This is a genomic window from Amycolatopsis sp. NPDC098790 (assembly GCF_044759945.1).
GTDB lineage: Bacteria > Actinomycetota > Actinomycetes > Mycobacteriales > Pseudonocardiaceae > Amycolatopsis.
In genome coordinates, this window is the sequence record NZ_JBIWAI010000001.1 from 2,193,979 (window position 1) to 2,248,647 (window position 54,669).

Annotated in this window: 58 protein-coding genes and 2 tRNA genes (2 of these 60 cut by a window edge); 41 read left to right on the forward strand and 19 right to left on the reverse strand. The window is 71.6% G+C overall.

The genetic code is table 11. The annotated features are described in order from the left end of the window. The 5 genes in view from ACIQWX_RS11030 to ribA are tightly spaced (at most 13 nt apart) and all read left to right on the forward strand, a layout consistent with a single transcriptional unit that may run on beyond the window. Window positions 1-286 carry the 3' portion of a 6-carboxytetrahydropterin synthase gene (locus ACIQWX_RS11030; RefSeq protein WP_257920749.1) on the forward strand. It extends 113 nt beyond the left edge of the window, so only the last 286 of its 399 coding nucleotides appear in the window; its start codon lies beyond the left edge, outside the window; the stop codon is at window positions 284-286. Further along, window positions 283-1,350, forward strand: a complete 1,068-nt coding sequence (locus tag ACIQWX_RS11035) for a glycosyltransferase family 4 protein (protein WP_400868196.1) — start codon at window positions 283-285, stop codon at window positions 1,348-1,350. Before ACIQWX_RS11030 ends, ACIQWX_RS11035 begins: the two co-directional genes overlap by 4 nt. After that, entirely contained in the window at window positions 1,347-2,171 is an 825-nt protein-coding gene (locus ACIQWX_RS11040; protein WP_400868198.1) for a methyltransferase domain-containing protein, read from the forward strand. The genes ACIQWX_RS11035 and ACIQWX_RS11040 overlap by 4 nt, the downstream gene beginning before the upstream one ends. Beyond that, window positions 2,168-3,166 (forward strand): YbhN family protein, encoded by a 999-nt coding sequence (locus ACIQWX_RS11045; protein ID WP_400868200.1) that lies wholly within the window; start codon window positions 2,168-2,170, stop codon window positions 3,164-3,166. Before ACIQWX_RS11040 ends, ACIQWX_RS11045 begins: the two co-directional genes overlap by 4 nt. 13 nt (window positions 3,167-3,179) lie before the next feature. Beyond that, window positions 3,180-3,821 (forward strand): GTP cyclohydrolase II, encoded by a 642-nt coding sequence (gene ribA / locus ACIQWX_RS11050; protein WP_400868202.1) that lies wholly within the window; start codon window positions 3,180-3,182, stop codon window positions 3,819-3,821. On the opposite strand, the gene ACIQWX_RS11055 is transcribed toward ribA, so the two are convergent. Beyond that, a complete protein-coding gene (locus ACIQWX_RS11055) occupies window positions 3,807-4,508 on the reverse strand; it encodes a creatininase family protein (protein ID WP_400868204.1) in 702 nt (233 codons plus the stop codon). The two genes, ribA and ACIQWX_RS11055, sit on opposite strands and share 15 nt — an antisense overlap. Before the next feature lie 29 nt (window positions 4,509-4,537). Here ACIQWX_RS11055 and ACIQWX_RS11060 point away from each other — a divergent pair, with 29 nt between their 5' ends. From ACIQWX_RS11060 to ACIQWX_RS11080, 5 genes are all read left to right on the forward strand, one after another. Beyond that, complete coding sequence (locus ACIQWX_RS11060; RefSeq protein WP_400868206.1) at window positions 4,538-5,338, forward strand: inositol monophosphatase family protein; 801 nt, start codon at window positions 4,538-4,540, stop codon at window positions 5,336-5,338. A 140-nt stretch (window positions 5,339-5,478) separates the two neighbouring features. Next, complete coding sequence (locus ACIQWX_RS11065; protein ID WP_400868208.1) at window positions 5,479-6,960, forward strand: protein kinase; 1,482 nt, start codon at window positions 5,479-5,481, stop codon at window positions 6,958-6,960. 87 nt (window positions 6,961-7,047) lie between these two features. Beyond that, window positions 7,048-8,106 (forward strand): glycosyltransferase, encoded by a 1,059-nt coding sequence (locus tag ACIQWX_RS11070; protein ID WP_400869527.1) that lies wholly within the window; start codon window positions 7,048-7,050, stop codon window positions 8,104-8,106. 35 nt (window positions 8,107-8,141) lie between these two features. Beyond that, entirely contained in the window at window positions 8,142-8,363 is a 222-nt protein-coding gene (locus ACIQWX_RS11075; protein ID WP_400868210.1) for a hypothetical protein, read from the forward strand. 37 nt (window positions 8,364-8,400) lie between these two features. Further along, on the forward strand, window positions 8,401-9,339 hold the full coding sequence (locus ACIQWX_RS11080) for an RNA polymerase subunit sigma-70 (RefSeq protein WP_400868212.1): 939 nt from the start codon (window positions 8,401-8,403) through the stop codon (window positions 9,337-9,339). On the opposite strand, the gene ACIQWX_RS11085 is transcribed toward ACIQWX_RS11080, so the two are convergent. Together ACIQWX_RS11085 and ACIQWX_RS11090 are read right to left on the reverse strand one after the other, a co-directional pair. After that, entirely contained in the window at window positions 9,326-12,562 is a 3,237-nt protein-coding gene (locus ACIQWX_RS11085) for a GH92 family glycosyl hydrolase (RefSeq protein ID WP_400868214.1), read from the reverse strand. The genes ACIQWX_RS11080 and ACIQWX_RS11085 overlap by 14 nt on opposite strands. Before the next feature lie 103 nt (window positions 12,563-12,665). Continuing rightward, window positions 12,666-13,982 (reverse strand): PLP-dependent aminotransferase family protein, encoded by a 1,317-nt coding sequence (locus ACIQWX_RS11090; RefSeq protein ID WP_400868216.1) that lies wholly within the window; start codon window positions 13,980-13,982, stop codon window positions 12,666-12,668. Between the two features lie 46 nt (window positions 13,983-14,028). On the opposite strand from ACIQWX_RS11090, the gene ACIQWX_RS11095 reads away from it, so the two are divergent. Further along, window positions 14,029-15,024: an aldo/keto reductase gene (locus ACIQWX_RS11095; protein ID WP_400868218.1), complete on the forward strand. Its 996-nt coding sequence runs from the start codon at window positions 14,029-14,031 to the stop codon at window positions 15,022-15,024. Here ACIQWX_RS11095 and ACIQWX_RS11100 read toward each other — a convergent pair whose 3' ends face one another. Together ACIQWX_RS11100 and ACIQWX_RS11105 are read right to left on the reverse strand one after the other, a co-directional pair. Further along, on the reverse strand, window positions 15,025-15,648 hold the full coding sequence (locus tag ACIQWX_RS11100) for a response regulator (RefSeq protein WP_400868220.1): 624 nt from the start codon (window positions 15,646-15,648) through the stop codon (window positions 15,025-15,027). After that, window positions 15,645-16,730, reverse strand: coding sequence for a sensor histidine kinase (locus tag ACIQWX_RS11105; RefSeq protein ID WP_400868222.1), 1,086 nt, complete (start codon window positions 16,728-16,730; stop codon window positions 15,645-15,647). Before ACIQWX_RS11105 ends, ACIQWX_RS11100 begins: the two co-directional genes overlap by 4 nt. 157 nt (window positions 16,731-16,887) lie before the next feature. Between ACIQWX_RS11105 and ACIQWX_RS11110 the strand changes: the two genes are divergently transcribed. Next, window positions 16,888-17,403 (forward strand): heme-binding protein, encoded by a 516-nt coding sequence (locus ACIQWX_RS11110; protein WP_400868224.1) that lies wholly within the window; start codon window positions 16,888-16,890, stop codon window positions 17,401-17,403. Between the two features lie 10 nt (window positions 17,404-17,413). Next, window positions 17,414-18,616 carry an amidohydrolase family protein gene (locus ACIQWX_RS11115; RefSeq protein WP_400868226.1) on the forward strand — a complete coding sequence of 401 codons (1,203 nt, stop codon included), beginning with the start codon at window positions 17,414-17,416 and terminating at the stop codon, window positions 18,614-18,616. Here the strand turns inward: ACIQWX_RS11115 and ACIQWX_RS11120 are convergent. Further along, entirely contained in the window at window positions 18,606-19,436 is an 831-nt protein-coding gene (locus tag ACIQWX_RS11120) for a LysR family transcriptional regulator (RefSeq protein ID WP_400868228.1), read from the reverse strand. The genes ACIQWX_RS11115 and ACIQWX_RS11120 overlap by 11 nt on opposite strands. 83 nt (window positions 19,437-19,519) lie before the next feature. Between ACIQWX_RS11120 and ACIQWX_RS11125 the strand changes: the two genes are divergently transcribed. Both ACIQWX_RS11125 and ACIQWX_RS11130 read left to right on the forward strand, forming a co-directional pair. Next, window positions 19,520-20,749: an MFS transporter gene (locus ACIQWX_RS11125; protein WP_400868230.1), complete on the forward strand. Its 1,230-nt coding sequence runs from the start codon at window positions 19,520-19,522 to the stop codon at window positions 20,747-20,749. Between the two features lie 112 nt (window positions 20,750-20,861). Further along, complete coding sequence (locus tag ACIQWX_RS11130; protein ID WP_400868232.1) at window positions 20,862-21,041, forward strand: hypothetical protein; 180 nt, start codon at window positions 20,862-20,864, stop codon at window positions 21,039-21,041. 40 nt (window positions 21,042-21,081) lie between these two features. Here ACIQWX_RS11130 and ACIQWX_RS11135 read toward each other — a convergent pair whose 3' ends face one another. Continuing rightward, entirely contained in the window at window positions 21,082-23,967 is a 2,886-nt protein-coding gene (locus ACIQWX_RS11135; RefSeq protein WP_400868234.1) for a tetratricopeptide repeat protein, read from the reverse strand. 147 nt (window positions 23,968-24,114) lie between these two features. Between ACIQWX_RS11135 and ACIQWX_RS11140 the strand changes: the two genes are divergently transcribed. The 5 genes from ACIQWX_RS11140 to ACIQWX_RS11160 are packed head-to-tail and all read left to right on the forward strand — an operon-like array spanning window position 24,115 to window position 27,441. Next, window positions 24,115-24,726 carry a hypothetical protein gene (locus ACIQWX_RS11140; protein ID WP_400868236.1) on the forward strand — a complete coding sequence of 204 codons (612 nt, stop codon included), beginning with the start codon at window positions 24,115-24,117 and terminating at the stop codon, window positions 24,724-24,726. A gap of 29 nt (window positions 24,727-24,755) precedes the next feature. Beyond that, window positions 24,756-25,655 (forward strand): hypothetical protein, encoded by a 900-nt coding sequence (locus ACIQWX_RS11145; protein WP_400868238.1) that lies wholly within the window; start codon window positions 24,756-24,758, stop codon window positions 25,653-25,655. A gap of 46 nt (window positions 25,656-25,701) precedes the next feature. Next, complete coding sequence (locus ACIQWX_RS11150; protein ID WP_400868240.1) at window positions 25,702-26,784, forward strand: hypothetical protein; 1,083 nt, start codon at window positions 25,702-25,704, stop codon at window positions 26,782-26,784. 2 nt (window positions 26,785-26,786) lie between these two features. Further along, entirely contained in the window at window positions 26,787-27,146 is a 360-nt protein-coding gene (locus ACIQWX_RS11155; RefSeq protein WP_400868242.1) for a hypothetical protein, read from the forward strand. Then, window positions 27,139-27,441: a hypothetical protein gene (locus ACIQWX_RS11160; protein ID WP_400868244.1), complete on the forward strand. Its 303-nt coding sequence runs from the start codon at window positions 27,139-27,141 to the stop codon at window positions 27,439-27,441. Before ACIQWX_RS11155 ends, ACIQWX_RS11160 begins: the two co-directional genes overlap by 8 nt. 3 nt (window positions 27,442-27,444) lie before the next feature. Here the strand turns inward: ACIQWX_RS11160 and ACIQWX_RS11165 are convergent. Further along, window positions 27,445-27,517: transfer RNA gene (locus tag ACIQWX_RS11165), tRNA-Arg, on the reverse strand. Window positions 27,518-27,732: 215 nt separating this feature from the next. Here ACIQWX_RS11165 and ACIQWX_RS11170 point away from each other — a divergent pair. From ACIQWX_RS11170 to ACIQWX_RS11210, 9 genes are all read left to right on the forward strand, one after another. After that, on the forward strand, window positions 27,733-28,785 hold the full coding sequence (locus tag ACIQWX_RS11170) for a hypothetical protein (RefSeq protein ID WP_400868245.1): 1,053 nt from the start codon (window positions 27,733-27,735) through the stop codon (window positions 28,783-28,785). A 5-nt stretch (window positions 28,786-28,790) separates the two neighbouring features. Further along, on the forward strand, window positions 28,791-29,669 hold the full coding sequence (locus ACIQWX_RS11175) for a hypothetical protein (RefSeq protein WP_400868246.1): 879 nt from the start codon (window positions 28,791-28,793) through the stop codon (window positions 29,667-29,669). 207 nt (window positions 29,670-29,876) lie between these two features. Continuing rightward, window positions 29,877-30,530, forward strand: a complete 654-nt coding sequence (locus ACIQWX_RS11180; protein WP_003087851.1) for a response regulator transcription factor — start codon at window positions 29,877-29,879, stop codon at window positions 30,528-30,530. Continuing rightward, window positions 30,531-31,139 carry a trimeric intracellular cation channel family protein gene (locus tag ACIQWX_RS11185; protein WP_400868248.1) on the forward strand — a complete coding sequence of 203 codons (609 nt, stop codon included), beginning with the start codon at window positions 30,531-30,533 and terminating at the stop codon, window positions 31,137-31,139. It abuts the gene before it with no gap. A 67-nt stretch (window positions 31,140-31,206) separates the two neighbouring features. Then, window positions 31,207-31,899 carry a response regulator transcription factor gene (locus ACIQWX_RS11190; protein WP_400868249.1) on the forward strand — a complete coding sequence of 231 codons (693 nt, stop codon included), beginning with the start codon at window positions 31,207-31,209 and terminating at the stop codon, window positions 31,897-31,899. After that, a complete protein-coding gene (locus ACIQWX_RS11195) occupies window positions 31,896-33,314 on the forward strand; it encodes an ATP-binding protein (RefSeq protein ID WP_400868251.1) in 1,419 nt (472 codons plus the stop codon). The genes ACIQWX_RS11190 and ACIQWX_RS11195 overlap by 4 nt, the downstream gene beginning before the upstream one ends. A gap of 207 nt (window positions 33,315-33,521) precedes the next feature. Next, window positions 33,522-34,322 (forward strand): DeoR/GlpR family DNA-binding transcription regulator, encoded by an 801-nt coding sequence (locus ACIQWX_RS11200; RefSeq protein ID WP_400868253.1) that lies wholly within the window; start codon window positions 33,522-33,524, stop codon window positions 34,320-34,322. Then, window positions 34,319-35,401 carry a galactose-1-phosphate uridylyltransferase gene (gene galT / locus ACIQWX_RS11205; RefSeq protein ID WP_400868255.1) on the forward strand — a complete coding sequence of 361 codons (1,083 nt, stop codon included), beginning with the start codon at window positions 34,319-34,321 and terminating at the stop codon, window positions 35,399-35,401. The genes ACIQWX_RS11200 and galT overlap by 4 nt, the downstream gene beginning before the upstream one ends. A gap of 72 nt (window positions 35,402-35,473) precedes the next feature. Then, window positions 35,474-36,895, forward strand: coding sequence for a trypsin-like peptidase domain-containing protein (locus ACIQWX_RS11210; protein ID WP_400868257.1), 1,422 nt, complete (start codon window positions 35,474-35,476; stop codon window positions 36,893-36,895). A gap of 214 nt (window positions 36,896-37,109) precedes the next feature. Here the strand turns inward: ACIQWX_RS11210 and ACIQWX_RS11215 are convergent, their stop codons facing one another. Genes ACIQWX_RS11215 through ACIQWX_RS11235 form a run of 5 tightly spaced genes read right to left on the reverse strand, consistent with a single transcriptional unit; the run spans window position 37,110 to window position 40,993 of the window. Continuing rightward, window positions 37,110-37,931, reverse strand: coding sequence for a hypothetical protein (locus ACIQWX_RS11215; protein ID WP_400868259.1), 822 nt, complete (start codon window positions 37,929-37,931; stop codon window positions 37,110-37,112). Further along, window positions 37,928-39,046: a molybdopterin-dependent oxidoreductase gene (locus tag ACIQWX_RS11220; protein ID WP_400868261.1), complete on the reverse strand. Its 1,119-nt coding sequence runs from the start codon at window positions 39,044-39,046 to the stop codon at window positions 37,928-37,930. The genes ACIQWX_RS11215 and ACIQWX_RS11220 overlap by 4 nt, the downstream gene beginning before the upstream one ends. After that, window positions 39,043-39,672, reverse strand: a complete 630-nt coding sequence (locus tag ACIQWX_RS11225; RefSeq protein WP_400868263.1) for a methyltransferase domain-containing protein — start codon at window positions 39,670-39,672, stop codon at window positions 39,043-39,045. Before ACIQWX_RS11225 ends, ACIQWX_RS11220 begins: the two co-directional genes overlap by 4 nt. Continuing rightward, on the reverse strand, window positions 39,669-40,352 hold the full coding sequence (locus tag ACIQWX_RS11230; RefSeq protein WP_400868265.1) for a DUF2064 domain-containing protein: 684 nt from the start codon (window positions 40,350-40,352) through the stop codon (window positions 39,669-39,671). The genes ACIQWX_RS11225 and ACIQWX_RS11230 overlap by 4 nt, the downstream gene beginning before the upstream one ends. Beyond that, entirely contained in the window at window positions 40,349-40,993 is a 645-nt protein-coding gene (locus tag ACIQWX_RS11235; RefSeq protein WP_400869530.1) for a glycosyltransferase family 2 protein, read from the reverse strand. Before ACIQWX_RS11235 ends, ACIQWX_RS11230 begins: the two co-directional genes overlap by 4 nt. A gap of 158 nt (window positions 40,994-41,151) precedes the next feature. Between ACIQWX_RS11235 and ACIQWX_RS11240 the strand changes: the two genes are divergently transcribed. The 3 genes from ACIQWX_RS11240 to ACIQWX_RS11250 are packed head-to-tail and all read left to right on the forward strand — an operon-like array spanning window position 41,152 to window position 44,337. Further along, entirely contained in the window at window positions 41,152-42,579 is a 1,428-nt protein-coding gene (locus ACIQWX_RS11240; RefSeq protein WP_400868267.1) for a hypothetical protein, read from the forward strand. 10 nt (window positions 42,580-42,589) lie between these two features. Beyond that, the gene (locus ACIQWX_RS11245; RefSeq protein WP_400868269.1) at window positions 42,590-43,291 is read left to right on the forward strand and encodes a response regulator transcription factor; all 702 of its coding nucleotides are present in this window, start codon (window positions 42,590-42,592) and stop codon (window positions 43,289-43,291) included. Next, entirely contained in the window at window positions 43,288-44,337 is a 1,050-nt protein-coding gene (locus tag ACIQWX_RS11250; protein ID WP_400868271.1) for a sensor histidine kinase, read from the forward strand. Before ACIQWX_RS11245 ends, ACIQWX_RS11250 begins: the two co-directional genes overlap by 4 nt. Here ACIQWX_RS11250 and ACIQWX_RS11255 read toward each other — a convergent pair. Next, window positions 44,334-45,164, reverse strand: coding sequence for an MBL fold metallo-hydrolase (locus tag ACIQWX_RS11255; RefSeq protein ID WP_400868273.1), 831 nt, complete (start codon window positions 45,162-45,164; stop codon window positions 44,334-44,336). The two genes, ACIQWX_RS11250 and ACIQWX_RS11255, sit on opposite strands and share 4 nt — an antisense overlap. Before the next feature lie 40 nt (window positions 45,165-45,204). After that, window positions 45,205-46,260, reverse strand: a complete 1,056-nt coding sequence (locus ACIQWX_RS11260; RefSeq protein WP_400868275.1) for an NAD-dependent epimerase/dehydratase family protein — start codon at window positions 46,258-46,260, stop codon at window positions 45,205-45,207. Window positions 46,261-46,382: 122 nt separating this feature from the next. On the opposite strand from ACIQWX_RS11260, the gene ACIQWX_RS11265 reads away from it, so the two are divergent. Together ACIQWX_RS11265 and ACIQWX_RS11270 are read left to right on the forward strand one after the other, a co-directional pair. After that, window positions 46,383-46,883: a molybdenum cofactor biosynthesis protein B gene (locus ACIQWX_RS11265; protein WP_086678714.1), complete on the forward strand. Its 501-nt coding sequence runs from the start codon at window positions 46,383-46,385 to the stop codon at window positions 46,881-46,883. 114 nt (window positions 46,884-46,997) lie between these two features. Beyond that, a complete protein-coding gene (locus tag ACIQWX_RS11270; RefSeq protein WP_400868277.1) occupies window positions 46,998-47,171 on the forward strand; it encodes a hypothetical protein in 174 nt (57 codons plus the stop codon). Window positions 47,172-47,176: 5 nt separating this feature from the next. Here the strand turns inward: ACIQWX_RS11270 and mscL are convergent, their stop codons facing one another. The 4 genes from mscL to ACIQWX_RS11290 all read right to left on the reverse strand — a co-directional run bounded on the left by mscL (window position 47,177) and on the right by ACIQWX_RS11290 (window position 49,359). After that, window positions 47,177-47,590 carry a large-conductance mechanosensitive channel protein MscL gene (gene mscL / locus ACIQWX_RS11275; protein ID WP_400868279.1) on the reverse strand — a complete coding sequence of 138 codons (414 nt, stop codon included), beginning with the start codon at window positions 47,588-47,590 and terminating at the stop codon, window positions 47,177-47,179. 31 nt (window positions 47,591-47,621) lie between these two features. After that, the gene (locus tag ACIQWX_RS11280; protein ID WP_400868281.1) at window positions 47,622-48,251 is read right to left on the reverse strand and encodes an SAF domain-containing protein; all 630 of its coding nucleotides are present in this window, start codon (window positions 48,249-48,251) and stop codon (window positions 47,622-47,624) included. 131 nt (window positions 48,252-48,382) lie between these two features. Further along, a complete protein-coding gene (locus ACIQWX_RS11285) occupies window positions 48,383-48,682 on the reverse strand; it encodes an FmdB family zinc ribbon protein (RefSeq protein WP_400868283.1) in 300 nt (99 codons plus the stop codon). A gap of 86 nt (window positions 48,683-48,768) precedes the next feature. After that, the gene (locus tag ACIQWX_RS11290; RefSeq protein WP_400868285.1) at window positions 48,769-49,359 is read right to left on the reverse strand and encodes a 5-formyltetrahydrofolate cyclo-ligase; all 591 of its coding nucleotides are present in this window, start codon (window positions 49,357-49,359) and stop codon (window positions 48,769-48,771) included. A gap of 24 nt (window positions 49,360-49,383) precedes the next feature. On the opposite strand from ACIQWX_RS11290, the gene ACIQWX_RS11295 reads away from it, so the two are divergent. The 7 genes from ACIQWX_RS11295 to ACIQWX_RS11325 form a co-directional block, all read left to right on the forward strand. Then, window positions 49,384-50,289: a UTP--glucose-1-phosphate uridylyltransferase gene (locus ACIQWX_RS11295; RefSeq protein ID WP_400868287.1), complete on the forward strand. Its 906-nt coding sequence runs from the start codon at window positions 49,384-49,386 to the stop codon at window positions 50,287-50,289. Continuing rightward, window positions 50,286-51,563, forward strand: a complete 1,278-nt coding sequence (glp, locus tag ACIQWX_RS11300; RefSeq protein ID WP_400868289.1) for a gephyrin-like molybdotransferase Glp — start codon at window positions 50,286-50,288, stop codon at window positions 51,561-51,563. Before ACIQWX_RS11295 ends, glp begins: the two co-directional genes overlap by 4 nt. Then, window positions 51,563-52,231 (forward strand): GNAT family N-acetyltransferase, encoded by a 669-nt coding sequence (locus tag ACIQWX_RS11305; protein ID WP_400868291.1) that lies wholly within the window; start codon window positions 51,563-51,565, stop codon window positions 52,229-52,231. Before glp ends, ACIQWX_RS11305 begins: the two co-directional genes overlap by 1 nt. A gap of 163 nt (window positions 52,232-52,394) precedes the next feature. Continuing rightward, window positions 52,395-53,225, forward strand: coding sequence for a gephyrin-like molybdotransferase receptor GlpR (glpR, locus tag ACIQWX_RS11310; RefSeq protein WP_400868293.1), 831 nt, complete (start codon window positions 52,395-52,397; stop codon window positions 53,223-53,225). A 53-nt stretch (window positions 53,226-53,278) separates the two neighbouring features. Further along, window positions 53,279-53,351, forward strand: a tRNA-Ala gene (locus ACIQWX_RS11315). 118 nt (window positions 53,352-53,469) lie between these two features. Beyond that, window positions 53,470-54,405, forward strand: a complete 936-nt coding sequence (locus ACIQWX_RS11320) for an ATP-binding cassette domain-containing protein (protein WP_400868295.1) — start codon at window positions 53,470-53,472, stop codon at window positions 54,403-54,405. Next, on the forward strand, window positions 54,402-54,669 hold the start of the coding sequence (locus ACIQWX_RS11325) for an ABC transporter permease (RefSeq protein ID WP_400868297.1). Its footprint extends 473 nt past the window's final position; 268 of the gene's 741 nt are visible here — the first part of the coding sequence; it begins with the start codon at window positions 54,402-54,404; its stop codon lies beyond the right edge, outside the window. Before ACIQWX_RS11320 ends, ACIQWX_RS11325 begins: the two co-directional genes overlap by 4 nt.

Sequence of the window (54,669 nt, forward strand, 5' to 3'; positions counted from 1 at the left end):
CCGCCGCGCCGAGCTCGACGAGGACAACATCGTCGTCGACATCGGCAAGGCCACGGAAGAGCTCGGGGCGGTGCTGAGCGACCTGAACTACCGCAACCTCGACGACGAGCCGGTGTTCAAGGGCATCAACACCTCCACCGAGTACCTCGCGAAGGTCATCGCCGACCGCCTCGCCGACGCCGTCCACGCCGGTCGCCTCGGCGAAGGCGCGCGCGGCCTCGAAGGCATCGCCGTCTCGCTGAAGGAATCGCACGTCGCCTGGGCGAGTTACGAGCGTGCGCTGTGAACTCCCTGTACGTAGTGCTCCCGGGGGACGTCGACGACGTGTCCGTCCCGTCCGGCGGCAACACCTACGACCGGCGGATGTGCGACCGGCTCGCCGAGGCCGGCTTCGACGTTCACGAGATCGCCGTCTCGGGCAGTTGGCCGCGCCCGGACACCGAGGCCCGCGCGGTCCTCGGCCACCTGCTGTCCGCGCTGCCCACCGGGTCCGCGGTCCTGCTCGACGGCCTGGTCGCCTGCGGGGTGCCCGAGGTGATCGTCCCGCAGGCGCGCCGGCTCTCGCTGTCGGTGCTGGTGCACCTGCCGCTGGCCGACGAGACCGGCCTGCCGCCCGCGCTCGCCGCCGAGCTCGACGCGCTCGAGCGCGAGACGCTGCGGGCCGCGAGCTCGGTCGTCGCGACCAGCGAGTGGGCCGCGCGCCGGCTCGTCGAGCACCACGGGCTCGCCCCGCACCGCGTGCACGCCGTGCCGCCGGGCGTCGACCCCGCGCCGCCCGCCGTCGGCACCGACGGGATGTCCCGGCTGGTCTGCGTGGCCACCGTGACCCCGCGCAAGGGCCAGGGCCTGCTCGCCCAGGCCCTGGAAACCGTCGCCGACCTGCGCTGGACCTGCGAGTGCGTCGGCGGGATCCGCCGCGAGACGAAGTACGTCGAGCGGCTGCGCGAGCACCGGCTCGGCGCCCGCTTCACGCTCACCGGCCCGCGCACGGGCGCCGCGCTGGCCGCGACCTACCACACCGCCGACCTGCTCGTTCTCCCTTCGCGCGCCGAGACCTTCGGCATGGTCGTCACCGAGGCCCTCGCCCGCGGCGTGCCGGTGCTGACCACCGACGTCGACGCGCTGCCCGACACCGTCGGCGTCGCGCCGGACGGCTCGGTGCCCGGGATGCTGGTGCCCGGCGACGACGTCGAGGCGCTCGGCGCCGCCCTGCGCCGCTGGCTCACCGAACCCGATCTGCGGACGCGCCTGCGCGCCTCGGCGAAGCTGCGCCGCGCGACCCTCACCGGCTGGGACGACACGGCCCGCCGGATCGCCGACGTCCTGCAGCGGCAGGAGGCGGCGGCATGAGTGAGTTCGCCCCGGACTGGCTCTACCTGCGGGAACCCGCTGACGCGGCGGCCCGCGCGGGTCAGCTCCTCGAACCCCTGCGCGAGTTCCTGCCCGCCGACTTCACCGTCCGCGACCTCGGCTGCGGCACCGGCTCGCTCGGCCGCTGGCTGGCCGCCCGGCTGCCCGGCACGCAGCACTGGATCCTGCACGACCGCGACACGGCGCTGCTCGACCACGCCCGCGCCGCCCTGCCGGGTGCGGCCCTCGACGGCAGCCCGGTCGACGTCGTCGCCGAGCAGCGCGACGTCACCGCGTTGCGGGCCGCCGACCTCGCCGGGACGTCGCTGGTCACCGCGTCCGCCCTGCTCGACCTGCTGACCCGCGACGAGGTCACGGCGCTGGCCAAGGCGGTCGTCGAAGCCGGCTGCGCGGCGCTGCTGATGCTGTCGGTGACCGGCCGGGTGGAACTGTCGCCCGCCGACCCACTCGACCCCGCGATCGCCGCCGCGTTCAACGCCCACCAGCGCCGGATCACCGGCGGCCGCCGGCTGCTCGGCCCGAACGCCGTGGACGTCGCCGCGACCGCATTCGGCCGGCTCGGCGCCACGGTGGTGCGGGCCGAAAGCGCCTGGCGGCTCGGCCCCGACCAGGCGGAACTGCAGCGGCAGTGGCTCGAAGGCTGGGTCGGCGCCGCCGTCGAGCAGCTGCCGGAGCTGCGTCCGGTCGCCGACGTCTACCTGCAGCGCCGCCTCGAGATGGCCACGGCCGGCGAGCTGCGCGCGGTGATCCACCACGGCGACCTGCTGGTCCTGCCGCCGAGCCTGGAGGTGGCGGCGTGAAGCGCGCGCTGGCCTGGCTGCGGATCCTCGGTGCCTTCGCCATCCTCGGCGTCCTCGTCTGGCAGCTCGGCAGCGACGCCTTCCTCGACGGCCTCGGCCGGATCAGCACGCCCGGCGTCCTCGCCGCGCTGGTCATCGGCTTCGCGACGACGGTGTTCAGCGCGGGCCGCTGGCAGATCGTCGCCACCCGGCTCGGCCTGCGGCTTTCGCTGCGCACCGCCGTCTCCGACTACTACCGCGCGCTGTTCCTCAACGGCGTGCTGCCCGCGGGCGTCCTCGGCGACGTCCACCGCGCGGTGCAGCACGGCCGCGACTCCGGCGACGTGCCGCGCGGCGTGCGTGCCGTCGTCCTGGAGCGGACCGCCGGCCAGCTCGTGCTGATCGCGTCCGCGGTCGGTGTCGTGCTCTTCGCCCCGGACGTCGTGCCCGGCGCGTTCCGCGAGGTCGTGACGGTCACCGGGGTGGTCGTCGTGCTGGCCGCCGTCGCCGCGGTCGTCGCCGGCCGGGTGTTCGGCGGCCGCTGGATCCACAGCGAGTCGAAGGTCCGCCGCGGCTTCGCCGTCACCCTCGCCGACCTGCGGCTCGGCCTGTTCACCCGCGAGACCTGGCCCGGCGTGGGCTTCCTGTCGGCCGCGACGCTGGCCGGGCACCTGACGCTGTTCGTCGTCGCCGCCCGTGTCGCCGGGGTGGACGCGCCGGTCTGGCAGCTCGTGCCGCTGATGGTCCTCGCGCTGCTCGCGATGGGCCTCCCGCTCAACGTCGGCGGCTTCGGCCCGCGCGAGGGCGTCTGCGCCCTGCTCTTCGGCGCGGCCGGTCTGGGGGCCGCCCAAGGTGTCACCGTCGCCGTCGTCTACGGGGTGCTCACGCTGGTCGCGAGCCTGCCCGGCGCCGGTGTCCTGCTCGTCCGGAGCGTCGCTGGGGTGCGCCGGACGGCACTTTCACGTGAAAGTGCCGCACGACCAGCCCGGCACTTCCACGTGAAAGTGCCGGGTTAGAGAGGTGGAGACCATGACCGCAAGCGAAATCATCGGGGATCTGCCGCACCGGGCCGTGGTCGAACGGGTCGTCGAGACCCGGCTGCCGACCCGGCACGGGACGTTCCGCGCGGTCGGCTACCTGGACCGGGCCGGCACCGAGCAGGTCGCGCTGGTGTACGGCGAGATCTCGCCGCTCGGCGCACTGACCCGGGTGCACAGCGAGTGCCTGACCGGCGACGTCTTCGGCTCGACGCACTGCGAATGCGGCGATCAGCTGGCGGTGGCGCTGGACCGGATCGTCGAGGAGGGCTCGGGCGTGCTGGTGTACGTCCAGGGCCACGAGGGCCGCGGCATCGGCCTGCTCGCGAAGCTCGAGGCGATGCGGCTGCAGCAGGACGAGGGCCTCGACACGGTCGACGCGAACGTGGCGCAGGGCCTCCCGGTCGACGCCCGCGACTACCACGCGGCGGCGGGCATCCTGACCGACCTCGGCATCCGCTCGGTGCGGTTGCTGTCGAACAACCCGGAGAAGGTCGAACAGCTCACGCGCTACGGAATCCGGATCAGCGAGCGGATTCCGCTGCTGGTTCCGCCGAACCCGGAGAGCCTGCGGTACCTGCGGACGAAGGCCGAGCGGATGGCCCACCTGCTGCCGCACCTATCCGGCGCTTAGCGCCTCGAGCACGCCGGCGAAGCGCTGGACCAGCGTGTCGAGCACGACGTGCCCCTTCGCCGCGGTCGCCAGCGACGGGCGGCCGACCACCCCCGACTCCGTGTACGCCCGCAGGCCCAGCGTCAGCAGGTGGTCCCGGTCGGTGACGTGGTCGGCGTCCTCGTGGCCGGGCCGGACCAGGTGCGGGTGGGCGTGCAGCAGGATCGACGTCTCCAGCTCGCCGGCGTGCATGTCGTCGTCCAGCGACGTCCGCAGGCCGGCGGCGGTGTGTGCGGCCTGCCAGTCCGCGACGCCGGGGTACAGCGCCATCGCGCCGCCGGCTTCCTGGACCACATTGGACAGTACGTAGTTGCCGCCGTGCCCGTTGACCAGCACGAGCCGCTCGACGCCGGACGCCGTCAGCGACGCGGCGACGTCGGTGACCACGGCGTGCAGCGTGCGGGCCGAGATGCTCACCGTGCCGGCCCACCCCGCGTGCTCGTGCGAGCAGGAGATCGTGATCGGCGGCAGGTGGAGCACCGGGTAGGCCTCGGCGACGGCTTTCGCGAGCGTCGCCGCGATGACCGTGTCGGTGGAGAGGGGGAGGTGCGCGCCGTGCTGCTCGAAGCTGCCGACCGGCAGCACCGCGACCGACGCCCCGCGGGCCTGCTCCTCGACGGTGGTCGCGAGCGGGAAGAGGTCGGTCATGAGCACGTCCCTTCACTTAGGTTGGAATCATGAGCGAGCATGCCGCACTACTCGACGTCGCGCGCGAAGCCGTGGCGAAGGCGACGGACATCGTCCGGTCGCGCCCGAGCTTTTCCGTTTCGGCGAAAGGTGATCGCGACCTGGTGACCGACGTCGACACGGCGGTCGAAGACGCGCTGCGGGAGTTCCTGACGGCCGAGACGCCGGAGATCGGCGTCCTCGGCGAGGAACGCGGCCGCAGCGGCGACGGCGGCGGCCGCTGGTGGGCGCTCGACCCGATCGACGGCACCGCGAACTTCGCCCGCGGGATTCCGCTCTGCGGGATTTCCCTGGCGCTGGTGGACGGCGAGCACAGCACGGTCGCCGCGATCGCGCTGCCGTACCTCGGCGTCACGTACACGGCCGCGCGCGGCGAAGGTGCTTTCGCGAACGGAGAGCGCGTACGCGCGTCTGCCGCGACGGACATGTCGGACGCGATGATCGCCGTCGGCGACTTCGCGATCGGCCGGCTGGCGGAAGAGAAGAACGCGACGCGCCTGCGGCTGCTGTCGGACCTCGGCGCGCGGGCGCAGAAGATCCGGATGCTCGGCACCGCGGCGATCGACCTCGCCTGGGTGGCGGACGGAAAGCTCGACGCCGCACTGATCCTGTCCAACAACCCGTGGGACACGATGGCCGGCGTGCTGCTCGTGCGGGAGGCCGGCGGGGCCGTCGTGGACCGCGACGGCAGCGAGCACACGGTCGGTTCGTCGTCGACGATCGCGGTCGGCGCGGGGCTGCGCAAGGAGATCGTGGACGCACTTGATCGGGCGTACGGGGTTGTTCGTTAGGATTTGCGGGTACACGGTGGGCAGCGCCACAGCGCACGATTGCGCTGCCCGTCCAAGGTTTTCGGCTACGTTGGTACCGGCCGGCGGATGATCCTGGCATGCTGGCCGGATCTCGTCGGCACACTTTTTGAGAATGGTGGATGCTCGTGGAAAGTCGCCGGATCCGCGATCGGTACCGGCTGCTGGAGCCGATCGGCGGCGGCGCGATGGGCACGGTGTGGCGGGCGCAGGACGAAATGCTCGACCGCACCGTGGCGATCAAGGAACTCCTGCTCCCGCACGACCACGACGAGAGCCGCACCGAAGAGGCGAAGAACCGCGCGATGCGCGAGGCGCGGATCGCCGCCCGGCTGCAGCATTCCCACGCGATCACCGTGTTCGCCGTCCTCGAAGAGGAGGACCGGCCGTGGTTGATCATGGAATACCTGCCGTCCAAGAGTTTCGCGGTCGTCGTCGGCGAGGAGCCGGCTTCGGTGGACGACGCCGTCCGCGTCGGCGCGCAGATCAGCTCGGCGCTGGCCGGCGCGCACCGCGCCGGGATCGTGCACCGCGACGTGAAGCCGGCCAACATCCTGGTGTCCGAGGACGGCACGGCGAAGATCACCGACTTCGGCATCTCCCGCGCGATCGGTGACGTCAAGCTGACGGCCACCGGCGAGATCGCCGGAACGCCCGCGTACCTGGCGCCCGAGGTGGCCCGCGGCGAGGACGCGGACTTCGCCGCCGACGTCTTCTCGCTCGGCGCCACGCTGTACGCGGCGGTCGAGGGCAAGTCGCCGTACGGCACGGCGGACAACCCGATCGCGTTGCTCTACAAGGCGTCCAGCGGGGAGATCGAGCCGCCGGAGAAGGCGGGCCGGCTGACCCCGCTGCTGCTGCGGATGCTGGCGACCGAACCGGCCGAGCGGCCGTCGATGGACGAGGTCGAGCGCGAGCTGCGGGCGCTGCTGCCGGACGCGGAGCCCGGTGAGTCGGTGCTCGCGGAGACGATCCCGGAGACGGAGGCCGCCGCGGTGTCCGCGGTGCCGACCGTGCCGGCGACGGTCGCCGTGCCGCCGTCCGGCGAGGTCGCCGCGGTGACGCCGGGTGCGCGCAAGGGCCTGATCGCGGTCGGGGCGGGCGCGGCGCTGCTGTGCGTCGCGGTCGTCGTCGCGATCCTGCTGGTCGTGCGTCAGAAGCCGCCGACGGACACCGCCGCTCCGCCCGCGTCGCCGGAGACGTCCAGCCCGGCTTCCGTGACACCTTCGACGACGCCGTCACCCGCGCCTTCGGCTTCGCGGACGCCGACGACCACGGCTCCGCCGACGTCACCGTCGGTTTCGCCGGTGTCCTCGACGAAGACCGCCGTTCAGGCGATCCAGGACTACTACGCGTTGCTGCCGGAAAACCCGGCGGAGGCGTGGAAGCTGCTGACGGACCGGTTCCGGGCGTCCCGCCACCAGACGTACCAGACGTACACGAGCTGGTGGGGGCGGTTCAGCTCGGTCAAGGTCACGAGCGCCAGCGAAGCCGGCCCGAACCGGGTCACGGCGCGCGTGGTCTACAGCGACGGCCAGTCCGAGAACGACACCTTCACGATGGTCCAGGTGAACGGCGTTTGGATGATCGACGCCCAGAGTTGAACCGTTCAGCTCTCGGCTGCGTGTGACGGGTGTGCCGTCCCGCCGTCGATCCACGCTGGAGGTTGAGCGATGAGGCCTGCCGACCCGATGGTGTTCATCCTCCCGGCAGTGCCGCCGGCGAGCGACACGTACGACAAGCGCATGTGCCAGAACCTGCCTGCCGTCGGCCAGCCGGTGCTGGAGCTGCCGATCGTGGGCGACTGGCCGGAGCCGGACGCGACGGCCCGCCGTCGCCTGGCGCGGTCGCTGGCCGCGTTGCCGGACCGGACGGTGGTGCTGCTCGACGGCGTGATCGCGTCGGGCGTGCCGGAGATCGTCGTCCCGCACGCGCGGCGGCTGCGGCTGGCGGTGCTGGTGCACCAGGCCCTCGCCGACGAGCCGGGCCTCGACCCGGCGCACGCGGCGGAGCTGGACGCGTGCGAGCGCGAGACGCTGCGGATGGCCGGGATGGTCGTCGCGACGAGCCCGTGGCTGGCCCGCCTGCTGATCGACCGCCACGACCTCGACCCGGGCCGCGTGTACGTGGCCAAGCCGGGCACCGACGCGGCCCCGCTGGCGGCGGGCGCCGACGGCGTGTCGCGGCTGCTGTGCGTCGGCGACGTGACCCGCCGCAACGGCCAGGACGTGCTGGTCCAGGCCCTCGGCGAGGTCGGCCACCTGGCGCTGTCGTGCGTCATGGCGGGGTCGCTGGAGGTGGACCGCGGGTACGTGGACGAGCTGGGCTGGTCGATCGAGCGCCTCGGCCTCGGCGGCCGAATCACGCTGGCCGGCGACGCGGTCGACCTGGGAGCGGCGTACAACGCGGCGGACTTGCTGGTGATCCCGGCCCGAGCGGCGGTGTCGGGCATGTTCGTCGCCGCGGCGCTGGCCCGAGGAATCCCGGTACTGGCCACCGAGGTCGGCGGGGTGTACGACGCGCTGGGCGTCGACGCGGACGGCGAGATGCCGGGAGTGCTGGTGGAGCCGAACGACCCGTACGCACTGGCCGACGCGCTGCACCGCTGGTACGCGGACCCGGAACTGAGACGGTCGTTGCGAACGGCGGCGTTGGGCCGGGGCAGTGCGTTGGAGGAGTGGGACGTCGCGGCGCGGCGGTTGACGGAGGCATTGTCGAGGTTGGCTTCGGAGCCGCGGATCGTCGCCTGACGCTTGCCGCGCTGCTGCTCACCGCGGCGTCGACCGTGGTGCTGGGCATCCAGGAGATCCCGAGCCGGGCGTCGATCGCGCTGCCGATGGTCGCGCTGGTCACCGTGCTCGGCGGGCTCGAAACGTTCTTCAACTGGCGGTCGCGCTGGCAGGAGTTCTTCGACCGCCACCACGTGACGTGGGCCGACGCCAGCCGGCAGTGGGTCGAGTTCCGCCGGCTGGACCGGCCACCGCAGTCACCCGAAATCCGCGCCTGACCGATTCCTTTCGCCGCCCGCGCCGGTCAGCCACAGTGTGACCGTGGATTTCGAGCCCTACCGGCGTGAGCTGCTGGCCCACTGCTACCGCATGCTCGGCACGCCCGACGAGGCCGAGGACGTCGTGCAGGAGACCTACCTGCGCGCCTTCCGGGCGTATGACCGCTTCGAGGGCCGGTCGTCGCTGCGGTCGTGGCTCTACCGGATCGCGACCAACGCCTGCCTGACCGCGCTGGAGCAGCGGGGACGGCGGCCGCTGCCGTCCGGGCTGGGCGCGCCGGCGGCCGATCCCGATGCTCCGCCCGTTCCGGCCGAGCCCGGTGACCAGTGGCCGCGCCCGATACCCGATGCCTTGATCACGTCCGCGGCGGACGACCCGGCGGAGATCGCCGTGGCCCGCGACGGCGTCCGGCTCGCTCTCGTCGCCGGGCTGCAGCTGCTCCCGCCGCGCCAGCGCGCGGTGCTGATCCTGCGCGAGGTGCTGGCCTTCCCGGCGGCCGAGGTCGCGGAACTGCTGGGCACGTCGGTCGCGGCGGTGAAGAGCATGCTCCAACGGGCCCGCGCGACCCTCGACACGGCCGGCGAAGTCGGCGAGCTGACCGAGCCCGACCAACGCGAGCTCCTCGACCGCTACATGAGCGCGTTCATGAACTCGGACCTGGCGGCCCTGGAGCGGGTCCTCCGCGACGACGCGGTGATCGAGCCGGTCCCGTCCCGGACCTGGTTCGCCGGGAAGACGACTTGCGTCGCATTCTTGCGACACGTAATGGGCGAGCCGGGCGAGTGGCACATGACACCGACCCGCGCGAACGGCCAACCCGCGGCGCTGGCCTGGTACCGCGGCGAGCCGTTCGGGGTGGCGGTCCTGACCCTGGGCAAGGGCGGCATCGCACGGATCACGGTGTTCGGCTTCCCTGACCTGGTGGAGCGGTTCGCCGGGACGGACCCGGCGAACCGGACCATCACGCCAGGGTGAGCGCGTAGATCTCGACCCGCGGGTCGTTCGGCAGGCTCACCGACTGCAACGTCTTCGCGGAATCCAAAGCCGCCGAAATCCCGAACAGCCGGACCGGTGGCCCGTCGACCCCGCTGCCCGCCTTGATGCGGTGCGGCATGTCGAGCACCACCGACGCACCCGACCCGGCCCAGTCGGCGAACGTCACCGCGAGGTCGGCGCTCGTGCCGTCCGTGTAGTGCGCCGTCAGCGTCGTCGACACCGGGCCGTTGTGCGACGACCCGACCAACCGCAAGGAGCCGTGCTGACCCGCCGGCAGCAGCAACGACTGCCCGCGGGCCTCCACGAAGTTGGGCGAAGTCCCCGAAGCGTCCGGAGCCGCGTACGTGACGCCGTCCCAGACGACCGGGCCGGCCGCGGGCAGGAGCGAAGCGTCGTAGCTCCAGCCGCCGCCGTCGAAGTTGCCCTCCGTGGACGCCGCCACCGTCGCCGTGCCGTCGTGGTTCAAGTCGCGGCCCAGGTCCACCGCGCACGACGTGCCCGGAACGCAAGCCGACGGCGTCCGGACCTCGACCGTCGCCGACCGGGTGACGCTGTTCGCGCCCAGCCCGGACACCTTGACCTGCACCGGGTACGTGCCCAAAGCGGTCCCGGCCGGCACCGAAACCGTGATCGGCACCGTCTTCTGCACCGGCAGCCGCCCCGACCAGATCAGGTCGACCGGCTGAACCCGGACCTTCCAGCCCGCCGGCGCGGTCGCGGAGACCGTCACCGGCTGCAGCAGCGGGTTCTGCGCGACGACGTCCAGGTCGAGGTGCACCTGCTGCGCCGAACCCGCCGGGATCACGACGGACGTCTGCCGCAGCGACGCGTCGACGTGCCGCCGCAGGTCACCGGCGGCCTTGTTCACCGACGGCGGCTCCGACCCGACCCCCCACGAGGACGGCTTCGACCCGAGCTTGTGCGAAAGAACCCCGCCGTGCGCCACAGCGGACCAATCGAGGGACGTCTCCCGGACGTTCCGGCCGTTCAGCGACACGCTCTGCACGTACCGGTTCGCGTCGGAAGCCCCCGGCGCGTTGACGGTCAGCGTGCCGCCCTGCGACCGCCCGTACTGTCCGATCCGGACGGTCGCCGACTCGAACTGCGGGCTCGACAGCGCGAGGAAGTTCGCGCCGCTCATCGTCGGGTACAGCCCGAGCGACGAGAAGACGTACCACGCCGACATCGTGCCGAGGTCGTCGTTGCCGGTCATGCCGTCCGGGCCGGTGGTGAACAACGTCATCGCCGCGCGGACGACCGTCGCCGTCTTGGCCGGCGCGCCCGCCCACAGGTACATGTACGGCGCGAGCAGGTCGGGCTCGTTGTTCGGGTTGTAGGTCGCCTTGCCGTAGTAGTCGTACGGGCTGGAGATCCAGTCGTTGCGTGCCGTTCCGGCGGGATCGGAAAGCAGCTTGTCGTAGGCGAAGAAGGAGTCGAGCCGCTTCTCGGTCGACTTCTTGCCGCCCATCAGCGAGACGAGGCCGCTCGGGTCCTGCGGCACGAGCCACTGGTACTGGTAGGCGCCGCCCTCGTGGAACTGGTGGTCGGCGTCGACCGGGTTGTACGGCGTGAGGAACGTGCCCTCAGTCGTGCGCGGGCGGAACTGCTGCGTCGAGGAGTCCCACAAATTGCGATACCACTGACCGCGGTCGGCGAACATCTTCGCGTCCGCCTTGTGGCCGAGCCCGCCGGCCATCAACGCCAGCGCCGCGTCGGCCGCCGAGTACTCCATGGTCGCCGACGCCGGGTGCTCGCAGTCGTTGTCGCCGCCCTTGGCCGCGCAGTCCTTGCCGAGCTCCAGGCCGCTCGGGATGTACCCGCGGTCGTTGTAGTAGTTGACGCCGGACCGCCCGTTGTAGGGCGAATCGGCCGGCGGCGTGCTCGTCGCGTTCTTCTTGAGCAGCGCGTACGCCTCTTCTTCGTGCCCGGCGAGCAGGCCCTTCGACCACGCCTCGACGAGGAACGGCGTCACCGGGTCGCCGGTCATGATGTTGGTTTCGCTCTCGGCCAGCGCCCACCTCGGCAGCCACCCGCCGTCACGCCCGATGGCGACGACCGACAGTGCGACGTCCCGCGCTACCTGCGGTTCCAGCATCTCGAGGAGCTGGTTCTGCGGCCGGTAGGTGTCCCAGAGCGAGAAGTTCTGGTACGGCGTGTAGCCGCTCGCGGTGTGCACCTTGCCGTCGAAGCCGGTGTACGCGCCGTCGGTGTCGCCGGCCAGGTTCGGGTGCAGCTGCGCGTGGTAGAGCGCGGTGTAGAACGCCGTCTGGCGCTCGGTCGTGCCGCCGGCGATCTTGATCGCGCCGAGCCGGTCGGCCCACTGCTGGTGCAGCGCGGCGCGGGTGGCGTCGAAGTCGTAGTTCGACGTCTCCGCGGCGAGGTTCTTCCGCGCGCCGTCGAGGCCGGTGTAGGACAGACCGACCTTGAGCACGACGTCGTGGTCGGTGGTCGCGTCGAAGCTGGCCCAGGCGCCGTTGCCGCCGGTGCCCGCGGCGTCGCGGCTGTCCGGCGTGCGCGTCGAGTCGCGCCAGGTGCCGAACGACGTGAACGGCCGGTCGAACGTCGCCGTGAAGTAGACGGTGTGCTCGTCGTGGCCGGCGCAGAACCCGCCGGCCTTGACGCGGCCTTCGAGGGTCCGGTCGCCGACGACGTGGATCTCGGAGTCCTTGACGGACTGGTTGGCCTGACCGGTGTTGAACAGGACGTTCGCCTGCCCGGTCGAGGGGAACGTGTAGCGCTGCCAGCCGGTGCGCGCGGTCGCCGTCAGCTCCGCGTTCACGCCGTACTTCTTGAGCCCGACGCGGTAGTAGCCCGGCTCGGCGTGCTCGTCGTCGTGGCTGTACTCGGACCTGTAGGCGTTCTTGTCAACGTTGTCGACGGCCCCTGTCGTCGGCATGATCGGCAGCTCGCCCATGACACCGCAGCCGACGCCGGACAGGTGCGTCTGGCTGAAGCCGTAGATCGCGTTCTGCAGGTAGTCGTAGCCGCCCTGGCCGCCGGTGTCCGGGCTGACCTGCACCATCCCGAAGGGCGCGCTCGCGCCGGGGAACGTGTTGCCGAAGTTCTGCGTGCCGACGAACGGGTTGACCAGGCCGACCGGATCCACCGGCGCGGGCGCGGCCTGCGCGACGGCGGGCGCCAGGCCGGCGACCACCACCCCCGCGGCCACCGCGGCGGCCATCCGTCTGCTCTGCGACCACATGGGCGCACCTCCCAGGAGATGACAACGTTGTCAGAAGCGGACCATCGGTCAGGCCCGTGGTTCGGACAGCAGCTTTCCACCTCGATGGGCGTTTGAGAAGACCTCAGCCGACGGCTTCGCGCAGTAACCGGGCGGCCGGCTCGACAGCGTTGTCAGCGAGGTTGCCGTAGCCGAGCACCAGCGCGGGCTCGCCGGGCGCGACGCGGTAGTCGTCGAGATCGGTCACCTTCACGCCCTTCGCGCGCGCCTCGCGCACGACGACCGCCGCGTCCCGCTCGAGGTGCAGGACGAGGTGCAGCCCGGCCGCGACCCCGGACAGGCGGACGTCTCCTAGAGCGTCGACGAGCCGGTCGCGCCGCGCGCGGAACCGCAGCCGCGCGGCCCGCAGGTGCCGGTCGTAGCCGCCGCTTCCGACGAAGCCGGCGAGCGCGAGCTGGTCGAGCACCGGCGGCGCGTGCCCTTCGACAGTCCACTGTGGAGGGAGTGCGACCCAGCCGAGGCCGAGCGCCGGGCTGAGCGTCTTGCTGACCGACCCGAAGAGCGCGACCCGCCCCGGATCGGTGCCCTGCAGGGTGCCGACGGGCCGCCGGTCGTAGCGGAACTCGGCGTCGTAGTCGTCCTCGAGGACCAGCCCGTCGACGTCCCGTGCCCACGCCATCAGCTCCGCCCGCCGCCGCGGCGAGAGGACGGTGCCGGTGGGGAACTGGTGCGCGGGCGTGACGAGCGCGGCCCGCGTCCCGGCCGGGATCCGGCCGACGTCGAGGCCTTCGCCGTCGACCGGCACCGGGTCGATCGCCATCCCGGTGTTTGCGGCCGCACGTCGCAACCGCGTCCAGCCGGGGTCTTCGACGGCCAACCGCGTGACGCCCTTTTCGAGCAGCGCGCGGCAGACCCGGGTCACGCCGTCGGTGACGCCGCCGCAGACCACGACGTCGTCCGTCTCGGCGCCGCGGACCCTCCGCAGGTAGCCGGCCAGGGTGGCGCGCAGCCGCGGGTGCCCGGCCGGATCGGGCAGGCCGAAGTCGGTGTGCGGCACGGTCGTGAGCACGCCGCGCACGGCGTCCGCCCACCGCTGCCGGGGGAAGTGCCGCAGGTCGGGCAGCCCGGGTGCGAGGTCGTACCGCGGCGGCTCGACCGGCGCCGGCCGCTTCGCCGCGACGGCGTCCCCGACCCGGCGGACGCGCGTGGCGGAGCCGGCGCGCCCGTCGAGGTACCCCTCGGCGACGAGCTGGGCGTAGGCCTGCGTGACGACCCACCGCGAGCACCCGAGGTCGGCGGCGAGCTGACGGCTCGGCGGCAACGCGGCGCCGTCTTCGAGCCCGCGGATCGTCCGGCGCAGGGCCCGGGTCAGCTGTTCGTGTTTCGGTCCCGGTCCGCTCAGCTCCAGCTGGACGCCCCAATTGGTCTGTGATCCGGCCACGGGATTGGACTGTAGTACCGGACCGATTCACCTTTAGGTTGGTGGCATGAAGAAGGTGGAACTGGGCAGGACCGGTCAGCGCGTGAGCCAGGTGTCGCTGGGCTGCATGACGATGGGCACGTCGACCGACGAGCCGACGTCGGCCCGCATCCTGGACGCGTACCTCGACGCCGGCGGCGACTTCCTGGACACGGCGAACTGCTACGCGTGGTGGGCGGGCGAGCAGTTCGCCGGCGGCGAGAGCGAGTCGCTCCTCGGCAAGCTGCTGCGCGGCCGCCGCGACCGCGTGTTCCTGGCGACGAAGGTGGCGGCGGGCATCACGGACCTCCCCGCGGCTCGTGCGGCGTCCCGGCCGGACGGCACGACGGACTGGGAAGCGCGGGAGCGCACATACGAGGGCGCGAGCGCCGCGGTGATTTCCCGAGAGGTGGAGGAGAGCCTGCGTCGCCTGGGGACCGACCACCTCGACCTGTACTACGTGCACGTCGACGACCGGCGCACCCCGCTCGAGGAGACACTGTCCGCTTTGGACGGTCTGGTGCGGTCGGGCAAGGTGCGGTACCTCGGCTGGAGCAACGTCCGCACGTGGCGCCTGGAGCGCATCCGCTCCCTGGCGCTGGCCAACGGCTGGGCGTCCCCGGTGGCGGTCCAGGTGCAGCATTCGTACCTGCGTCCGACCGGCGCCGACGTCCCGTCGATCGCGGGCGGCGAGCTGCTGGACTGGCTGTCGTCGCACCCGGACGTCTCGCTGGCCGCGTATTCCTCGCTGCTGCGCGGGATCTACGACGACGCGACCTACCGGGAGTCCACGCAGATCTGGCGCGCGTATGCCGGTCCGGACTCGGAAGCGCGGCTGGCCGCGGTGGCCAAGGTGGCTTCGGAACTGGGCGCGTCCGGCAATCAAGTGGCCTTGGCTTGGTTGGTCCACAAGGGAGCGATTCCGCTGATCGGCCCGCGCACCTGGGAGCACTACGAGTCGATCGCGCCGGCGTTCACCCTGGAACTCTCGGACGAACAGATGTCCCTTTTGGACACTGCCTGATCAGTCCAGCAGGCGCTGTTCCTTGGCCACGGCGACCGCTCCGGCGCGGGTGTCCACTTCGAGCTTCGCGTAGATCCGGCTCAGGTGGGTCTTGACCGTCGCCTCGCTGATGAACAGCGCCCGGGCGATCTCCTTGTTGCCCAAGCCTTGGGCCAGTTGACGCAGGATGTCGCGTTCGCGGCCGGTGAGCGACGGCCGCGGCGCGCGCAGCTGGGCCATCATGCGGTCGGCGACCGGCGGCGACACCGCGGTGCGCCCGGCCGCGGCCGCTTCGATCGCCGCGTACAGCTCGGTCGCGGACCCGGCCTTCAGGAGGTAACCGGTGGCCCCGGCGGCGATCGCGCGGCTGATGTCGGCGTCGGTGTCGTAGGTCGTCAGGACCAGGATCCGGGGCGCTCTGGGGGTGCTCCGGATCCGCCGCGTCGCTTCGATCCCGTCGATGCCGTCGCCGAGCTGGATGTCCATCAGGACGACGTCCGGGCGCAACGCGTCAGCGGTGGCAACGGCTTCCTCCCCGCTGGCTGCTTCCCCAACGACGTCGATGCCGTCGGCGCCCGCCAGCAGCGCGCGCAACCCGGCGCGCACGACGGCGTGGTCGTCGCACACCAGGACGCTGATTCTCACGAGGCCTCCAGCGGGATCGCGGCCGAGATGACCGTGCCCTGACCGGGCGCGGACTCGACCGTCAGCCTGCCACCGAGCTGCTGGGCCCGGACGCGCATGGCCGGGAGCCCGTGTCCTCGCTCGCTGCCCGGCGCCGGTTCAGCGAACCCGCGTCCGTCGTCGGCGACGTCCAGCACGACCTGGTCGTCGAGGTAGGTGAGCGTGAGCACGACACTGCCGGCGTCCGCGTGCTCACGCGCGTTGGCCAGCGCGCCCTGGGCGATGCGGACCACAGTGGACTGGACGCGCTCCGGCAGCGGCGGCTCGGCGCCGTCGATGCGGACTTCGACCGGCACCCCGGCCCGGCCGGCGACGGCCCGCAAGGCCTCTTCGAGCGTGGCATTGGCGAGATCGGCGGGCGCCAGGTCCTGGACGAGCCGCCGCGCTTCGGACAGGTTGGCCGCACCGACGCGCTCGGCGGCGCGCAAGTGCTCGCGGGCCAGTTCGGGCCGGTCCCACGCCTGGTCCGCGGCCTGCAGCAGCATCGCCTGGCTCGACAGGCCCTGCGCGAGCGCGTCGTGGAGCTCCCGCGACACGCGCCCGCGTTCGGCCAGCACGCCGGCGCGTCTCTCCGATTCGCGCAGCCGCTCGGCCTGGCGGCGCATGTAGGTGATCACCGCGGCGGTGACCACGGCGATCGCGATCGGCACGATGGTGAGGTTCGGGTCGAAGCCGTCGGCCAGCCGGTTCTGCGAGACGACCACCAGCGCCGTGATCACGCCGACCAGCGCGAGCGCCTGCCCGGTCGGCAGCGTGCGCAGACCGGTGACCAGCAACGGGATCGCCGACCACGCGAAGCTGGGAGCGAGCACCACCAGCACCACCCACAGCGCCAGGACGACGGTCAGCCACACGAGGTGCCGGCCGACGACCAGGCCGGCGCCGTACGCGACGACCAGGGCCGCGGTGAACCCGAGCACCCACGGCGCCAGGGCAGTGCCGTCGTGGCGCGTGAGGTAGCGGACCGCCGAGCCGAGCACGAGCAGGAAGAACGCCGAGTGCATGGCCGCGGCGAGCCACCTCGCGTCTTTCATGCCGTCCATGCTGGCTCCCTCCTCGTCCGGCACCAGCGTCGACCCGGTCCGGAGGCCGCGCATCAGCCGATCGGATGACCCCGGTGTCAGCCGGGACGACGACCGGAACCACCCGGTTCCGGGGTGAAGCTGGAGCCATCAAACCTTCGCTGACCAGGAGCACATCATGAACTCGACCCGCATCCGCATCGCCGCCGCTGTCGCCGGGCTCGCCGCCGTCGGCGCTGTTTCGTTCGCCGCTGTCCCGGCCACCGCCGCGCCGGCCGCTCCCAAGAGCGTTGTCCAGACGTCGCACCTGTCGATCGCCGCCGCTTCGAAGGCCGCTCAGGCCGCATTGGACGCCGCCGGCAAGGCCGGCCAGCACGTGTCGGTCGCCGTGGTGGACCGCGACGGCAACACCATCGTGACGCTGCGCGGCGACGGCGCGGGCCCGCAGTCCTACAGTTCGGCGCAGGAGAAGGCGTTCACGGCGGTGGCGTGGAACGCGAAGACGTCCGAACTGGTCGGCCGCCTGCAGCAGGCCCCGACGCTGAAGGACATCGACGGCACCCTCTTCCTGGCCGGCGCGGTCCCGGTGACCGCGGGGTCGACGCCGATCGCCGCCGTGGGCGTGGCCGGTGCGCCGTCGGGTGCGCAGGACGAAGCGTTCGCCCAGGCCGGCGTGGACGCGCTCGGCAAGTAGCGTGTCCAGGGTGTTGATCAGTGATGTCCGCCCCTGGGGCGGCGAGCGCAGTGACGTCGAACTGAGCGGTGACCGGATCGCGGCGGTCCGTCCGCACGACGCGTCGGCTCCGGCCACTGTGGACGGCCGTGGCCGGTTGCTGTTCCCGGCGTTCAGCGACGTCCACGTGCACCTGGACTCGACGCGGATCGGGCTGCCGTTCCGGCCGCACACCGGCGGCCCGGGCGTGGTGGCGATGATGACGAACGACCGCGAGAACTGGCGGTCGGCGGAGGTCCCGCTGCCCACGCGGGTCGCCGGGACGCTCGAGCGGATGATCGCCAACGGCACCACGCGGGTCCGCAGCTACGCGCAGGTCGACGTCGACTGCCGGCTGGAGAAGCTCGACGCCGTGCTGGCCGCCCGGGAGCGGTTCGCCGAGCAGGCCGAGGTGCAGGTGATGGCGTTCGCGCAGGCGGGCATCCTCCGCGAGCCAGGCACGCTCGAACTGCTCGATGCGGCAATGCGTTCGGGTGCGACGGTGATCGGCGGCATCGACCCGTGCACGCTGGACCGCGATCCCAAGGGGCACTTGGACGCGGTGTTCGGCCTGGCCGAGAAGCACCAGGCCGAAGTGGACATCCACCTGCACGAGCCGGGGCACCTCGGCCTGTTCTCGACCGACCTGGTCATCGAGCGCGTCCGGGCGCTGGACATGCGCGGCAAGGTGACGATGTCCCACGCGTACGACCTGGGCTCGATCTCCGAGTCGGTCAGCCGCCGGGTCATCGACGACTTCGCCGCGCTGGACATCGCGATGACGACCGTGGCGCCGTCGGCCTCGGGTCAACTGTCCCTTGTGGACCTGATCGCTTCGGGTGTCCGGATCGGACTCGGCGAGGACGGCCAGCGGGACTACTGGAGCCCATACGGCAACTGCGACCTGCTGGACCGGACGTGGCAGCTGGCGTTCACGCGCGGCTTCCGCCGTGACGCGGACATCGAGCTGGCGCTGGCGGTGGCCACGATGGGCGGCGCGTCGATCATGAGCCACGACGTCCCCCGGCTGGCCGGTGTTTCCGACCGACCCGGCTTGGCCGTCGGCGACCGCGCGGACCTCGTCCTGGTCGACGGCGAAACGCCGGCCAGTGCGGTGATGGACCGGGGCAAGGACCGCACGGTCGTCCACAATGGAGTGGTCGTGGCGGACGGCTTGTCGGTCGTCAAGCGCTAGCGAGCAGCGCGGCGATGCTGGGCTTGTGTTCGTCGCGCCGCCGCCACGTCATGGTGACGTCGGTGGTCTCGCCGGCCAGCGGAACGGCGACGGCGCCGGGGTGGTCGACCATGGCGGGCACGATCCCGCAGCCCATCCCGGCGGCGACGCACCGGCCGAGGGCAGCGAGGCTGCCGACCTCGGTGTCGATGACGGGTCCGTCGAGCCGGTCCAGCATCTCCCGGAAGCCGCACCCCTTCGGTGTGGCCAGGAACCCGACCCCGCGGAGGTCTTCCGGCTGGATTTCTTCCTTCGCTGCCAAGGGATGACCGGGCGGCACGATGACGACGAGCGGTGCTTCGCCGACCTTCCGGCTGGCGAAGGCGGGATCGCCCGGCGTGTCGCCGAAGGTGAAGCAAACGTCCATTTCGGACTCGCGGACGCCGCGGTACAGCTCGCCGCGGCCGCCCTCCTTCAGCGTCAGCCGGACGCGCGGCCACCGCGTCCGGTAGTCGCTGAGGATGCCCGGAACCCAGTGCGTGCACAGGGTTTCGAGCGCGCCGATGGTGAGATGGCCGTCGGGTTCGCCCCGCTCGTCGTCGACCGCGGCCTTGGCTTCCTCGACGAGTTCGAGCACCTGGTCGGCGTAACCCGCCAGGCGCTTCCCGGCGGCGGTCAACGTCCGGCTGGTCCGGTCGAAGAGCTTGGCGCCGAGTTCGGCTTCGAGGGCCTGGATCTGTTCGCTGACGCTGGACTGCGCGTAGTGCAGCTCGGCGGCGGCCCGGGTGAGGTTGAGCGTCCGCGCGACGACGCGGAAAGTGCGCAGGTGGCGCAGTTCCATGTGATCCCCCATCGGCGTTCCCGATACCCGCCATCGTAACTGCCTGCTTCCGCTGGTGTCACGGAGAGTCCAGGGTTTCCGGTGTGGCAAGACTTCTCACGGGCCTCTCGCTGGGCTACTTCCTCGTCATGCTGGACACGACGATCGTGACGGTGGCGTTGCCGTCGTTGTCCTCGTCTTTGGCCGAGCAGCAATGGGTTTCGAACGGGTACACCCTGACGTTCGCGGCGTTCCTGCTGACGGCCGGAGCGTGGTCGGACCGCTTCGGCGCCCGCCGCGTGTTCTTCACGGGCTTGCTGTCGTTCGCCGTGCTGTCCCTGTTGTCGGCGTTTTCCTGGTCGCCGGTGGTGTTGATCGCCCTTCGCGCGCTGCTGGGCTTGGCGGGTGCATTGCTGGTGCCGTCCTCGCTGTCCCTGATCGCTTCGGCCTATCCCTCGCCTTCTGCCCGCGCAAAGGCGATGGGCGTGTGGGCTGCGGTGAGCGGAACGGGCCTGGTGGCCGGCCCGCTGCTGGGCGGCGTCCTGACCCAGGCGTTCGGCTGGCGCGCGATCTTCCTGGTGAACGTCCCGGTGGCGCTGGTCGCCCTCGCGTTGTCCCGGTCGGCCCCGCCGACGCCGCCCAAGCCGGGCCGGGTCGACTGGGTGGGCCAGGTGTCCACGGTAGTCGCTTTGTCGACAATGACGTACGCGCTGGTGGAGTCGGCTTTCTGGGTGCTTTTGGTGTCCCTGGCCGCGGCGGCGGTGTTCGTGGCTTCGCTACGGCGTCCGGACGCGATGCTGCCGGTGTCGTTGCTCTCCCGGAACCTCCTGGCGGGCGCGATCGTGAACTTCGGCTTGTCGGGCGTGTTGTTCGTGCTGTCGCTGTATTTTCAGCAAACGCGCGGGTATTCCCCGTCGGCGGCGGGCTTGGCATTCCTGCCGTTGACGATTCCGACGGCGTTCAACCCGATCTTCACGGGCCGTTTGGTCGCCCGGATCGGCCCGCGGGTCCCGGCGATATCGGGTTTTCTGCTGATGTCGTCGGGCGCGCTACTCCAGGCGTTCCTCCCGGATTTCTCGGTGCTCGCGTTGGCGCTTCTCGGTTTCGGCGTCTCGTTGGCGATCCCCTCGCTGCTGACGGCGGTGGTCGGCTCGGCACCGCGTGAGCTGGCGGGAATCGCGGGCGGAGCACTGAACGCGTCCCGCCAAACGGGCGCCGTCCTGGGGGTGGCGGTCCTGGGCGTCCTCCTGAACGCGACGTCGACGACAACGGCCCTCGCCGCGGCCGGCGCACTCCTTTTCCTCGGCGCTCTGCTGTTTCCTGTTTCCTGTTGAACAGGAAACAGGAAACGCCTTGTTGCACTCATTCGTGTGACGAATCCTGGGTGCAGGGCCGGAACTTCCTCCGGAATCCCTGGTCAAACCCCATTCCCTTGGAGGATTCGTCATGTCCATGCCCAAGAAGCTGGCCAAGATCGGCGGCCCCGTGCTCGCGCTCTGCATCATCGCCGCGGCGCCGATCATCGGTGCCACGACGGCGTCCGCGGACGGTGGCGGCAGCACGCCGCCGCCGTCGACCAGCACCCCGCCGCCGGCGGGCACCGACGGCAACCCCTGGCACGGTTGACGCGCTCGCCGGGCCGGCCGCGAACCCGGCCGGCCCGGTGTCAGGCGCAGGCGCAGTCGAAGGCCGCGCGTGCTTCGCGTACTTCGTCCGCCTCCGGCAAGCCGAGTTCGGCGAACGCGGTTTCGGCCGCGTCCCAATGCTTGCCGGCACGCTCGTGCTCACCCATCGCGTGCAGTGTTTCCGCGACACCGCGGTGGGCCCGGGCCTGGTAGGTGCGGTTCCCGTCTCCGACAGCCAAGTCCAAAGCCGCTTCGCACGCCGTCAAAGCGTCTTGCCGCGCGCCCCGGGCCAACGCGGTCGCGCCGCGGTCGAGGTAGAGCTGGGTGCGCAGGTCGGCGTCCGGCACGTTCGCCGCCACCTCGCGCGCCTTGTCGTGGTAGCGCACCGCCTGGGTGAACCGGCCCTGCTTGCGGTGCACGTTGCCGATGTTGTTGAGCGCGTAGGCCTCGACGCAGTGGTCGCCGACCTCGGCGGCGTGCCCGTGCGCCTCCGTGTAACTGGCCAGCGCCTCCGGAAGCAGATCGAGATGCTCTTGCACGGACCCCAGGTTGTTCACCGCGTGCGCCAAGCCCTGCAGGTGCCCGATCTCGCGCAGCAGCCGCGCGGCCGCCGAATGCTGGCGCAGCGCGACGTCGAGGTTGCCGTGCAGCTCGTTGAGGTAGCCGAGCATGCTCAACGCGTGGGCCTCGCCCCGCCGGTCTTCGCTCTGCTCGTACTTCTCCAGCGCGGCCTCGAGGTGGGCGATCGCCTGCTCGTGCTTGCCCAGCTCCATCGTCGGGATCGCGAGCGCGCACAACGTCGCCGCCTCGCCCCGCGGGTCGCCGAGCCGCCGCCACTTCGGCAGCGCCTTGGCGGCGTGTTCGAGCGCCTCGGCGAGCCGGCCGCTCCGGTCGTTCGCGGTGGCCAGCCGGAGCAGGACGTGCGCCTGGCCGTAGTCGTTGCCGGGGTCGGCCGAGACGGTCTCCCACGCGAGTTCGAGGGTGCCGATCCAGTCTTCGAACTGGTTCGTCGTGTTGAAGTAGCGCCACAGCAGTACGGCCAGCCGCCAGGTGTGCTCGGGCAGGCCGTGCCGGGCGGCGTAGCGGATCGCGGCCACGAGGTTGTCCCGCTCGGCGACGATCCACCGCAGGCCGGCGGCTTCGTCGGCGAACGCCGGCGTCACCGGGCAGGAGCGGTCGGGCGCGGGCAGCTGCGCCCGGTCGAACGGGTACGCGGCGCCGACCGCGGCCGCCAGCGTCACGAGGTAGAAGTCCAGCAGCCGCACCAGCGACTGTGCGGACGCCGGTTCGAGGGCGGCGAACTCCTTGAGCGGGTCGAGCATCTGGTACCGCTCCGGCGCGGCCTCTTCGAGCAGGCTGACCTCGTGCAGGTCGTCGAGCAGCCGCCGCGCCTCGCCGACGTCGCAGCCGGCCAGCGCGGCGCCGCCCGCGACGCCGACGTCCGGCCCGGGCAGGCTCCCGAGCAGCCGGAACATCGCGCGCTGCGGCTCGCCGAGCTGCTGGTAGGACGCCCGGACGGCGGCGATGCCGTCGTCCTCGCCCCACGGGCCGTCCTCTTCGAGCAGGTGCAGCAGGTGCGCCAGCGGCCACCGCTCGTGCCGCCGGAACAGCGCGGCCGCCACCCGGATCGGCATCGGCAGGTAGCCGCAGCGCTTGACGACCAGCGCGACGTCGCCCGCCCGCCCGCGCACCCGCGCCGGGCCGGCCAGCGCGGTGAACAGCTCGGCCGCCTCGTCCGGCGGCAGCGGCGAAAGCCGGACCGGCTCCCCGACGTCGCCCATGCGGCGGCTGGTGACGACGGCCAGGCAGCCGTCGGCCTCGGGCAGCAGCGGCCGGATCTGCTCCGGCGACGCGGCGTTGTCCAGCACGACCAGCGTGCGCGTGCCCCACAGCGTCGTCTGGTAGAGCGTGGCTTTCCGGCCGACGGTGGCCGGGATCTGTTCGGCGGGCACGCCGAGCTCGACCAGCAGCTCGGTGAGCGCGTCGCCGACGCTGGTCTCGGAGACGCCGGGAGTGAAGCCGTTGAGGCGGGCCAGCAGCTGGCCGTCGGGGAAGCGGTCGCGCAGCCGGTGCGCGGCCTCGACGGCGAGTCCGGTCTTGCCGACGCCGGGCGCGCCGCTGACCCAGACCGCGGACCGTCCGGCCGCGGCAGCCACCTCGATCGCCGCGAGTTCGGCGGCCCGCCCGGTGAACTCGCCGGGTCGCGAAGGCAGCGAGCTGGGCGGTTCCCCGTGTTCGGCGCGCGCGGCGAGGTTGCGCAGCACGGGACCGGGCTCCATCCGCAGCCCGCCGAGGGCGGCGCGGGTGCTCTCGAACACGCGCAGCGCGCCGACCTGGTCACCGCCGGCGAGCAGGGCACGCATGAGCAGCCCGGCGTGCTTCTGGCTGGCCGGATCGGACCGCACGAGCGGCCGCAGCCGGTCGCGTGCCGAGCGGTGGTCGCCGGTGTCCAGCTCGAGTTCGGCGAGGTCGCCGACGGCGTCCGGCAGCGTTTCCTCCGGGACCACGACCTCCGGCCCGCCGACGCGGTCGATGTCGATGTCCTCGAGGAACCGGCCCCGCCACAGGCCGACGGCCTCCCGCAGCAGCTCGACCTTGCGCCGCGGGTCGCCGGCCCGGCCCGCCTCGGCGCGCAGCCGGTCGAACCGGACGGTGTCGAGCTGGTCGTCGCCGAGCCGCAGGAGGTAGCCGGTCGGGGTGGTCTCGATGCCGACGCCGACGTCGCGCAGCCGTTTGACGTAGCTGCGCACCAGGGTGGGCTTGGCTTCGCGGTCGGCCCAGACGATCTCGGCGAGGCGGGGGCTCGACACCGGCTTGTTCGCGTTCAGGAGCAGCACGACGAGGACGAACCGCTGCTGCTGGTCACCCAGCGGCACCGGCGCGCCGTCGTGCCACGCCTCCAGCGGGCCGAGCATCCGGAACTCCACGCAGCCTCCCCGGCGTCAGCTTGCTTTCCCCCGTTGATGTCGCGCAATCGGCCGTTGGAGTTTCGGTAATCCGCATTTCTTGCACGTTCGATACACGCGGGGTTGCCAGACTCCGCCGGTCGAATCAGGGGTGAAGGAGAAACCGGTATGGGGTCCGACGTGTTGCCGTGTTACGTGGCGTGCGACGTCTCGCTTTCGATGGCCGACCACCTCGAAGAGCTGAACCACGGCCTGCGCGAGTTCCGCGGCGCGGTGCACGCGGACGCGTCGATCACCGACCGGGTGCTGTGCAGCGTGGTCGGCTTCGGGGAGAAGCCGGTGCTGGTCCAGCGGATGCTGCCGATGAACGGCCTGGCGGACCTCCCCGCGCCCGGGGCGTGCGCGGGAACCAACTTCGGCCCGGTGTTCACGTTCCTGCGGTCGGTCATCGACGAAGACCTGGGTTTGCTCGCGGCGCACCGCGTCCGGGTCCACCGCCCGATGGTGTTCTTCCTGTCCGACGGCCAGCCGACGGACCCGGTGACCTGGCCGCCGGCGTTTTCGGTGCTGTCGGATCCGGCCTGGTCCCACCGCCCCCGCGTGGTGACGTTCGGCGTCGGCGACGCGGACGAAGAGGCCCTGGGCCGCATCGGAACGTTCCGCTGCTACTTGAGCCGCGACGGCGTCCGCCTGGGAACGGCGCTGATCGCGTCGGTGATGCACGTTCTGTCCACTTCCGGTCCACCGCCCGCCCGCAGGCTGTCCACAAGGGGGTGCTGACGATGGAGACGCACTGAAGGAGAAGGACAGTGGAGAGGGCGGAGCTGGTCCAGGAGCTGAAGACGCTGCGCAAGGGCCGAGGATTGGCAGGCCGTCTCGACGGCCGAGTGGGGCCGTCCTTGAGATCGGCGTGCGCCGTGTCGTCGGACGACGGCCAGGTGGCGATCCGGGAGAAGGTGTCCGGCCGGCTGTCCGAGCTGGCGTCTCAGTTACCGGACGACCTGCGCTTGGCGGCGCTGGCGGCCTTCGCGATTTCCGCGGAGGCACGCCAGCCGCTTTACCAGGACAGGGTGCGGTGGGCCGCTTTGAAAGTCGACCGAGACCCACGGACGGTCCGCCGTCGCGTGGACGAGGCGATCGTGTTGCTGGCGGAGCTGGCATCGGCGTCCTCTTTACCGCCTTCGCCATCCGACCGGTGGCACACGTCGTCGTTGTCGATCGCTTGCGTGGTGGACGAGCTCCTGGTCTTGGAGCGGCGTCGGATCGTGGCGGATCAGGAGGGTCTCGAGTTCCTTGACTTGGCGGTGTCGCTGCCTGCAGGCCGGCCCCCGGTCACTGTTTTGTACGGCGGTTCGCTGGTCGATCGCGGGATGGAGACGTCGTCGAGGTGGGGGTACGGGCTGGAGTTGCCGCGGCCGCTGTCCCGAGGGGAGTCGTGGGAGTGCGCGATGCTGTTCCGGCCGCCATCGCTGCGGCCGTACATGGTTTCCGTCCCGCGGCAGCCTTGTGACTCGTTCGACCTGCGGGTTCGGTTCGGTGGGGCGCCTCCTGCCGTTTGGGCTTTGGAAGGGGCGTTCCAGCGGGACGTGTCGGACCCGGGGTACCAGGGGCGTCCGGAGACGGTGGACTCGTCGGGGGAGGTCCACTTGCGATTCCGCGGGCTGACGCCGGGCCTGGCGTACGGAGTCCGCTGGGCGACTCAGCCCTGAGCTGGCATACTCTCTGCGATTGATCAACTACGCTAGGGAGTAGTCCGTGGCGTTCACGGTGGACACGTTCCAGATCGGGCTGTACGGAGGGATCCTCGGCAACCACCACGGCGACGCGAAGGCTGCCGAGGGATTCGCCGGGGCCAACCTCCAGATCGGCGCACAGCCGGGGCTGATCGCCGAGCTGGTCGGCAGCCACGAACAGGCCAAGGGCGAAATCGTCAAGGCACTGACCGGCCTCGCGTCGGTGTGCGAGGCGAGCAGCGCGGAACTCGACCGCGTCCGGCAGATGTACGACCGCGTCGACCAAGGCTCGGCCGAGCGGCTGGACCGGACTTTTCCCGACCCCGGAAGCCCGCCGCGGATGCCGTCGGTGCCGGGGCTGCCCGCGGACACCAGTACACAGGCCGTTCGCCAGATCTCCCACCCGGCGGAACGGTTGAAGCCTCCTCAGGCAGCCGACTTCACCAACCCCATCCGGCTCGTGAACGACTTGGGCAACCTGATCAGCGCGGGCTACTGGACGCAACAGTTTTTGGACGCAACGATCCAGGTCAACCCGGTCGAGGAGTTCTCGAACTGGGTTGCGGGCGACTGGGAGCAGTTCGCGAAGGCGTCGGACGCGCTGAACTCGTTGTCCCTCTTCTGCGGTGACCTCGCGTACGACGTGAAGACGAACATCGCCACCCTGCTGACCAGCTGGACGGGCAACGCGGCCAACGAGGCCTCCGAGTACTTCGGCGGGCTGGCCGGCACCGTCGACGGCTACGCGGCAGGCCTCGGCACCCTGCGCGACAAGTACCGCGAGGCGGCGCAGGGCGTCTGGGAGGTCTCCGAAACGATCAACGACATCATCCAGGACATCTTCGACAGCATCTTCTGGGGCGCGGTCGAGTTGGCGGCGGGCGGCGTGCTGTCCGAGACCGTGGTCGGCCCGGTCGTGCTCTGGAGCCTCGCCGCACTGGAGTGCAAGAACGTGGTCGACGGCTGGAAGCAGATGACGAACCTGCTGATGAACGTCCAGAACTCGATCCGCCTGATCCACGGCGGCATCCTCGACGTCATCGGCTCCGGCGGAAGCTTCGAAGCCCACCCCCTGCCCGCCGGCTACGACCACCCGGGAGCCTGACCATGTCACCGGAATTTTCCGCAGACCCGGTGAAGAACCGAGCCCGGCAAGCGTTGTTGACCAAGCTGGCGGCATCGACGGCCAACCCGGCCGTGGCGGAGATGGCCCGCGAACTGTTGGCCGGCAACGTAACGCCGCGCGGGATCATGGGCGCGAACCTGTACGCGGACGTGCTCGCGGGAGGCACGGCGCGTTTCACCGAGTGGTACGGCGGCCTGTCCGAAGCCGAGAAGGACGCGCAGGCCGAAGCAGGCCGGAATGCGATGACGCAGCTGGCATCCTCGGAGGAGGAGCCGCCGCCCCGCCGAGTGCGTCCGGACGACGACGAAGACTTTTCCGAGGTGGACTGGCTCGATGGCTGACCCACGAAACGGCTCACCGCTGTTCGACACGGACGCCATTCTTCGCAAGGCGTATTTCGGCGTCTGGCTCCTCAGCGTCGTATTCGCGGGGTTCGCCATTTGGGGCATCGTGCGTTATCCGCACTGGTCGTGGGCGATTCCTATTGCGTCGGCCGTGATCGCGCTGGCCGCGAATCATCGATTGCGGACGGCGAATCGCCGCGGAGAGACCGTATTGCTCGGCGCGGCGACGTTGCTGTTCGTCGTGCTCTCCGGCGTGATGCTCGGTGTCGCGCTGCGCTTGGCTCGTACTTGAAGGCGCCCCCGGCAGGATTCGAACCTGCGACACCCGCTTTAGGAGAGCGGTGCTCTATCCCCTGAGCTACGAGGGCTTGTGTACCCGCACAGGCTACCTGACAGCCGGTGCACAGAGGGGTTGGGCCTATGGGTGGTCTCCGGATCGAGCGTCGGGCACTCCGCGGATATGACCTGTCACCTAGTGTAGACAGATAGTCGAAGGCTGCGCCGCGGGCGGCGGTCGACCTCCTCGATGGCTGTCCGGCTCTCGGCACTACCGTCCTCGGCATTCGGAAGGACGGCAGCCGGAGTGCGGACCTACTACGACGAGGATGACTACGAGGGCTACGAGGCGGGGCAGGACCTGCTGGTCCGCCGCTTCACCACTTGGGCGGCCGCGCAGGGGCGCGAGATCGACCCGTACGCCGTCATCTCGGCGCTCCAGTTCCGGCACACGTCGATCGATGGGCGGCTCGCCTATTGGACCGCCGCGCTCGTCCGGGATTTCCTCCTCTCATACGTGCCGCGCACGTTGTCGGCCACCGCTGATGACGCCCTGCTCGTGCCCGGGACTTTGCTCCTGTTCCTCCGGTACCTGCACGAGACCGAGCTGGCCGACCCCATGGGCGAGCCCTTTGCCGACATCGAGGACGCCGTTGCGAAGGCGGCGTCCGAGTTTCCGGCCGCCATGGCTGACGAGCGCAACTTCGGCGTCGGCAAGTACTGGGCGATGACCGCCATCCGGAACGGGGTCGATCCTGCCGACTCCGATGCCATAAACGTCTTCCTCGCCGAAGTCCGCGAGGGGAAGTACCCATACGACGCCGGTCTGCTCGTTGACCTCGCCGCCAGGCACGTCGATGAGCAGGATGGGCGGGCGCTTCCGCAGCTGCCGGTGTCCTTGCCGGCGGAGGCGGAGCTAGTCGACGCCGCAGAGCGCTCCTCGCTTGTGGTCAAGCTGCGGAAATTCGTCGAATGGGTGGGTGACGGCCGAGCCTTGACCGGTACCGGCACCCTCAAACTCGCCGACGCCCGCGAGCTCGTGTCGCTACTGGATACCGGTGACCGGCTCGAATGGGAACTTGGTGGCGCGGTCCAGCGTGTCCGCAGCACCGCCGACCTGCCGGACCTCAGCATCCTGTTCGAAATCGCGAAGCGCGCGCGGGTCGTGCGGGTGGTCAAGGGCAAGCTGGTTCGGGTGGCGAAAGCGGCGCCGCTGGTGAAGAACGCTCTCGCCTTGTGGGCGGCAGCGTTCGACACGCTCCCCGAGAGAGGCCTGCTGGTCAAGGAGGGCCCCGGCTACGCCGTGTTTTGCTCGACGACTGTCTCGACCTCGTGCTGCCGGACGTGCTCAACGCGGTAAACGGCATGCCGGAGCCGATACCCGTGGTGCGGCTCGCCGAAAGCGCCTGGCTGGCCAGTCTGGAAAGTGCTTACCTCGATCTCGACCCGTCGACCGAGCCGATGTGGCGGGACGGGTTCGGCGGCGAGTTCCGGCGGTTGCTCACCAAGCTGGCCGAATTCGATGTGGTCGAGCTGACCACGGGACCGACCGACCCGATGTACACCATGGACCTCGTGCCGGAGAACCCCGAGCTCTCACCGGATGTCCAAGGCCGATTGCGGGACGCTCTCGACGCGCCGTCGCTCGACCTAGTCACCCTCACCCCGCTGGCGACCTGGGCGGTCCGGGAACGGCTGCTGCGAGAGGGCCGGTTCGCGCCGGTGGTGGGTGAGCTCGCCGCCGCCGCTCCCGCGGCCATGCTGGGCGTCGTCACGGAACATTTCAGTGAAGAGGCGGCCGCGGCCGAGATCGGCGGCTGGCTGGCCGCGCACGGTGGCCGGGACGCGGGCCTGGCGCTGCTGATGGACGCCGTCCGCCGGTGCCCGTTCCGGACGCGCGCGTCCGTCATGCTCGGGATCCTCGTCGATTCCCTTCCTGACGGCGGTGTGGTGCTCGACGGTCTGCGTGCCGACCCGGGCTTGGGTCCGATCGCCACGCAGCTGCTGGTCGAGCGCGGAGAACTGGCTCTCGAAGACTTGGACGCGGGCGAAGGTCTGCTCGGCATCACCGAACAGTTCCTCGGCCTGCTGGAGACGGCCGGGCCGGAAGCAACAGCTGCGACGTTGGCCGAGTTGCCCGCCGCCGAACGTGTGCACCTCGCGGAAGCGATTTCCGCGTCGGGCCACCCGGACGAGGTAGGGCTCGCGGAGCTGGCCGAAGTGTTCGAGCAGGTTCGCGGCTGATCCGACTCTCGTCGTCACCCAGGTGAGTGGTTCTTGCCCGCGCCCGGCAGTCGGGATACACCCTGCCGGACGGCCCACCTCACCTGACCTGGACGGACCAGTGCCTCACCTGGTCGTGTCTGGTTTCGAACTGCTGAACAACAGTAGGTAACCTTCGTTAACGGGACGCGGGGAGCCGCCTCCTACTGGCTGTTGCGGAGGGCTTCGTTGATCAAGCTCATGTTCGCCGACGACGAGGAACTGGTGCGCTCGGGGTTGCGCGCGATGATGTCCGGGGCTCAGGACATCGAGATCGTGGGCGAGGCCTCCGACGGCAGATCCGCAGTGGAAGTTGCCCGGCGGTACCACCCCGACGTCGCCTTGCTCGACATCAAGATGCGGGCCCCTGACGACGGCATTCGCGCCCTGCGGGCCATCCTCGCCCTTCCCGATCCGCCCACCGTTGCCATGCTGACCACCTTCGACATCGACGAATACGTCAGCCTCGCCCTGCGGCTCGGTGCCAACGGCTTCCTCCTCAAGGACATCGATCCGGCCGCTCTCCTGCGAGCCGTCAGGGACCTGGCAAGAGGTGGCGCTGTCCTGGACCCGGGGGTTGCCGCGCGGATGGTTCAGTCCCACCGGGACGAACAACGCGCTGCTCAGCCTGCCCGGAAGCTGCTCGCCTCACTGTCCGAACGCGAGCGCGAGGTCGTCGCTCTCATCGGGCAGGGCCTCTCCAACGCCGAGATCGGCGGGCGCCTGCACCTCTCCGAAGCCACCGTCAAGGGGTACGTCTCCGCCGTGCTCTCGAAGATCGGCGCCGCCAACCGCGTGCAGGCCGCTCTGCTGGCCTACCGCGGGGGCCTGCTCGACCAGTAGATGCTGCTCACGGCGCTGGAGTTCCTCGGGCTCGTCGCCTTCGCGGCGTCCGGGGCGCTCGCCGCCGTGCGGGCTCGGCTCGACGTCTTCGGCGTCGTGGTCGTCGGGCTCACCACCGCGCTCGGCGGCGGGGTCATCCGGGACGTCCTGCTCGGCATCCACCCGCCGACCACCTTGCGGAACTGGCCCTACCTCGCCGTCTGCGCCGTGACCGCTCTGGTCGTCTTCGCCTTCCACCCGCAGGTCGCGCGGCTTCGGCGGGGCGTGCTGCTCGCCGACGCGCTCGGGCTCGGCGTCTTCGCCACCGCCGGGACGACCATCGCCCTCAACGCCGGCGCGACCGTCTACGCCGCGTGCCTGATCGGGATGACGACCGGCATCGGCGGTGGTGCCGTGCGCGATCTGCTGCTCCGGGAAATCCCCCTCGTCCTGCGGAAAGAGATCTACGCCGTGGCCGCGCTGGCCGGCTCGGTGCTGGTCGTCGTCGGTCACGTCGTGCGACTTCCGGAGGGGCCGGTCACCGTGGTCGCGGCCGCGGGCGTGGTCGCCATCAGGATGATCGCGCTCTGGCGGCACTGGAACGCGCCCGTCGCGCGGGCGCCGGAGTGAGGATTCTCTTTGTTAGTTCTGTGTGTGTTCTTAGGCGAGTCTCAGCACGCTGAGTAAGACTGACGCCATGCGCATCCTTGTGGTGGACGACGACCGCGCCGTCCGTGAGTCGCTCCGGCGGTCCCTGGAGTTCAACGGCTACCAGGTCGAGCTGGCCAGCGACGGTGCGCAGGCCCTGGAGGCGATCATCGCCGACCGGCCGGACGCGATGGTCCTCGACGTCATGATGCCCCGGCTCGACGGCCTCGAGGTGGCCCGCCGCCTGCGCAGCACCGGCGACGACCTGCCGATCCTCGTGCTCACCGCGCGCGACACCGTCTCCGACCGGGTGTCCGGGCTCGACGCCGGCGCCGACGACTACCTGCCGAAGCCGTTCGCGCTGGAGGAGCTGCTCGCCCGGCTGCGGGCGCTGCTGCGCCGCGCCGTCCCCGAAGGCCAGAACGGCCAGGCGTCGGAGATCCTGTCCTTCGCGGACCTGACGCTGGACCCGGGCACGCGCGAGGTCCGCCGCGGCGGCCGCGAGATCAGCCTGACCCGGACCGAGTTCGCACTGCTGGAACTGTTCCTCTCCTACCCGAAGCACGTCCTCACGCGGGGCCGGATCCTGGAGGAAGTATGGGGTTACGACTTCCCGACGTCGGGCAACGCGCTGGAGGTCTACGTCGGCTACTTGCGCCGCAAGACGGAGGCCGAGGGGGAGCCGAGGCTGATCCACACCGTGCGGGGGGTGGGGTACGTCCTGAGGGAAACCCCACCGTGATCGACGACGGCGAGCCCGGTGACCCCCGCGGCACGCGCTGGGGGACGCGCCGGTTCTCGCTGCGCGGCCGGGTGACGCTGCTCGCCGCCGCCTGCGTCGCCGGCGCCGTCGCGCTGGTGTCGCTCGGCGCGTACATGGTCGTGCGCAGCAACCTCTACCAGCAGCTGGACGACGGCCTCATGGCGCGCGCCCAGGCGGCCGTCGCGTCGCCGCAGGTGCAGACCGAGCTGCGGCAGGTGCCTGGTGCCTTCCTGGCCAGCGCCGACCTGCAGATCGGGCAGCTCAACGCCGCGCCCGACGTCGCGCACGCCGTGATGACCTACCCGCTGTCGAGCTCGGCGCCGCCGTTCGACCAGCGCGAGCTCGCCGTCGCGAACGGCGACTCGCCCGAGTCGATGCGGACGGACTTCCGCACCGACAGCCGCGTGGTCGCGCTGCCGTCCGGGCACGGCGAGGCGATCGTGCTGGCCCAGTCGATGGGCCCGACCAAGCGGACGCTGAACGAGCTCGCGCTGGTGCTGTTCCTGATCGGCGGCGCAGGCATCCTGGTCGCCGCCGCGGCGGGCACCGCCGTCGCGCGGGCCGGGCTGCGCCCGGTCGACCGGCTGACGTCGGCCGCCGAGCGCGTCGCCAAGACCGGCGACCTGCGGCCCATCCCGGTCAGCGGCGACGACGAGCTCGCGCGCCTCACCACCAGCTTCAACACGATGCTCGGCACGGTCGCGGACTCGCAGGAACGCCAGCGCCAGCTGGTCGCGGACGCCGGCCACGAGCTGCGGACGCCGTTGACGTCCCTGCGCACCAATCTCGAACTGCTGCTCGCCGCGAGCAAGCCGGGCGCGCCGCCGCTGCCGGACGAGGACCGCGTCGACATCATCGCCGACATCAGCGGCCAGCTCGACGAGCTGACCCAGCTGATCGGCGACCTCGTCGAGCTCGCGCGCCAGGACGAGCCGCGCGAGCGCTTCGAACGCGTCGAGCTGGTGGAGGTCGTCGAGCGCGCGCTGGACCGGGCGCGGCGGCGGGCGGGGGAGATCAACTTCGACGTCTCGCTGCAGCCGTGGGTGCTCACCGGCGACAACAGCTCGCTCGAGCGCGCGGTGCTGAACCTGCTGGACAACGCGGTGAAGTTCTCGCCGCCGGACGCGACGGTCTGGGTGCGGCTCTACCCGCTCGGCGACGGCACGGCCGTGGTCGAGGTGGCCGACGCCGGCCCGGGCATCGCCGATGAGGACCTGCCCAAGGTGTTCGACCGGTTCTACCGCTCGTCGGAGGCGCGGACGCTGCCCGGCTCCGGGCTCGGCCTGGCGATCGTGAAGCACGCGGCCGAGCGGCACGGCGGAGCGGTGTACGCCTCGCAGGCGCCCGAGGGCGGCGCGCTGATGACGATCCGGCTGCCGGGGGCGCCCGGCTGATCCGGGGCCGCCTGGCACCCGCGGTACGCCGCCGCGGGTGCCGGTTCACTGTTGCCTGTTCGCCCGGCCCGTGGTGGTGTTGTTCAACTCGGGTGCGGCGCCTCCGCGCTGACCTGTTGTTTCGAAGTTCACCCACGCCGATCCTGCGAATCCTGTGTTGAATCGTGTAGGATTTTGTGTGGTTGACGACGGAGACGGAGTTGAACGGTGCTGGCGCGTCAGCGACAGGCGGTGATCCTGGAAGAGGCACGGCGGACCGGTGCGGTCCGGGTCAGTGACCTCGTGACCAGGCTGGGCGTGTCCGACATGACGGTGCGCCGCGACCTCGACGTCCTCGCCGGGCGCGGGCTCGTCGAAAAGGTCTACGGCGGCGCCACCTCGGTCGTCGGCAAGAGCACCGACGAACCCGGCTTCGAGGCGAAGTCCGTGCGCCAGCGCGCGCAGAAGGAGGCCATCGCCGAGCTCGCCGCGACGCTCGTGCGGCCCGGCACCGCGATCGGCATCTCCGCCGGCACCACCACCTGGACGCTCGCCCGCGCGCTCGACGCCATCCCCGGCCTCACCATCGTGACCAACTCGATCCAGGTCGCCGACGTGCTGCGCGGGTCGACGCAGCCGGACCGCACCGTCGTGCTCACCGGCGGGGTGCGGACGCCGTCGGACGCGCTGGTCGGCCCGGTCGCCGTGCACAGCCTGCGGTCGCTGCACCTCGACGTCGTCTTCCTCGGCGTGCACGGGATGGCCGACGGGCCGGGGTTCACGACGCCGAACCTGACCGAGAGCGAGACCGACCGCGCGCTGGTCGAGGCCGGGCGCAAGCTCGTCGTGCTCGCCGACCACACCAAGTGGGGCACCGTCGGGATCTCCACGATCGCCGACCTGGACGAGGCCGACGTCGTCGTCACCGATGACGGGATTCCCGACGAGGCCAAGGAAGTACTCGCCGAACGGGCGGGGGAACTCATGATCGCCGAAACGGCGGAGACGGACGAGGCCCAAGAAGCGTGAAGCGCACCGTACGACACCTGGCCGACGGCCGGGAGATCATCTACTTCGACCAGCCCGGCGCGCCCGACCGCGTCGCCGAGGACACCCGCGACCTGCCGCCGGTCGCGGCGGCGTCCGAGATCCGGCTGGACCCGCTGACCGGTGAGTGGGTCGCGATGGCCGCGCACCGGCAGACGCGGACGTACAAGCCGCCGGCGGACCTCTGCCCGCTGTGCCCGAGCAAGCCGGGCAAACCGAGCGAGATCCCCGAAAGCGACTACGACGTCGTCGTCTTCGAGAACCGGTTCCCGTCCTTCGCCGAGGATGTCATCGGCGAGCCGTCCACTGTGGACGGACTCGGGCTGGTGCCGGTGCGGCCCGGGCGCGGCCGCTGCGAGGTCGTCTGCTTCACCAGCGACCACGAGGGCGCTTTCTCGCGGCTGAGCCCGGAGCAGGTGCGAGCCGTCGTCGACGCGTGGGCCGACCGCACCGCCGCACTGTCCGAAGTGCCCGGTGTGGAACAGGTCTTCCCGTTCGAGAACCGCGGCGAGGAGATCGGCGTCACGCTGTCGCACCCGCACGGGCAGATCTACGGCTACCCGTTCGTCACGCCGAAAACCGAGCGGATGCTCGACGTCGCCCGCGCCTACCAGGCCGAACACGGCCGCCCGGTGCTCGGCGACGTGCTGGCCGCCGAGCGGAAGTCCGGCGCGCGCGTGGTGGCGTCCGGCGAGCACTGGACGGCGTACGTGCCGCCGGCGGCCCGCTGGCCGATCGAGGTCCACGTGGTGCCGCACCGGCAGGTCGCGGACATCCCCGCGCTCACCGACGCCGAGCGTGACGACTTCGCCGCCGTCTACCTCGATGTCCTGCGCCGCTGCGACGCGCTCTACGACCGGCCGCTGCCGTACATCGCGGCGTGGCACCAGGCGCCGGTGCGCCGCGACCGCGAGCTCGGCTGGCTCCACCTGGAACTGTTCTCCGTGTTGCGCTCCAAGGACAAGCTGAAGTACCTGGCGGGGTCCGAATCGGGCATGGCGGTGTGGGTCAACGACGCGACGCCGGAGCAGATCGCGGAAAAGCTCCGCGCGGCGGGTTGATCCGGCCATACTCATCTCCGATGCACAGGTTCGGCTCAGGAACCTCTCAGGACCATCGCGCAAGGTGAGGACATGACCGAGAACGACCCCAGCGCGCACGACCCCGCGGCGCCGCGGCACCCCGAGACCGGCCACCAGGCGGCTCAGGGCGGTTGGGCGGGGAGCCCGTACGGTGACCAGGCCGCCACGCCCGAGTCCGGCGGCACGCCGCAGTACTCGGCGCCGGAGCCGTCCTACCACGCGGTGACCGGGGCCGATCCGTCGTACGCGGCGTCGAACCCTTGGTCCGCGCAGGGGGCCGCCTCGGGGCAGACCCAGCAGAGCGTCTACCCGAACCCGAACCCCTACGCGCAGCCCGGCACGGCCGCCTACGGCACGCCGCCGGCGCCGCCCGCGCAGCCGAAGCGGTCCGGCGGCAAGCTGCTCGCCGGCGTCGCGCTGGTCGCGCTGCTGGTCGGCGGCATCGCGGGCGGTACGGTCGGGTACTTCACCGGCGGGACGTCCGGGCCGGCCAGCAACGCTCTCGACGCGCCGAAGCCGGCCCAGCAGACCGGCAACGCGCCCGCCGGCTCGGTCGAGTCGGTCGCGCAGAAGCTTTCGCCCAGCGTCGTCGAGCTGCAGGTGAGCGGGCAGCAGGGGGCAGGCGAGGGCTCCGGGTTCGTCATCAGCACCGACGGCTACATCCTGACCAACAACCACGTCGTCGAGGTCGCCGCGAACGGCGGGCAGATCCAGGCCGTGTTCCAGGACGGCAAGAAGGCCGCCGCCAAGGTCGTCGGCCGCGACCCGACGACCGACATCGCGGTCGTCAAGGTCGACGGCGTCAACAACCTGACCCCGGTCGAGATCGGCCGGTCCGACGACCTGCGCGTCGGCCAGTCGGTCGTCGCGATCGGCTCGCCGTTCGAGCTGGCCGGCACGGTCACCTCGGGCATCGTCAGCTCGCTGCACCGGCCGGTGCGCGCGGGCGGTGGCCAGGGCGGCCAGGAGACGGTGATGGACGCCGTCCAGACCGACGCGGCGATCAACCCGGGCAACTCGGGTGGTCCGCTGGCGAACATGTCCGGCCAGGTCATCGGCATCAACTCGGCGATCTACAGCCCGCAGTCGGCGTCCGGCGGCCAGGGCCAGGGCGGCTCCGAGAGCGGCAACGTCGGCATCGGCTTCGCGATCCCGATCGATCAGGCCCGCCGCACCGCGGACACGATCATCAAGACCGGCCAGGCGGTGCAGACCTACATCGGCGCGCAGGTCACGGACGCCCCGCAGGGCGGCGCGAAGCTCGGCGCCATCACGGCCGGCAGCCCGGCGGAGAAGGCGGGCCTGAAGTCCGGCGACATCGTGACGAAGATCGACGACCGCAACATCGACACGTCGGACACGCTGGTAGCGGCGATCCGCACCCGCGCCCCGGACGAGAAGGCGACGTTCACGCTTTCCGACGGCCGCACGGTCGAGGTGACGCTCGGCGGCCAGCCCGTCCCGGCCAACTAGTCCCTTCCAGACGCTCGGCCGCCCTGGTGCGGCCGAGACCAAACATCGGCTCGACCCCCGTAGCTTCGGGGCCGGACCCCCAAGGCCACGCGCGACCCAGGCACTTCGATGCCGGTCGCGCGTGGCCGCATTTGTGGGTGGGGTCAGGGGGCGGGGCGCGGACTGGGTTGGCGGCCGGTTCGCTTGTTGGTGAGGTGGCCGCGCGCCGGTTGAGTCAGCTGGAGGGGCCGGGCGCGCGCCGGGTCGGATCAATTGGCGGGGTCGGCTGCGCGCCGGTTGGGCCGGCCGGCGTGCGAGGAGGGGCGGGGCGCGGGCCGGGCGTGTCTGGTGGCTCGGTCGGTGTGGCGAGAGGGGCGGGGCGGGGGCCGGGCGTGTCTGGTGGCTCGGTCGGTGTGGCGAGAGGGGCCGAGCGGGGGCCGGGCGTGCCTGGTGGCTCGGTCGGCGTGGCGAGAGAGGCCGAGCCGGTGCCGGACGGGTCGCTTGGCGCCCCGCGAGGGGCGGGGCCGTTGTCGGGTGGCGCGGCCGGCGTGCGGGGCCGGTCGGTTGGTGTGCCAGGAAGGTCGGCTGGTGTGCCTTGCGGGCTTGGCAGGTCGGTGCGCGCGCCGGGCGGGGCTTTGCGCGGGCCGGCGCGGATTACCCGGCGGGCGAGCGGTGCCAGCGCGACCACGAGCCAGACCGCGGCCAGCGTCAGCGCCAAGCCCAGCGCTGGGTTGCCGTCGTGGAGGCCCGGCATCGGTGGGGTCCCATACGGGCGCCACAGCAACGGGAACGCCACGATCAGCAGCAGGCCCGTGATGACCGTCCCCGCCACCACGGGGACCCGCCACGGTCGCGGGACTACCCGGGACAGGACGATGCCGAGCACCGCCGTCAGCGGGGCGACCACGCCGTCGTTCAGCAGCGGGCCGCCTACTATCCAGCCCACCGTGCCGAACACGTCCGGGCGCAGCGGGAACGCGTACTCGATGAACAGCGCCACACCCCACGCCAGCGCCGCGAGGCCCGGCAGGACGAGCAGCGTGCGAGCGGTCTTCACAGCGCCTCCAGCTTCGTGACCCATTTCGTCTGCAGCACGCCCGGCCGGTTCGGGGCGATGATGCGGCACGGGAAGCCGTGGTCGAGGTCGAGGACCTCGCCGTTCAGCGCCAGGGCGAGCAGCGTCAGCTCGTCCTTCGTGTGCTCGCCGGGCAGGACGCTCACCCCGTACAACCCGGCACGCTCCGAAGAGGACACCCGCACCGCCGTGCCCGGTGCCACACCGACGGCTTTCAACAGCGCCGGCAGGGAAACTCCGCGCCAAGTCGCCGACTGGCTCCAGCCCTCCACGCACGCGATCGGCAGCTCGGCCGTCGTCTGCGGGAGCGCGCGCAACTCGTCGAGCGTGAACTTCCTTGTGGAAGAAGGAGTTACCACCGACAGCCGCCACGACGCCGAATAAGTGACGCCTGCAGCCGCCGCGGTGCGGTTCACCGGGAGCCCCTGCGTTCCTTTGCTCGTTTTCCAAGCCAGGCCGGAAACTCCGCGCAGGAACGGCACCGTCGCGCCGGCCGTGGCGATGACCGCTACTCCCGTCGCGAGGCCCGTCGTGCGGAGGAACCCGCGCCGGGACAGCCCGGCGGTCGATGGCTCCTCCTCAGGCGCGCCGCGGGTCAGCGCCCGGCGGATGACCGGCAGCTTCACCGCGACGTGCACCAGGATCGACCCGATCGCCAGCCACGCCACCGCGTAGTGCACCTGCGGGAAGTAGAAACCCCACGGGTAGTTCTGCGCGACGTTCAGCAACCCCGTCGTCAGCTCGAAGAACGCCGCACCCGAGAGCACCAGGATCGACAGGCGCTCGAGTGCGTGCGGCAACGAACGGACGAGCGGACGGCCGAACAGCTTCGGGTAGACGCTCCACAGCTTCGCCAGCAGCAATGGGATCGACGCGATGCCGGAGATCACGTGCAGCCCCTGCGTGACGCGGTAGAGGCCGACCGGGCGGCTGGGCCAGAAGAACCACTCCGGCGGGTGCTGGATCAGGTGGCTGATCAGCCCGGTCACGAAACAGGTCGTGAACGTGACCGCGAGCGCCAGGCCGATCTTCGACGTCACGCGCTCGTCGTGCGCCGGTGCCTTGAAGTGGTCTTCACGGGGAATCGGCAGCTTCACGACCGCTCCAATCGCGCGAACCAGCGGTGGCCGTGCCGGGTGGTCCAGGCGACGCGCAACCCGGCGCGCGCGGCGACTTCGGCGATCGCGTCCACGCCGACCCACGCCCAGGTGAACCAGGCGACGTCGGCGTGCCCGGGCCGCAGCCGCACTCGTTCGTGCCGAAGACCGAGTCCCGGCGGCTCCAGTTCGACGAGGACGTCACCATCGGCGGCGATCAGCTGAGCCGCGCGGCGCAGCAGGGTGATCGGGTCGCCGCCGATGCCGATGTTGCCGTCGGCGAGCAGGGCGTGCCGCCACCGTCCTTCGCCGGGTACGCGGTCGAAAACGTTGCGGTGCAACGCACTCCCGCCGCGTCGCCGTGTGAGCCGGACGGCCGTGCGCGAGCTGTCCACGCCCAGCGCGACGACCCCGTGGCCGGCCAGGGCCGCGGTGAGTCGGCCGGGACCGCAGCCGATGTCCAGCGTCGGGCCGGTGCAGGCGTCGAGCAGCACCTCGTCGCCGTCGGACGGCGCGGCCCAGCGCTCGACCGGCAGCTCCACCCGCTCGCCGTTCGCCAGTTCGAGCCAGCACCGGTTACCGAGCAGGCCGTGGTCGAACTCGCTGCCGAGAAGCGCCGTCTTCATGCGACCGCCTGCCCGGGCACCGCCGCGACGGCCCGGGCGAACCGGCCGTCCGGGCACAGCGCCGCCACCGCGCGAGCGTCCGCCATAGTGTCCACATCGGACAGTTCCGCTGCTCGCCGCGGCCGCAAGCCGCACGCCGTGAGCGCGCCCAGCGTGCGTTCGCCCGTGTCGTCGCGGGACATCGGGACCCCCGCGAGGACCTGCGCGTGCCGCGGGTCGGCGAGGCCGAGCGCCCACCAGCCGCCGTCCTCGGCCGGGCCGAGCACCGAGTCGTGCCCGCCGTCCACGATCGGCGCGGCCGCCTCGGCGAGGGACTCCGGCGTGACCTGCGGGGTGTCCATGCCGATCTGGAGGATCGGCAGGCCCGCGTGCACCGCGGCCGCGTCGGCGTGGGCGTGGGCCAGGCGCGCCCCGAAGTCCCAGCCCCGCTGGGGAATCGTGGTGACGTGGCGCAGTGCCGCCCCGATTTCGGTGGCCAGCGCGGCGGCGCCGAGGTCGCCGGTCATCGCGACGACCGGCGCGGCGCCGGGGACCGCGCACACGGCGTCGAGCGTGTCCAGCAACGCGGCCGCGGCGATCCGCGCGGCCTGCGCCGGGGTCGCCGGCGGGGTCAGCCGGGTCTTGGCGAGCCCCGGCACCGGCGCCTTGGCCACGACCAGCAGCACGAACCTCGCCGTCATCGCGCCAGCACCCGCCCGAAGTCGCGGACCGCGCGCAGCGTGCCCCGCACCGAGCCGGAGACCTTCGACTTCGTGCCCTTGGCGCGCTCGCCGTAGCGGACGTCGAACTCGAGCACCCGCCACCCGGCGCGCTGGGCCTTGACCAGCAGTTCGAGCGGGTAGCCGAACGCGCGATCCGTGACGTCGAGGCCGAGTAGCGCCCGCCGGTCCGCGGCACGCAGCGGCGCGATGTCCCGCACCGGCAATCCGCGGCGGCGCAGCAGCCGCGCCAGCACGACGTTGCCGGCCCGCGCGTGCCACGGCCACACGCCGGGACCGGTCGGCACCCGGCGTCCGACGGCCAGGTCGGCGCCGCCCTCGACCGCGGTCACCAGGCGCGGCAGGTCGCGCAGGTCCAGGGAACCGTCGGCGTCGGCGAAGCACACGATGTCCGCGGTGGCGGCTTCCAGGCCCGTGTGCACGGCCGCGCCGTAACCGCGGCGCGGCTCGTGGACGACCTTGGCGCCGAGTGAAGCCGCTACTTCGGGCGAGCCGTCGGCCGAACCGTTGTCGACCACGATCGCGCGGTAGCCCGGTGGCAGCCCGGCCAGCACGTCGGGGAGGGCGCCCGCTTCGTCGAGGCAAGGGAGGACCACGTCCACTCCTGAGTCAGTCACGCGCCGACCGTAAGTCCGGCGTGGACTGTGGAAAACCCTTGCGCTCCTTACTGAATCATGACGAGTGACGAGTTCTTACCGGGTCGTTACGGCTGTCTCACCCGGCCCGTGGAACGCCGCTCGCGGACTTATGGTGGACAGCGATGAGCGAGCCGAACCCGGCAGCCCGGCTCGCCGAGCCGCCTGCCCGTGAACCCGAACTCACGGCACCCGATCGACCTCGGCGACGCGCCCGCCGGGCCGATCTCCTCGCCGTCGCGGCGGCCGTGGTGCTCGTGGCCGCGGCCGCCGCGGTCGGCGCCTACTACAACCGGCCGGGCTCCGGTGTGATCATCTTCGTGTCGGCGCCGCCGCTGTTCGCGGACTGGCTGCCGCACGTCGGCCCGGGCTCGGTGTTCGCCGTGCTGGTCGCGGCCGCGGTGGTGCTGTACGGCCCCACCCTGGCCGCCCGGCTCGCGTGGCGCCGGGCGCTCGCCACCGGCTACCTGGCCTCGCTCGCCTGGATCTTCTCACTGGCCATGGTCGACGGCTGGGCCCGCGGCTTCGCCGGGCACCTCACCATTCCGCAGGAGTACCTCCACGAGGTCCCCGGCATCACCGACATCCCGCGGATGCTGCGGGAGTTCTCGTCCCGCATCCTCGACTTCCAGCCGAACTCGTGGACGACGCACGTGTCCGGCCACCCGCCGGGCGTGACGCTCGTGTTCGTCTGGCTGGACCGGCTCGGCCTGCACGGCGGCGCCTGGGCCGCGACGGCCGTCGTGCTCGCCGGCAGCCTGGTCGCGGTGGCCGTGCCCGCGACGGTCGCCCTGCTCGGCCGGCCCGACGCGGCGCGCGCGGTGCTGCCCTTCGCCGTCCTGACGCCCGGCGCGGTGTGGATCGGCGTGTCGGCGGACGGCCTCTTCGCCGGGGTGACCGCCACCGGCCTGGCGCTGCTCGCCTTGTCCGCGCGCGGGTTCGGCCTCGGCCGCCGCTACGGCGTCCCGGCCGCGCTGGCGGCCGGGGTGCTGCTCGGCTTCGGGATCTTCCTGTCCTACGGCCTGGTGCTGCTCGGGCTGCTCGCGGTGGCCGTGGCCGTTCTCGGCCGGCAGTGGCGGGCTGCTGCCTTGGCTGCCGCCGCTGCCCTCGCCGTGGTCGGCGTCTTCGCCTGGGCCGGTTTCTGGTGGCTCGACGGCTACCACCTGGTCGTCGAGCGCTACTACCAGGGTGTCGCGCTGGTCCGGCCCTATTCGTACTGGGTGTGGGCGGACCTGGCCGCGGTGACCGTCGCGCTCGGTCCCGCGGTGATCGCCGCGCTCCGGCGCGGCCTCGCCGACGCCTTCCTGCCCAGCCCGCGTCGAACCCTGCTCGCCGATCCGGTGCTGCTCCTGGGCCTCGCCGCCCTGCTCACCATCGTGTTCGCCGACGTCTCGGGCCTGTCGAAGGCCGAGACCGAACGGATCTGGCTACCGTTCGGGGTGTGGTTGCTGCCGCTGACGGCCCTGCTGCCGCGGCCCGGGCGCCGGTGGTGGCTCGCCGCCCAGGCGGCGACGGCCCTGGCCGTCAACCACCTGCTGCTGACCGGCTGGTGAGGGAGACGTGATGAACGATCAGGCCGGGCGCGTGCTCGTGGTCGACGACGACGAGACGGTCCGCGACGTCGTCCGCCGCTACCTCGAGGTCGCCGGGTTCACCGTCGACCAGGCAGGCGACGGCGCCGACGGGCTGGCCAAGTTCGCCGCCCACGAGCCGGACCTCGTCGTCCTCGACGTCATGATGCCCGGCATCAACGGCCTCGAGGTGTGCAAGCGGCTGCGCCAGGTCAGCCAGGTGCCGATCGTCATGCTCACCGCCCTCGGTGAGGAGGAGAACCGGATCGCCGGGCTGCAGCTCGGCGCCGACGACTACGTCACGAAACCCTTCAGCCCCAAGGAACTCGCCCTCCGCGTCGCGTCCGTGTTGCGCCGCGCGCGGATGCCGCGCCCGGAACCGGCCGCCGCCGAGCTGGCGGACGGCAACCTCTGCTTGCAGATGACCGCCCGGACCGCGACGCTCGCCGGGCGCGAACTGCCGTTGACTTCGCGGGAGTTCGATCTGCTGGCGTTCTTCCTCGCCCACCCCGGTGTCGCCTACTCGCGCGCGGACCTGCTCGAGAAGGTGTGGGGCTGGGACTTCGGCGACCAGTCGACGGTGACCGTCCACGTGCGACGGTTGCGCGAGAAGATCGAGCGGGACCCGGCCAAGCCGGCCCGGGTGGCGACCGTGTGGGGCGTCGGCTACCGCTACGACCGGGAGCAGCCGTGATCGAACCCGGTGAGTCCTTCGCGGAGACGCTGACGCACCTTTGGCACATCCTGCCGCTGGCGCTGCTCTTCTCCTTGCCGATCGCCGCGCTCGGCGGCGTGGTGCTCTACCTCCTGCGCCGCGGTTCGCTGGCCACCACGCTCACGGTGCTGGTGCTGATCCCGGTGCTCTCCACGCTGGTCGGGGTCCTGGGCGTCAGCGGGTTCATGTTCACCCCGGCGCTGACCACGATGCTGCTGGTCTGCCTGCTCGTCGCCGTGGTCACCGTGCCGGCGGCGATCATCCTGGGCCGGGCCATCGCGCGCCGCAGTGTGTGGGAGCGGGAGGCGCGCGACCGCGAACGCGCGGCCGAGGCGTCGCGGCGCGAGCTGGTCGCCTGGATCAGCCACGACCTGCGCAGCCCGCTGGCAGGTATCCAGGCGATGGCCGAGGCACTGGCCGACGGCGTGGTGTCCGAACGCGACGAGGTCGCCGACTACGCCCAGCGGATCAGCGGCGAGACCACCCGGCTGTCCGCGATGGTGGGCGACTTGTTCGAGCTTTCGCGGATCACCGCCGGTGCTTTGGAATTGACCATGTCCGCGGTGCCGCTGCGGGACGTCGTCAGCGACGCCGTCGCCGCCCAGTCGCCGGTCGCCGAGCGGAAGCGGGTGCGGGTGCTCGCCAACGCGTCGACCTGGCCGGTCGTGACCGGGAGCGACCCGGAACTGGCCCGGATCGTGCGGAACCTGGTGTCGAACGCGATCCGCCACACCCCGCCGGACGGGACGGTCGCGGTGCAGATCGGCGTCGACGGCGACGAGGCCCTCCTCGCCGTCGACGACTCCTGCGGCGGCATCCCGGACGACGAGATCACCCGCGTGTTCGACGTCGCCTTCCGCGGGACGCAGGCCCGCACGCCCGAACGCGGCGGGACGACCAGTGGTGGCGGGCTTGGGCTGGCCATCACCAAGGGGCTGGTGGAGGCGCACCGCGGGAAGATCGGTGTCGCCAACCACGGGCCCGGCTGCCGGTTCGAGGTCCGGCTGCCGCTGGCGATGTCCTAGACGGCGCGGGGCGTGCGGTCCGGACCGAGCCTCAGGAACTCCATGCCGGGGAAGTGGGCCGCCGCGATCACCGTGTTCGTGCCCGCGATCTCGGCCAGCCAGCGCTGCCGGGTGCGGGCCGCCTCGTCCGGGTCGAAATCTCCGATGAACCGGACGCGGTCGTCGCGCAGCTGGACCGGGGTGTGGATGACGTCGCCGAGCAGGACCAGCCGCTCGTCGCCCGCCTCGACGTCCAGCGCGTAGTGGCCGGGGGTGTGGCCCGGCGTGTGCCGCGCGGTGATGCCCGGGGCCAGCGCGACGGCGTCGCCGTGAATCGCCTCGATGCTGCCCTCCGCCCGCACCGCCTCCAGCCCGACGCGGCTCCAGTCGTCGTGGGGCAGCCCGTCGATCAGCGGCCGCCAGTCCGCGGCCCCGTGGACGATCCGCGCCCGCGCGAAGGCCGGCGCGCCTTCGGGTGCCAGCCAGCCCACGTGGTCGGCGTGCAGGTGAGTGACGAAGACCGTGTCGACGTCCTCGGGGCGCGCGGCGGCCCCGGCCAACGCCGTCAGGAGGTCGCCTCCCACCCCCATCGGGGCCGGGCCGTCGCCCGCCGGGGCCATGCCGTCCGGGTAGTCCATCTCCCGCGGGCCGAACCTGGCGTCGACCAGGATCGTCCGGCCCTGGCCGCGGACCAGGAACCCGCCGACGGGCACGTGCACCGTGCCATCGGGGTCGAGGACTCCGGAGTGCTCGGCCGGGTCCAGGCCGGGGAAGAACGGGGCCGGGAGCCGGACGAGCCCGTCGGTCAGTGCCTCGATCGTGTAGTCGCCCACCATGATCCGCTGCATGACCTTGCCAAGTTCGATCGCGATCGAACTATTCCCCGGGTCACACCGGAGCGCGGAGTTCCGCCGTCGCGAAGGCGGTGATGCCCTCCTCGAAGCCGATCTCGGCTGTGAAGCCCAGCAGTTCGCGGGCGCGGGCCGGGTCGGCGACTACGTGGCGGACGTCGGCCGGGCGGGCGCCGCCTGCCACCTCCGGTGCCGGGCCGGCGCAGGCGCGCGCCAGTTCCACCGCCAGCTCGCCGACCGTGTGCGGGGTGCCGGAGCACACGTTGAGCGGCGTGATCTCGCCTTCCGGGCCGGGTGTCCTGAGCGCCAGGACGTTCGCCCTCGCGACGTCGTGGACGTGTACGAAGTCGCGCTGCTGCCGGCCGTCTTCCAGTACTCGCGGTGCTTCGCCGCGCAGCAGGGCCGAGCGGAACAGCGAGGCCACCCCGGCGTACGGGGTGTTCTGGGGCATCCGCGGGCCGTAGACGTTGTGGTAGCGCATCGCCCACACCGTGCCGCCGGTCTGGCGGGCCCACGCGCCGGCCAGGTGCTCCTGTGCCAGCTTCGTCGCCGCATACGTGCTGCGCGGGTTGAGCGGCGCGTCCTCGGGCACCAGCCGCCAGCTCAGCTCGGTGCCGCACGCCGGGCAGCGCGGCTCGAACCGGCCGGCGTCCACATCGGACGCCCGACGCGGCGACGGCGGGACGACGCCGTGGTCCGGGCACTCGTAGCGGCCTTCGCCGTAGACGACCATCGACGACGCCAGCACCAGCTTCCGCACCCCGGCCGCGTGCATGCCGGCCAGCAGGACCGCCGTGCCGTAGTCGTTGTGCAGGGCGTACGACGGCGCGTCGGACGGGTCGACGCCGTGCCCTACGACCGCCGCCTGGTGGCAGACCGCGTCGACGCCGTCCAGCAGCTCGGCGACGATCTCGGCGTCGGTGACGTCGCCGCGCAGGAACCGGTGCCTGCCGGTGTACGAGGGCGGGGTGCGGGAGCCGTGGGCCGTCGGTAGGAGGTTGTCGAGCACGACGACCTCGTCACCGCCGTCGGCGAGCAGATCGGCGATGTGGGACCCGATGAACCCGGCTCCGCCGGTGACCAGTACGCGCACACCGGCCACGCTAGGGGTGTCGCGCCGGGCCCGCTCACGCCCCGGGTGGCACGTCACGGAATCGTCAGAACTCACCCGGCACCTCCCGGCGGCGGGAGGGCGAAACCGACTACGGTGGCGGCATGGAACGGAGTGCACAACGGCTGGGCCGGGCCCTCGTGGTCATCGTGGACGATCGCGTGGCGCACGGCGAGCACGAGGACACCACTGGCCCGCTGGTCACGGAGCTGCTCGAAGAAGCGGGCTTCATCGTCGACGGTGTCGTGGTCGTCGAGGCCGAGACCGCGGGTATCCGCAACGCGCTCAACACCGCCGTGATCGGCGGCGCCGACCTGGTGATCACGGTCGGCGGCACCGGGGTGCTGCCGCGTGACCGGACTCCGGACGCCACCTCCGGTGTGCTCGACCGGCCCCTGCCGGGCATCAGCGAAGCCATCCGGGCTTCCGGGCTGGCCGCGGGCGCGGTCGACGCCGGGATTTCGCGCGGGCTCGCCGGGGTTTCCGGCAGCACCCTCGTGGTGAACCTCGCCGGGTCGCGGTCCGCGGTGCGCGACGGGATGGCGACGCTGACCTCGCTCGTGCCGCACGTGATCGACGAGCTTTCGGGTCTCGAAGAGGTCTGATCCTCCGCTTGCCGGGCCGGGGGTGACGGGTCGTCGCTCCCGGCCTGCGGCATGCCTGGGCGCTTGACGTTCGCTCTGGAGTTGTCAATCAACGCGTCGTGGGAGACTGGGGGCATGTCCGGCCCCCAGCGTGATCCCCAGACGACCAGCGACCAGCGTCGGCGGGTCGACGAGATCTTCGGGGACGTCCTGCCCGAGACGACCTCCGACGAGCGGGACGTCGAGCGGCGTACCGGGCTCCCGGACGACTGGTACCGGGAGAACCGGCCGCCGCACCACGACCGCTGACCTGCTCAATCGCGGCCGTTGTCGCGCTGGGACTGGGCGCGCAGCAGGTCGCGGATTTCGATGAGCAGCTCGACGTCCGTCGGCTCCGACGGGCCCGGCTCCTGGCCCCGCTTGCGCCGTTCCTGGATCTTCTTCACCGGCAGCACGATCACGAAGTAGATCACCGCCGCGACCAGCACGAAGTTGATCGCCGCGTTGATCACGCCGCCGAAGTCCAGGAACGTGGCCTTGTTGTTCTCGAAGATCTGGTAGCCGAGGCCCTGCGCGGCGTCCGTGCCGCCGATCGTGCTGATCAGCGGCTTGATGAGGCCGTTGGTGAACGCCGTGACGATGGCCGTGAACGCCGAGCCGATGACCACCGCGACGGCGAGGTCGACGACGTTCCCTCGCATCAGGAAGTCTTTGAAACCCTTGAGCACTGGTACTCCTCACGAACGGGGACGGTGCGAGCTAGCGGAGAGTAACCGTTACCGGTCGCTCCAGTGAAATCGCCGCCACCCTCGTCGCCACCGCCTCAGGGAGGCGCAGCAGCACCAGTGGCCCCTTCGCCGCGGACGGCTCCCGGTGCCCGACCGCCACCACCGTCGCCCCGCCCGCCAGCACGGACGACGGCACGCCCGGTTCCGGCGCCGCGACGACGTCGACGTGCCCGCCGGGCTCCAGCAGCTCGGCGACGCCGGCGTCGGCCAGGCGCACCGGGACCGTCGCCGTCGCGGGATCACCCGCCCCGGGGATGGTCGTCGCCAGCCGGACGTCGGTCAGGGGTTCGCCGGCGCGGACAGCACCCGCCAGCAGGCGGCCGTCGACGCCGTTGACCGCACCCAACGCACCCGCCGGACGCGCCGAATCAGGAAGGTCGGCCAATCGGACGTCGGAGGCGCGCAGCGCCGAGCCGGAAGGAAGGTCGTGCGCCGCGACGACGGTCGGGGTCGTCGGCGCGCCCCGCGCGGAACCGGGGTACACGAACAGCGCCAGCCCGCCTATCGACAGACAGGCGGCGAGCCAGCGGCGGAGCAGCCGCGTCCGCCTGCCCCGCAGCCGGGTCAGGTCAGGTAGGTCGAACTTCGCCAGCACGTCCACGGTGCCCCCTCGGCCGGATCGGGTGCGGCGGTGTGCCGCACGAGATCGACGTTAGGGAAGCCGGATGGGCCGCCGGAAGGGCCACATCCGGCACCTGTGGACAACTGGGGTGTTGTGGATAACTCCGCGCCTCAGGAGGCCGCGGCGGTCGTCTTCGTCGTACCCGAGGAGGAAGATGCCGAGCTCGTGTCGGACTTCGTCTCCGTCTTGGTCTCGGTCTTCGCCGGGGTCGACGCGGTGCTCGACTTGCTCGAGTCGCGCGAATCGGTGCGGTAGAACCCGCTGCCCTTGAAGACCACGCCGACCGAGCTGAAGACCTTGCGCAGCGCGCCGGAGCACTGCGGGCACACGGTCAGGCTGGGGTCCGAGAACGACTGCACGGCTTCGAACCGGTGGTCGCATTCTTTGCAGGCGTACTGGTACGTAGGCACTGACGGCTCCTTTGCTGGCACTCATCCGACCAGAGTGCTAACCCAATTGTGCTTGAAAGCATTCCCCGAAAGCAATTCCTCGTTGCTCACATCGGCAGCTCGAGCACGCCTCGACCCGGCGTCAAGGCCCCGCTCATGCGCACGTCGTGAGGTTCGCCCGGCAGCCGTTCGACCAGCTCTTCGTCCCGGACGACGGCCAGCAGCGCCGCACCGGGCGCCGCGAACACCAGCGAGCGATCGTAGTGGCCGGCGCCGCGGCCCAGCCGGACGCCCCGGTGGTCGACGGCGAGCGCGGGTACCAAGATCAGCTCCGCGGCACCCACAGCCTCCGTACCCAGGCGTTTTCCGCCCGGTTCGCGGATCCCGCGGAACCGGCTGGGGACCAGATCGGCCTCGCCCGTGTACTCGGCCCAGTCGAGCGGATCCGCCCGCGACACGATGACCGGCAGCAGCACGCGCGCACCGCCGGCCGCGAGCGCGTCGACGAGCGCCGTCGTGCCCGGTTCGGTGCCGAACGGCAGGTACGCGCACACTGTGCCGGATGTGACCTTCGACACCGCGTTGACCAGCGCCGAAGCCTCCTGGGCGTGCGATTCGGCGGTCTGGTCCGCCCGCGCGCGGGTCAGCCGGTCACGCCACTCCGCCTTGCTCAGGTGCTCATTGCCCAGCGCGTGCATGACCTCACGTTAGGCTTTGCGCCCATGACGGGCGCCGCAACCTCCCAGACGTTCAGAACCGCCATCGTGCCGGCCGCCGGCCTGGGAACACGCTTCCTACCGGCGACGAAGGCCGTGCCCAAGGAACTGCTGCCGGTGGTGGACACGCCGGGGATCGAGCTGGTCGCGGCCGAAGCCGCCGCCGCGGGCGCGGAACGCCTGGTCATCGTGACCTCACCGGGCAAGGACGCCGTCGTCCGGTACTTCGAGAAGCAGCCCGAGCTGGAGCAGAACCTCGAGGCCAAGGGCAAGGACGCGCTGCTGGAGAAGGTCCGCCGCGGGTCCGACCTCCTCGCCGTCGAGACCGCGATCCAGGAGCAGGCCCTCGGCCTCGGCCACGCCGTCGCCCAGGCCGAGCCGAACCTGCGCCCGGACGACGACGCCGTCGCCGTCTTGCTGCCGGACGACCTGGTGCTGCCCACCGGCGTGCTCGAGAAGATGAGCGACGTCCGCGCGCAGTTCGGCGGCAGCGTGCTCTGCGCGTTCGACATCCCGAAGGCCGAGATCTCGCCGTACGGCGTCTTCGACGTCACCGACACCGGCGACGAAGACGTCAAGCGCGTGCACGGCATGGTCGAGAAGCCGAAGCCGGAGGACGCGCCCTCGACCTACGCGGCGGCCGGTCGCTACCTGCTCGACCGGGCGATCTTCGACGCGCTGAAGCGGATCGAACCGGGCAGCGGCGGCGAGCTGCAGCTGACCGACGCGGTCGCGCTGCTGATCACCGAAGGGCACCCCGTGCACGTCGTCGTCCACCGCGGTGGCCGCCACGACCTGGGGAATCCGGGTGGTTTCCTGCGCGCCGCGGTCGACTTCGCGCTTGAAACGCCCGAGTACGGTCCATCTTTACGGGCGTGGCTGACGGAACGGATCGGGACAGAACGCCCATGACGGAATCGCTCGACGCGGCACCGCCCGAAGTGGCCGGGGACGAAGCCGAGCTGCGCTCGGTCGACGCGCAGATCTCGATGACCTTGGAAGCCGCGGTCCGGCCCCAGCCGGTGCGCGTGGCGATCTCCGAGGCCCAGGGGCTGCTCTGCGCCGAGGAGGTCGTCGCCGAGCACGCGCTGCCCGGGTTCGACCAGGCCGCGATCGACGGTTACGCCGTGCGCAGCGTCGACGTGCGCACGGCCGGGCAGGAGCCGGTGCAGCTGCCGGTCGTCGGCGAGATCGCGGCGGGTTCCCGCCAGCCGCGGCGCCTGCAGCCCGGCCAGGCGGTGCGCGTCGACACCGGCGCGCCGCTGCCGACCCTGGCCGACGCGGTCGTCCCGCTTGCGTACACCGACGGGCACCAGGCGAAGGTCACCGTGCACCGCTCGGTGCCGTCGGCGGGGTACGTGCGCCGGGCGGGCGAGGACGTCCAGATCGGTGACGTCGCGGTGCGCCGCGGCGACACGATCGGCTCGGCGCAGGTCGGCCTGCTGGCCGCGGTCGGCCGGGCGAAGGTCCTCGTCTTCCCGCGGCCGCGCGTCTCGATCGTCTCGGTCGGCGACGAGCTGGTCGACATCGACCGGACGCCGTCGGTCGGGCAGGTCTACGACGTCAACTCCTACGCGCTGGCCGCGGCCGCGCGGGACGCGGGCGCCGAGGTCAGCCGGGTCGGCATCGTGCCGAGCGAGCCGAAGCGGCTGCGGGAGATCGTCGAGGGCCGGCTGCTGATGTCGGAGATCGTCGTGGTCGCGGGCGGCGCCGGGGGCGCCACCGGCGACGAGGTCCACGCCGCCCTGTCCGACCTCGGCCGGATCGACATGACGCGGGTCGCGATGCACCCCGGCTCGGTGCAGGGGTTCGGCAGGCTGGGCCCCGACTCGGTGCCGACGTTCCTGATCCCGGGCAACCCGATGAGCGCGCTGGTCGTGTTCGAGGTCCTGGTGCGGCCGCTGATCCGGGCGGCGCGCGGGACGCGCAACCCGCACCGGCGGATCGTCGGGGCGCGGCTGCTGTCGCCGATCACCTCGACCGAAGGGCGGCGCGGGTTCCTCCGCGGCCAGCTCCTGCGCGACGAGGCCAACGGCGAGTACCTCGTCCAGCCGCTAGGGCAGTCCGGGGCGCACCTGCTGGCCTCGCTGGCCGAGGCGAACTGCCTGATCAACGTGCCGGAAGAGCTGACCGACGTCCCCGCGGGCGAGCAGGTCCAGGTCACCTTCCTGGCGCAACGGGCCTGATGAACTCCGTGTCGGGCGTGTCCTACCCGGTCGAAAGCCGGCACCCGGGCTGGCCGGCCCGGCTCGGCCCGCTGCGGGTGCCCGCCGGCGTGGTCGCGATCCGGCCGGTGCGGCTGCGCGACGCGGGCGAGTGGAGCCGGATCCGGCTCCGCGACCGGGCGCACCTCGAGATGTGGGAACCGACCGGCGTCGGCCCGTGGCCGGAACGCAACGCCTTTTGGTCGTGGCCGTCGCAGTGGGCCGCGCTGCGTTCGCTCGCCCGGCGTGGTCAGTGCCTGCCGTTCACGATCACCCTCGACGGTCGCCTTGCGGGCCAGATCACTGTGGGTAACGTCATCCGGGCGTCGCTGCGGTCGGCCTGGATCGGCTACTGGGTGTCCTCGGAGGTGGTTCGCGGCGGGGTCGCTACGGCCGCCGTCGCACTGGTCACCGACCACGCCTTCGCACTGGCCGGACTGCACCGGCTGGAGGCCACCGTGCGGCCGGAAAACGCCGCCAGCCTGCGGGTTCTCACCAAGGCGGGCTACCGCCAGGAGGGCCTGTTCGAGCGGTACCTCGACGTCGCGGGCGGCTGGCGGGACCACTACTGCTTCGCCATCACGCGCGAGGAGACCGGGGCCGGCCTGGTGTCGCGGCTGGTCGCATCAGGACGCGCCGACTACACCTGAGGGTGATTACCCACCCGGAGCAGTGAGCGCGTTACCACATGCTGTGAGTTTCACCTAATCCGGTGAGGCATTTCCGTGATCGAAACCGGCGAGCCTCCGCCCGATCTGTTACTCCTGTGACTAGCGTGATTTCAGGTGGAAGGATCGGGGGAGGTGACGGGAGATGCCCAGCTCCGTGATCATCGTCGCGCTCGCCGCGGCATGGCTCGTCGTTCTCGTGCCCATGGTCGCGCGAAAGCGGCAGCAAGTGGCCCGCACGGCCGACTCCGCGCTCGCGGCCAGGGTCGTGCGCAGTGGACGCAACGAAGACCGGGAGGAATTCGCCATGTCCGAGGAGACCGTGAAGTCCCGGCCGTCGGTCGAGGACGACCTCGCGGAGCTGGAGGCCGAGCTCGAAGACGACCTCGACGAACCGGAGCCCGACCCCGAGCCGCTGCCGCAGCCGTCCCGGGCAGAGCGGGCCGAACGCGAGCGCGCGGCCTACCGTCCCGGTCGCGGCGGCTTCGACCCCGAAGCGGCCGAGATCGCGGCGCGCGCGAAGTACAGCTTCCGGCAGCGGGTCGTCGTCATCCTGCTGGTGATCGCGGTGGCCACGGCGGGCATTGCGGGCTTCCTCGTGCCGCTGGTCTGGTGGGGCCACGCTCTCGCCGACGTCGTGCTCGTCGGGTACCTCGTGTACCTGCGCCGGCAGGTGCGGATCGAGGAGGAGATCCGGCAGCGGCGTCTTGCTCGCTTCAACAGCACGCGGTCGCCTCGGCGTCCGTCTCCGCCGGCTTCCGAAGACTCCTACGCGGCGGTTGAAGAGCCGGTCGAGGACGTCGAGGACGTGGACGTCGTCGAGCCGGTCCGGCGCGAGGTGGTCGAGCGCCGTCCGTCGCCGACTTCACGGGTGCGTCGCAGCGCGGTGGTCGTCGATCTGGACGACGAGGACCCGGCGTTCGAGGAGCTCGACGAGCCCGGGACCGGGCCTTATCGGCGGGCCGTCGGGGAGTGACCCCCCGTGGTCGGTGCTCGTAGGGCACTGATACGCTCTACGAGCACGAACAAGGGGCTGTAGCGCAGTTGGTAGCGCGTCTCGTTCGCATCGAGAAGGTCAGGGGTTCGATTCCCCTCAGCTCCACGTTCTGAAGGCCCGTACCCGCGAGGGTGCGGGCCTTTTTCGTGCGTGACACCCGTGTCAGGCGTCGTGTCAGTCTTGGGTCAGGTTCGTGTCAGGGCGGGCCTTCACAGTTCCTCCCATGACCACTTCGGCGATCACCGCCTCCGGCCTCCGGAAGGCCTACCAAGACAAAGTCGTCCTCGACGGCATCGATCTCGATGTTCGCGCCGGGAGCGTTTTCTCCCTTCTCGGGCCCAACGGGGCCGGGAAGACCACCACCGTCAACATCCTCACCACGCTGACCCAGGCCGACGGCGGGACCGTTCACGTCGCCGGGCACGACATCGACGCCGAGGCCAAGGCCGTCCGGAAGGCCATCGGCGTCACCGGGCAGTTCGCCGCCGTTGACGAACTGCTCAGCGGGCGGGAAAACCTGCAGCTCATGGTCGATCTCAGCCCCGCCAAGAACAGCAAAAACGTCGTCGACGACCTCCTCGAGCGCTTCGAACTCAGCGAGTCCGCGCAGAAGCCCGCCTCCACCTACTCCGGGGGCATGCGGCGGAAGCTCGACCTCGCCATGACGCTCGTCGGGGATCCGCGCATCATCTTCCTCGACGAGCCCACCACCGGCCTCGACCCGCGCAGCCGGCGCACCATGTGGTCCATCGTCAAGGACCTCGTCGCCGACGGCGTCACCATCTTCCTCACCACCCAGTACCTCGACGAAGCCGACCAGCTCGCCGACAAGATCGCCGTGCTGGACCGGGGGCGGCTGGTTGCTCAGGGCACGCCCGACGAGCTCAAGCGGCAGATCCCCGGCACGCACGTCCGGCTGCGGTTCACCTCCGTCGCCGAGCTCGACGCGGCCGCGCGGGTCATCTCCGAGTCCACCCGGGACGACGAGTCGCTCACCCTGCGGGTTCCCGGCGACGGCGGCACGAAGTCGCTGCGCACCCTGCTCGACCGGCTCGACGAGTACGCCATCAGCGCCGAAGAGTTCTCCGTCCACACCCCTGACCTCGACGACGTCTTCCTCGCCCTGACGGGCCACACCACGGAGGTTCCCGCGAAATGAGCGCCCAGACCGTCATGTTGCGACGCAACTTCAAGCACATCGCCCGGAACCCGACTTCGGTGTTCAACGCGGTCCTGATGCCGATCGTGATCATGCTGATGTTCGTCTACATGCTCGGCGACGCGTTCGACGTCGGCGTGAACTACGTCGACTACGCGACGCCCGGGCTCATGCTGCTGGCCGTCTGCTACGGGCTCGGCGCGACCGCGACGTCGGTGAACTCCGACATGACCAAGGGCATCATCAACCGCTTCAAGGTCATGG

What these genes read in the sequence shown, in the direction of transcription:
- ACIQWX_RS11270 (WP_400868277.1), top strand. Translation starts at nt 46,998, where the DNA reads ATGTCCGGCCCCCAGCGTGATCCCCAGACGACCAGCGACCAGCGTCGG.
- ACIQWX_RS11070 (WP_400869527.1), top strand. Translation starts at nt 7,048, where the DNA reads ATGGTGTTCATCCTCCCGGCAGTGCCGCCGGCGAGCGACACGTACGAC.
- ACIQWX_RS11320 (WP_400868295.1), top strand. Translation starts at nt 53,470, where the DNA reads ATGACCACTTCGGCGATCACCGCCTCCGGCCTCCGGAAGGCCTACCAA.
- ACIQWX_RS11210 (WP_400868257.1), top strand. Translation starts at nt 35,474, where the DNA reads ATGACCGAGAACGACCCCAGCGCGCACGACCCCGCGGCGCCGCGGCAC.
- ACIQWX_RS11065 (WP_400868208.1), top strand. Translation starts at nt 5,479, where the DNA reads ATGCTCGTGGAAAGTCGCCGGATCCGCGATCGGTACCGGCTGCTGGAG.
- ACIQWX_RS11290 (WP_400868285.1), bottom strand. Translation starts at nt 49,359, where the DNA reads ATGCACGCGCTGGGCAATGAGCACCTGAGCAAGGCGGAGTGGCGTGAC.
- ACIQWX_RS11305 (WP_400868291.1), top strand. Translation starts at nt 51,563, where the DNA reads ATGAACTCCGTGTCGGGCGTGTCCTACCCGGTCGAAAGCCGGCACCCG.
- ACIQWX_RS11255 (WP_400868273.1), bottom strand. Translation starts at nt 45,164, where the DNA reads ATGCAGCGGATCATGGTGGGCGACTACACGATCGAGGCACTGACCGAC.
- ACIQWX_RS11120 (WP_400868228.1), bottom strand. Translation starts at nt 19,436, where the DNA reads ATGGAACTGCGCCACCTGCGCACTTTCCGCGTCGTCGCGCGGACGCTC.
- ACIQWX_RS11230 (WP_400868265.1), bottom strand. Translation starts at nt 40,352, where the DNA reads ATGACGGCGAGGTTCGTGCTGCTGGTCGTGGCCAAGGCGCCGGTGCCG.
- ACIQWX_RS11245 (WP_400868269.1), top strand. Translation starts at nt 42,590, where the DNA reads ATGAACGATCAGGCCGGGCGCGTGCTCGTGGTCGACGACGACGAGACG.
- ACIQWX_RS11225 (WP_400868263.1), bottom strand. Translation starts at nt 39,672, where the DNA reads ATGAAGACGGCGCTTCTCGGCAGCGAGTTCGACCACGGCCTGCTCGGT.
- ACIQWX_RS11185 (WP_400868248.1), top strand. Translation starts at nt 30,531, where the DNA reads ATGCTGCTCACGGCGCTGGAGTTCCTCGGGCTCGTCGCCTTCGCGGCG.
- ACIQWX_RS11160 (WP_400868244.1), top strand. Translation starts at nt 27,139, where the DNA reads ATGGCTGACCCACGAAACGGCTCACCGCTGTTCGACACGGACGCCATT.
- ACIQWX_RS11060 (WP_400868206.1), top strand. Translation starts at nt 4,538, where the DNA reads ATGAGCGAGCATGCCGCACTACTCGACGTCGCGCGCGAAGCCGTGGCG.
- ACIQWX_RS11155 (WP_400868242.1), top strand. Translation starts at nt 26,787, where the DNA reads ATGTCACCGGAATTTTCCGCAGACCCGGTGAAGAACCGAGCCCGGCAA.
- glpR (WP_400868293.1), top strand. Translation starts at nt 52,395, where the DNA reads ATGCCCAGCTCCGTGATCATCGTCGCGCTCGCCGCGGCATGGCTCGTC.
- ACIQWX_RS11040 (WP_400868198.1), top strand. Translation starts at nt 1,347, where the DNA reads ATGAGTGAGTTCGCCCCGGACTGGCTCTACCTGCGGGAACCCGCTGAC.
- ACIQWX_RS11055 (WP_400868204.1), bottom strand. Translation starts at nt 4,508, where the DNA reads ATGACCGACCTCTTCCCGCTCGCGACCACCGTCGAGGAGCAGGCCCGC.
- ACIQWX_RS11175 (WP_400868246.1), top strand. Translation starts at nt 28,791, where the DNA reads ATGCCGGAGCCGATACCCGTGGTGCGGCTCGCCGAAAGCGCCTGGCTG.
- ACIQWX_RS11240 (WP_400868267.1), top strand. Translation starts at nt 41,152, where the DNA reads ATGAGCGAGCCGAACCCGGCAGCCCGGCTCGCCGAGCCGCCTGCCCGT.
- ACIQWX_RS11265 (WP_086678714.1), top strand. Translation starts at nt 46,383, where the DNA reads ATGGAACGGAGTGCACAACGGCTGGGCCGGGCCCTCGTGGTCATCGTG.
- ACIQWX_RS11190 (WP_400868249.1), top strand. Translation starts at nt 31,207, where the DNA reads ATGCGCATCCTTGTGGTGGACGACGACCGCGCCGTCCGTGAGTCGCTC.
- ACIQWX_RS11130 (WP_400868232.1), top strand. Translation starts at nt 20,862, where the DNA reads ATGTCCATGCCCAAGAAGCTGGCCAAGATCGGCGGCCCCGTGCTCGCG.
- ribA (WP_400868202.1), top strand. Translation starts at nt 3,180, where the DNA reads ATGACCGCAAGCGAAATCATCGGGGATCTGCCGCACCGGGCCGTGGTC.
- ACIQWX_RS11095 (WP_400868218.1), top strand. Translation starts at nt 14,029, where the DNA reads ATGAAGAAGGTGGAACTGGGCAGGACCGGTCAGCGCGTGAGCCAGGTG.
- ACIQWX_RS11085 (WP_400868214.1), bottom strand. Translation starts at nt 12,562, where the DNA reads ATGTGGTCGCAGAGCAGACGGATGGCCGCCGCGGTGGCCGCGGGGGTG.
- ACIQWX_RS11140 (WP_400868236.1), top strand. Translation starts at nt 24,115, where the DNA reads ATGGGGTCCGACGTGTTGCCGTGTTACGTGGCGTGCGACGTCTCGCTT.
- ACIQWX_RS11110 (WP_400868224.1), top strand. Translation starts at nt 16,888, where the DNA reads ATGAACTCGACCCGCATCCGCATCGCCGCCGCTGTCGCCGGGCTCGCC.
- glp (WP_400868289.1), top strand. Translation starts at nt 50,286, where the DNA reads ATGACGGAATCGCTCGACGCGGCACCGCCCGAAGTGGCCGGGGACGAA.
- ACIQWX_RS11295 (WP_400868287.1), top strand. Translation starts at nt 49,384, where the DNA reads ATGACGGGCGCCGCAACCTCCCAGACGTTCAGAACCGCCATCGTGCCG.
- ACIQWX_RS11105 (WP_400868222.1), bottom strand. Translation starts at nt 16,730, where the DNA reads ATGGACGGCATGAAAGACGCGAGGTGGCTCGCCGCGGCCATGCACTCG.